The sequence below is a fragment of the Paenibacillus sp. FW101-FHT12H11 genome, assembly GCF_058790355.1.
The window spans coordinates 30,486-87,033 of record NZ_JBYTCO010000011.1 but is presented as its reverse complement, the minus strand read 5'-3'; the positions used below and the strand labels follow the sequence as shown (position 1 = coordinate 87,033).

General features: G+C 48.8%; 59 protein-coding genes (1 of these 59 running past the window's edge). 47 read left to right on the top strand and 12 right to left on the bottom strand.

Features of this window, described 5'->3' with window-relative positions:
• The 3 genes from AC3WTJ_RS30260 to AC3WTJ_RS30250 form a co-directional block, all read left to right on the top strand.
• Nucleotides 1-252, top strand: the final stretch of a protein-coding gene (locus AC3WTJ_RS30260) for a response regulator transcription factor (RefSeq protein WP_127458044.1). The gene continues 432 nt to the left of window position 1, outside the view; the window shows 252 of its 684 coding nt (coding positions 433-684); its start codon lies beyond the left edge, outside the window; its stop codon occupies nt 250-252.
• The gene (locus AC3WTJ_RS30255) at nt 249-1,772 is read left to right on the top strand and encodes a sensor histidine kinase (protein ID WP_492524866.1); all 1,524 of its coding nucleotides are present in this window, start codon (nt 249-251) and stop codon (nt 1,770-1,772) included. The genes AC3WTJ_RS30260 and AC3WTJ_RS30255 overlap by 4 nt, the downstream gene beginning before the upstream one ends.
• 804 nt (nt 1,773-2,576) lie before the next feature.
• The gene (locus AC3WTJ_RS30250; protein ID WP_492524865.1) at nt 2,577-3,671 is read left to right on the top strand and encodes a hypothetical protein; all 1,095 of its coding nucleotides are present in this window, start codon (nt 2,577-2,579) and stop codon (nt 3,669-3,671) included.
• Between the two features lie 57 nt (nt 3,672-3,728).
• Here AC3WTJ_RS30250 and AC3WTJ_RS30245 read toward each other — a convergent pair whose 3' ends face one another.
• Entirely contained in the window at nt 3,729-4,673 is a 945-nt protein-coding gene (locus tag AC3WTJ_RS30245) for a metallophosphoesterase family protein (RefSeq protein WP_492524864.1), read from the bottom strand.
• A gap of 268 nt (nt 4,674-4,941) precedes the next feature.
• On the opposite strand from AC3WTJ_RS30245, the gene AC3WTJ_RS30240 reads away from it, so the two are divergent.
• From AC3WTJ_RS30240 to AC3WTJ_RS30230, 3 genes are read left to right on the top strand one after another with little or no spacing between them, the layout of a single operon-like run.
• Nucleotides 4,942-5,310, top strand: coding sequence for a GntR family transcriptional regulator (locus AC3WTJ_RS30240; RefSeq protein ID WP_127458717.1), 369 nt, complete (start codon nt 4,942-4,944; stop codon nt 5,308-5,310).
• On the top strand, nt 5,310-6,206 hold the full coding sequence (locus tag AC3WTJ_RS30235; protein ID WP_492524863.1) for an ABC transporter ATP-binding protein: 897 nt from the start codon (nt 5,310-5,312) through the stop codon (nt 6,204-6,206). The genes AC3WTJ_RS30240 and AC3WTJ_RS30235 overlap by 1 nt, the downstream gene beginning before the upstream one ends.
• Nucleotides 6,203-6,886 (top strand): hypothetical protein, encoded by a 684-nt coding sequence (locus AC3WTJ_RS30230; protein WP_492524862.1) that lies wholly within the window; start codon nt 6,203-6,205, stop codon nt 6,884-6,886. The genes AC3WTJ_RS30235 and AC3WTJ_RS30230 overlap by 4 nt, the downstream gene beginning before the upstream one ends.
• Before the next feature lie 42 nt (nt 6,887-6,928).
• Here AC3WTJ_RS30230 and AC3WTJ_RS30225 read toward each other — a convergent pair whose 3' ends face one another.
• Nucleotides 6,929-7,159, bottom strand: a complete 231-nt coding sequence (locus AC3WTJ_RS30225; protein ID WP_127458720.1) for a spore germination protein — start codon at nt 7,157-7,159, stop codon at nt 6,929-6,931.
• Nucleotides 7,160-7,371: 212 nt separating this feature from the next.
• On the opposite strand from AC3WTJ_RS30225, the gene AC3WTJ_RS30220 reads away from it, so the two are divergent.
• The 9 genes from AC3WTJ_RS30220 to nadE all read left to right on the top strand — a co-directional run bounded on the left by AC3WTJ_RS30220 (nt 7,372) and on the right by nadE (nt 13,484).
• On the top strand, nt 7,372-7,668 hold the full coding sequence (locus AC3WTJ_RS30220; protein ID WP_127458721.1) for a LiaF transmembrane domain-containing protein: 297 nt from the start codon (nt 7,372-7,374) through the stop codon (nt 7,666-7,668).
• Between the two features lie 39 nt (nt 7,669-7,707).
• Nucleotides 7,708-8,403 (top strand): PspA/IM30 family protein, encoded by a 696-nt coding sequence (locus tag AC3WTJ_RS30215; protein ID WP_127458722.1) that lies wholly within the window; start codon nt 7,708-7,710, stop codon nt 8,401-8,403.
• Nucleotides 8,372-8,836, top strand: a complete 465-nt coding sequence (locus AC3WTJ_RS30210; protein ID WP_492524861.1) for a PspC domain-containing protein — start codon at nt 8,372-8,374, stop codon at nt 8,834-8,836. Before AC3WTJ_RS30215 ends, AC3WTJ_RS30210 begins: the two co-directional genes overlap by 32 nt.
• Before the next feature lie 3 nt (nt 8,837-8,839).
• The gene (locus AC3WTJ_RS30205) at nt 8,840-9,526 is read left to right on the top strand and encodes a PspA/IM30 family protein (RefSeq protein ID WP_492524860.1); all 687 of its coding nucleotides are present in this window, start codon (nt 8,840-8,842) and stop codon (nt 9,524-9,526) included.
• 194 nt (nt 9,527-9,720) lie between these two features.
• On the top strand, nt 9,721-10,611 hold the full coding sequence (locus tag AC3WTJ_RS30200) for a polysaccharide deacetylase family protein (protein ID WP_492524859.1): 891 nt from the start codon (nt 9,721-9,723) through the stop codon (nt 10,609-10,611).
• 60 nt (nt 10,612-10,671) lie between these two features.
• Nucleotides 10,672-11,559, top strand: coding sequence for a prolipoprotein diacylglyceryl transferase family protein (locus AC3WTJ_RS30195; protein WP_492524858.1), 888 nt, complete (start codon nt 10,672-10,674; stop codon nt 11,557-11,559).
• Entirely contained in the window at nt 11,556-11,948 is a 393-nt protein-coding gene (locus tag AC3WTJ_RS30190) for a DUF3905 domain-containing protein (RefSeq protein ID WP_492524857.1), read from the top strand. Before AC3WTJ_RS30195 ends, AC3WTJ_RS30190 begins: the two co-directional genes overlap by 4 nt.
• Nucleotides 11,949-12,081: 133 nt before the next feature.
• Nucleotides 12,082-12,519: a BrxA/BrxB family bacilliredoxin gene (locus AC3WTJ_RS30185; protein WP_315954941.1), complete on the top strand. Its 438-nt coding sequence runs from the start codon at nt 12,082-12,084 to the stop codon at nt 12,517-12,519.
• 155 nt (nt 12,520-12,674) lie between these two features.
• On the top strand, nt 12,675-13,484 hold the full coding sequence (gene nadE, locus AC3WTJ_RS30180; protein ID WP_157323460.1) for an NAD(+) synthase: 810 nt from the start codon (nt 12,675-12,677) through the stop codon (nt 13,482-13,484).
• A 74-nt stretch (nt 13,485-13,558) separates the two neighbouring features.
• Here the strand turns inward: nadE and AC3WTJ_RS30175 are convergent, their stop codons facing one another.
• Nucleotides 13,559-14,536, bottom strand: coding sequence for an aldo/keto reductase (locus AC3WTJ_RS30175; RefSeq protein WP_492524856.1), 978 nt, complete (start codon nt 14,534-14,536; stop codon nt 13,559-13,561).
• 239 nt (nt 14,537-14,775) lie between these two features.
• On the opposite strand from AC3WTJ_RS30175, the gene acpS reads away from it, so the two are divergent.
• Nucleotides 14,776-15,162: a holo-ACP synthase gene (gene acpS / locus AC3WTJ_RS30170; protein WP_407870347.1), complete on the top strand. Its 387-nt coding sequence runs from the start codon at nt 14,776-14,778 to the stop codon at nt 15,160-15,162.
• Nucleotides 15,163-15,167: 5 nt separating this feature from the next.
• On the opposite strand, the gene AC3WTJ_RS30165 is transcribed toward acpS, so the two are convergent.
• On the bottom strand, nt 15,168-15,569 hold the full coding sequence (locus AC3WTJ_RS30165; protein WP_492524855.1) for a c-type cytochrome: 402 nt from the start codon (nt 15,567-15,569) through the stop codon (nt 15,168-15,170).
• A 46-nt stretch (nt 15,570-15,615) separates the two neighbouring features.
• Nucleotides 15,616-16,179 (bottom strand): hypothetical protein, encoded by a 564-nt coding sequence (locus AC3WTJ_RS30160; RefSeq protein WP_492524854.1) that lies wholly within the window; start codon nt 16,177-16,179, stop codon nt 15,616-15,618.
• A gap of 99 nt (nt 16,180-16,278) precedes the next feature.
• On the opposite strand from AC3WTJ_RS30160, the gene mutY reads away from it, so the two are divergent.
• Complete coding sequence (mutY, locus tag AC3WTJ_RS30155) at nt 16,279-17,400, top strand: A/G-specific adenine glycosylase (protein WP_492524853.1); 1,122 nt, start codon at nt 16,279-16,281, stop codon at nt 17,398-17,400.
• Between the two features lie 21 nt (nt 17,401-17,421).
• Here mutY and AC3WTJ_RS30150 read toward each other — a convergent pair whose 3' ends face one another.
• The 3 genes from AC3WTJ_RS30150 to yfhS form a co-directional block, all read right to left on the bottom strand.
• Nucleotides 17,422-18,105: a Crp/Fnr family transcriptional regulator gene (locus AC3WTJ_RS30150; RefSeq protein ID WP_492524852.1), complete on the bottom strand. Its 684-nt coding sequence runs from the start codon at nt 18,103-18,105 to the stop codon at nt 17,422-17,424.
• 205 nt (nt 18,106-18,310) lie between these two features.
• Nucleotides 18,311-18,922, bottom strand: coding sequence for a superoxide dismutase (locus AC3WTJ_RS30145; RefSeq protein ID WP_492524851.1), 612 nt, complete (start codon nt 18,920-18,922; stop codon nt 18,311-18,313).
• Between the two features lie 87 nt (nt 18,923-19,009).
• Nucleotides 19,010-19,231, bottom strand: coding sequence for a mother cell protein YfhS (gene yfhS, locus AC3WTJ_RS30140; RefSeq protein WP_492524850.1), 222 nt, complete (start codon nt 19,229-19,231; stop codon nt 19,010-19,012).
• A 151-nt stretch (nt 19,232-19,382) separates the two neighbouring features.
• Here yfhS and AC3WTJ_RS30135 point away from each other — a divergent pair, with 151 nt between their 5' ends.
• Genes AC3WTJ_RS30135 through AC3WTJ_RS30125 form a run of 3 tightly spaced genes read left to right on the top strand, consistent with a single transcriptional unit; the run spans nt 19,383 to nt 23,166 of the window.
• Nucleotides 19,383-20,942, top strand: a complete 1,560-nt coding sequence (locus AC3WTJ_RS30135) for a spore germination protein (RefSeq protein WP_492524849.1) — start codon at nt 19,383-19,385, stop codon at nt 20,940-20,942.
• Nucleotides 20,942-22,051: a GerAB/ArcD/ProY family transporter gene (locus tag AC3WTJ_RS30130; RefSeq protein WP_492524848.1), complete on the top strand. Its 1,110-nt coding sequence runs from the start codon at nt 20,942-20,944 to the stop codon at nt 22,049-22,051. Before AC3WTJ_RS30135 ends, AC3WTJ_RS30130 begins: the two co-directional genes overlap by 1 nt.
• Nucleotides 22,051-23,166, top strand: coding sequence for a Ger(x)C family spore germination protein (locus AC3WTJ_RS30125; protein ID WP_492524847.1), 1,116 nt, complete (start codon nt 22,051-22,053; stop codon nt 23,164-23,166). Before AC3WTJ_RS30130 ends, AC3WTJ_RS30125 begins: the two co-directional genes overlap by 1 nt.
• A 42-nt stretch (nt 23,167-23,208) precedes the next feature.
• Here the strand turns inward: AC3WTJ_RS30125 and AC3WTJ_RS30120 are convergent, their stop codons facing one another.
• Nucleotides 23,209-25,083, bottom strand: coding sequence for a PAS domain S-box protein (locus AC3WTJ_RS30120; protein WP_492524846.1), 1,875 nt, complete (start codon nt 25,081-25,083; stop codon nt 23,209-23,211).
• A gap of 203 nt (nt 25,084-25,286) precedes the next feature.
• On the opposite strand from AC3WTJ_RS30120, the gene AC3WTJ_RS30115 reads away from it, so the two are divergent.
• The 14 genes from AC3WTJ_RS30115 to AC3WTJ_RS30050 all read left to right on the top strand — a co-directional run bounded on the left by AC3WTJ_RS30115 (nt 25,287) and on the right by AC3WTJ_RS30050 (nt 37,115).
• Nucleotides 25,287-26,657: a TrkH family potassium uptake protein gene (locus AC3WTJ_RS30115; RefSeq protein ID WP_492524845.1), complete on the top strand. Its 1,371-nt coding sequence runs from the start codon at nt 25,287-25,289 to the stop codon at nt 26,655-26,657.
• Nucleotides 26,658-26,728: 71 nt separating this feature from the next.
• A complete protein-coding gene (locus tag AC3WTJ_RS30110; RefSeq protein ID WP_492524844.1) occupies nt 26,729-27,223 on the top strand; it encodes a hypothetical protein in 495 nt (164 codons plus the stop codon).
• Complete coding sequence (locus AC3WTJ_RS30105; RefSeq protein WP_492524843.1) at nt 27,204-27,716, top strand: hypothetical protein; 513 nt, start codon at nt 27,204-27,206, stop codon at nt 27,714-27,716. The genes AC3WTJ_RS30110 and AC3WTJ_RS30105 overlap by 20 nt, the downstream gene beginning before the upstream one ends.
• A gap of 175 nt (nt 27,717-27,891) precedes the next feature.
• Entirely contained in the window at nt 27,892-29,094 is a 1,203-nt protein-coding gene (locus tag AC3WTJ_RS30100) for an MFS transporter (RefSeq protein ID WP_127455049.1), read from the top strand.
• 248 nt (nt 29,095-29,342) lie between these two features.
• Complete coding sequence (locus AC3WTJ_RS30095) at nt 29,343-29,774, top strand: GNAT family N-acetyltransferase (RefSeq protein ID WP_127455051.1); 432 nt, start codon at nt 29,343-29,345, stop codon at nt 29,772-29,774.
• Nucleotides 29,775-29,915: 141 nt separating this feature from the next.
• Nucleotides 29,916-30,470, top strand: a complete 555-nt coding sequence (locus tag AC3WTJ_RS30090) for a DUF402 domain-containing protein (protein ID WP_492524842.1) — start codon at nt 29,916-29,918, stop codon at nt 30,468-30,470.
• Nucleotides 30,471-31,076, top strand: coding sequence for a signal peptidase I (gene lepB / locus AC3WTJ_RS30085; protein WP_492524841.1), 606 nt, complete (start codon nt 30,471-30,473; stop codon nt 31,074-31,076).
• 35 nt (nt 31,077-31,111) lie between these two features.
• On the top strand, nt 31,112-32,317 hold the full coding sequence (gene queG / locus AC3WTJ_RS30080; RefSeq protein WP_492524840.1) for a tRNA epoxyqueuosine(34) reductase QueG: 1,206 nt from the start codon (nt 31,112-31,114) through the stop codon (nt 32,315-32,317).
• Nucleotides 32,314-32,877 (top strand): methylated-DNA--[protein]-cysteine S-methyltransferase, encoded by a 564-nt coding sequence (locus tag AC3WTJ_RS30075; protein WP_492524839.1) that lies wholly within the window; start codon nt 32,314-32,316, stop codon nt 32,875-32,877. The genes queG and AC3WTJ_RS30075 overlap by 4 nt, the downstream gene beginning before the upstream one ends.
• A gap of 15 nt (nt 32,878-32,892) precedes the next feature.
• Nucleotides 32,893-33,924 carry an HD-GYP domain-containing protein gene (locus AC3WTJ_RS30070; RefSeq protein WP_492524838.1) on the top strand — a complete coding sequence of 344 codons (1,032 nt, stop codon included), beginning with the start codon at nt 32,893-32,895 and terminating at the stop codon, nt 33,922-33,924.
• 90 nt (nt 33,925-34,014) lie between these two features.
• Nucleotides 34,015-34,224, top strand: a complete 210-nt coding sequence (locus tag AC3WTJ_RS30065; protein WP_127455063.1) for a YneF family protein — start codon at nt 34,015-34,017, stop codon at nt 34,222-34,224.
• A gap of 133 nt (nt 34,225-34,357) precedes the next feature.
• The gene (locus AC3WTJ_RS30060) at nt 34,358-34,936 is read left to right on the top strand and encodes a TetR/AcrR family transcriptional regulator (protein WP_492524837.1); all 579 of its coding nucleotides are present in this window, start codon (nt 34,358-34,360) and stop codon (nt 34,934-34,936) included.
• 27 nt (nt 34,937-34,963) lie between these two features.
• The gene (gene folE, locus AC3WTJ_RS30055; RefSeq protein WP_127455066.1) at nt 34,964-35,554 is read left to right on the top strand and encodes a GTP cyclohydrolase I FolE; all 591 of its coding nucleotides are present in this window, start codon (nt 34,964-34,966) and stop codon (nt 35,552-35,554) included.
• A 241-nt stretch (nt 35,555-35,795) separates the two neighbouring features.
• Entirely contained in the window at nt 35,796-37,115 is a 1,320-nt protein-coding gene (locus tag AC3WTJ_RS30050) for a deoxyguanosinetriphosphate triphosphohydrolase family protein (RefSeq protein WP_492524836.1), read from the top strand.
• A gap of 60 nt (nt 37,116-37,175) precedes the next feature.
• On the opposite strand, the gene AC3WTJ_RS30045 is transcribed toward AC3WTJ_RS30050, so the two are convergent.
• Nucleotides 37,176-38,174, bottom strand: a complete 999-nt coding sequence (locus AC3WTJ_RS30045) for an alpha/beta hydrolase (RefSeq protein ID WP_492524835.1) — start codon at nt 38,172-38,174, stop codon at nt 37,176-37,178.
• Nucleotides 38,175-38,484: 310 nt separating this feature from the next.
• Here AC3WTJ_RS30045 and AC3WTJ_RS30040 point away from each other — a divergent pair, with 310 nt between their 5' ends.
• Nucleotides 38,485-39,228, top strand: a complete 744-nt coding sequence (locus AC3WTJ_RS30040; RefSeq protein ID WP_127455072.1) for an IclR family transcriptional regulator — start codon at nt 38,485-38,487, stop codon at nt 39,226-39,228.
• A 93-nt stretch (nt 39,229-39,321) separates the two neighbouring features.
• The gene (locus AC3WTJ_RS30035; RefSeq protein ID WP_157323421.1) at nt 39,322-40,212 is read left to right on the top strand and encodes a cation diffusion facilitator family transporter; all 891 of its coding nucleotides are present in this window, start codon (nt 39,322-39,324) and stop codon (nt 40,210-40,212) included.
• Nucleotides 40,213-40,287: 75 nt separating this feature from the next.
• Here the strand turns inward: AC3WTJ_RS30035 and sleB are convergent, their stop codons facing one another.
• Entirely contained in the window at nt 40,288-40,950 is a 663-nt protein-coding gene (gene sleB, locus AC3WTJ_RS30030; protein ID WP_492524834.1) for a spore cortex-lytic enzyme, read from the bottom strand.
• Between the two features lie 195 nt (nt 40,951-41,145).
• Nucleotides 41,146-43,863 carry an aconitate hydratase AcnA gene (gene acnA, locus AC3WTJ_RS30025; RefSeq protein ID WP_492524833.1) on the bottom strand — a complete coding sequence of 906 codons (2,718 nt, stop codon included), beginning with the start codon at nt 43,861-43,863 and terminating at the stop codon, nt 41,146-41,148.
• Between the two features lie 300 nt (nt 43,864-44,163).
• On the opposite strand from acnA, the gene AC3WTJ_RS30020 reads away from it, so the two are divergent.
• From AC3WTJ_RS30020 to helD, 11 genes are all read left to right on the top strand, one after another.
• Nucleotides 44,164-45,183, top strand: coding sequence for an amidase domain-containing protein (locus tag AC3WTJ_RS30020; RefSeq protein WP_492524832.1), 1,020 nt, complete (start codon nt 44,164-44,166; stop codon nt 45,181-45,183).
• A 44-nt stretch (nt 45,184-45,227) separates the two neighbouring features.
• The gene (locus tag AC3WTJ_RS30015) at nt 45,228-46,373 is read left to right on the top strand and encodes a D-alanine--D-alanine ligase (protein WP_407870369.1); all 1,146 of its coding nucleotides are present in this window, start codon (nt 45,228-45,230) and stop codon (nt 46,371-46,373) included.
• Between the two features lie 6 nt (nt 46,374-46,379).
• Nucleotides 46,380-46,697: a hypothetical protein gene (locus AC3WTJ_RS30010; protein WP_127455084.1), complete on the top strand. Its 318-nt coding sequence runs from the start codon at nt 46,380-46,382 to the stop codon at nt 46,695-46,697.
• 582 nt (nt 46,698-47,279) lie between these two features.
• On the top strand, nt 47,280-47,570 hold the full coding sequence (locus tag AC3WTJ_RS30005; protein ID WP_157323413.1) for a hypothetical protein: 291 nt from the start codon (nt 47,280-47,282) through the stop codon (nt 47,568-47,570).
• Nucleotides 47,571-47,653: 83 nt separating this feature from the next.
• On the top strand, nt 47,654-48,610 hold the full coding sequence (gene uvsE, locus AC3WTJ_RS30000) for a UV DNA damage repair endonuclease UvsE (protein WP_492524831.1): 957 nt from the start codon (nt 47,654-47,656) through the stop codon (nt 48,608-48,610).
• Nucleotides 48,611-48,711: 101 nt separating this feature from the next.
• Nucleotides 48,712-49,482 (top strand): enoyl-ACP reductase FabI, encoded by a 771-nt coding sequence (fabI, locus tag AC3WTJ_RS29995; RefSeq protein ID WP_127455090.1) that lies wholly within the window; start codon nt 48,712-48,714, stop codon nt 49,480-49,482.
• A 218-nt stretch (nt 49,483-49,700) separates the two neighbouring features.
• Nucleotides 49,701-50,561 carry an inositol monophosphatase family protein gene (locus AC3WTJ_RS29990; protein ID WP_492524830.1) on the top strand — a complete coding sequence of 287 codons (861 nt, stop codon included), beginning with the start codon at nt 49,701-49,703 and terminating at the stop codon, nt 50,559-50,561.
• A 196-nt stretch (nt 50,562-50,757) separates the two neighbouring features.
• Nucleotides 50,758-51,735, top strand: a complete 978-nt coding sequence (locus AC3WTJ_RS29985) for a sugar kinase (RefSeq protein ID WP_492524829.1) — start codon at nt 50,758-50,760, stop codon at nt 51,733-51,735.
• Between the two features lie 32 nt (nt 51,736-51,767).
• Nucleotides 51,768-52,430: a bifunctional 2-keto-4-hydroxyglutarate aldolase/2-keto-3-deoxy-6-phosphogluconate aldolase gene (locus tag AC3WTJ_RS29980; protein ID WP_157323405.1), complete on the top strand. Its 663-nt coding sequence runs from the start codon at nt 51,768-51,770 to the stop codon at nt 52,428-52,430.
• Nucleotides 52,431-52,434: 4 nt separating this feature from the next.
• The gene (locus AC3WTJ_RS29975) at nt 52,435-53,316 is read left to right on the top strand and encodes a DinB family protein (RefSeq protein WP_492524828.1); all 882 of its coding nucleotides are present in this window, start codon (nt 52,435-52,437) and stop codon (nt 53,314-53,316) included.
• 221 nt (nt 53,317-53,537) lie between these two features.
• Nucleotides 53,538-55,949: an RNA polymerase recycling motor HelD gene (gene helD / locus AC3WTJ_RS29970; RefSeq protein WP_492524827.1), complete on the top strand. Its 2,412-nt coding sequence runs from the start codon at nt 53,538-53,540 to the stop codon at nt 55,947-55,949.
• Nucleotides 55,950-56,548: the final 599 nt, after the last annotated feature.

The window sequence follows — 56,548 nt, the reverse complement described above, 5'->3', positions numbered from 1 at the left end:
GAGATTAGCCTGCATGACAGAGTACTGGAGTTATCCCCAACGGAGTATGAGCTGCTCAAATTTATGGCGATTAATCATGGACTTGTGCTCAGTAAATCAATGATTCTCGATAAAGTTTGGGGATATGATTTCGGCGGCGAAGAGAATATCGTGGAGGTGTACATTCGGTCCTTGCGCGATAAGTTGAACGATAAGGAACATAAGCTGATTCGCACAATTCGTGGAGCCGGCTACCGGATGGATTTGACATGAAAAGGAAGGGCCGGTTTGCCGATCTTTTTGTAACGGGCTCTCTGAAATTTCAACTGCTTTCTAGAACTTTGTTAGTGCTATCCGTACTGCTGCTGCTCATTGGCGTGTTTCAATATGTCGTTATGCAGCGGTTCATGTATCAAAATAAAGCGGAGACCATCCGCAATCAGCTTGCTGCACTGCCTCCGAATATGCTGCGTTTGGGTATGGGAGCTGGAGACGGGCAGACCCCCGTGTTTCCTTCAAACCGCGAGAACCGGCCTGGTTTCGCTGGCGAGCAGGAGCGGATTTTCGTATCGGAGTTATCCATTGCTTTTATTGATGAAAAAGGAAATTACAAGCTGATCTCTTCCCCTTATGAGCAGCCAGCTCCACAGCTAAGCCAAGAAGAGTATCTGAGTCTTCTGGCAAAGAAGCAAACGAAGCTGGAGCACCGCATCGTCAAAGATGAGAAGGGCAATGACCAACTTGTGGTTTTTCATCAGATTGGCGGAGAGCCTGAACGATCCCGGGGCGGTCCCGGGGGGCCAGGCTTCCAGGGCATTATTCAAGCCAGCACCAGTGTTGCACCGATTCGGGATGTGCTCTTTCAGCAGTTGCTTACTTTTATCTTTCTATCCTTGTTAGCTATGGTGTTCGGTCTTCTGGGCTTCCTTCCCGTCTTGCGCCGAACGCTGGTTCCGCTCTCGAAGATGGTGGATACGGTCAAGCAAATTGATGCAGGTAACCTGAACGAACGATTCCCCGCGCATCAAGGACAGGTGGAAATCGATCGTCTGGCCACCTCATTTAATGGGATGCTGGAACGGTTGGAGATATCTTTCGAGGCGGAAAAGGAAGCCAAAGAGCAGATGCGCCGTTTTGCAGCGGATGCTTCGCATGAGCTTCGCACACCGCTCACGTCCATACACGGCTTCCTGGAAGTGCTGCTTCGCGGAGCGTATCAACAGCCGGAGCCGTTGCTGAAAGCACTGAAAAGCATGCATGGCGAATCCGTAAGAATTAACAAACTTGTCGAGGATCTCCTTATGCTGGCGCGGCTTGACCGTTCTCCTTCTTTTCAGAAGACGGAAGGCGTGCTGGATGAGATGCTGCATGAGATGGAACCGCAGCTGCGTCTACTGGCAGGAGACAGGAAGGTGAACTTCCACCTGGCTCCCCGGACCCGGTATCTGTATGATCCGGATAAAATCAAGCAGGTTGTGCTCAACCTGTTCCACAATGCCGTTCAGCATACGCACCCGCTGACGGGGGAGGTCGGGCTCACGCTAGCCCAAACGCCATCTGGCGTGGAGATTGCGATCCATGACAATGGAGAGGGGATTGCCCCCGAGCACCTTCCTCATCTGTTTGACCGGTTTTACCGCATCGACACCTCACGGGCAAGACGGAGCGGCGGCGCCGGTCTGGGCTTATCGATCACGCATTCCATTGTCCAGCTTCACGGCGGACTGATTGAAGTGCATAGTATTGTGGGAGTGGGAACCACCTTTAAGGTGATTCTTCCTGCGGAGAAGTAAAAAGATGCCTATCTCGGCTGATGCCGGGATAGGTTTTTTGTTGTTACGAGGGGCATGACCTGGGTGCACTCTCGTGATTTTACAGCAGATACTTTTAACGGACTCAGCAGCCGTTATTTTGCCTTTTTGAGTGGATTTGAGAAACTAACGGACTGAGGAGCCGTTATTTATTGGTTTGAAGCTGTTTTAAGGCCATTTCTTGGCGATTAGCGGCATGTGAGTCCGTTAGATTCAAATCCTTGCCAAAAAGCAGCAAATAGCGTTAGCTGAGTCCGTTAGCACAGAGAGATACTCCTCACAAATCGGTGATCTGATGGTTGTAGTAACTTGAACACTCCAATAGTAGTTAACTAGTTAAAGTACCTGAATCGCATCAAAAAGCAGCCAACTGGTTAAGTACCGAACCCACCAAAAGTAGCCAAGCAGTTAAAATACCTGAATCTCACCAATCAGCCCGCACTTACGCCCACTCCTCCTGAGACTTCTCCAGTCCCCGATGCCGGCCGCACACCAGCCAGGACCAGAATTTCACCCTCGCCAGCAGCCCCGCGCTTGAAACGAAGGGAACTACAGGGCTCTATTTCCCTTCGACTAGTAAAAACCGCCCTGTAGTTCCCCTACAGAGTCTAACCATGCATTTTTTCACCAAAGGAGTGCGGAGACCAGTTTCCTTTTTCAGCCAATTCTCAGATACTTCTCAACCAACATTCAGTTTGTACTCAGATGTAATTCAGGTAAGGCATCTATACTAGGTTTTGTAAGGAACAAACAAAAAAATAATTGAAAGAAAAGGTGGAACACACGATGAAAAATATCTCCAGAAAAATTCTTACAGGTTCATTAATCGCTTCTTTTGTACTTGGTGTCGGTTTTGTTGGAGCCCTACATAATCAAGCATACGCAGATACGATAAGCCCTTCCACAAGTGACATGACTCAAAAAGCATTCCCAGGCAAAGGTGGAAAAGGCTTCGGAGATCGCGGCGGCTTCCGTGGCGGCAATGTGATGAAAGAAACAGCAACCATCCTGAGTGTTGAGGAAAGCGCAGTGCAAGAGGCATTGAAAGCAGGCAAAACATTGGCTGCATTCGCAGAAGAGAAAGGCCTGACGAAAGAAGACTACTTGCAAAAGCTGGTCGCAGCGGAGACAACATCCATCACGGATCAAGTAACTGCGGGTAAACTGACACAAGAGCAAGCGGACAAAATTATTTCCGGTCTCTCTGACCAATTAACGAAGCAAATCGATGGAACAGGGTTCAAAGGCGGTTTCCAGGGTGGTTTCCCGGGCGGCGACCGCGGTGGAAAAGGACCTGGTGGCGACAAACTCGTTGAGGAAACGGCTACCATCCTTAGCGTTGAGCCAAGCGCTGTGCATGAAGCATTAGAAGCAGGCAAGACTTTATCAGCGTTCGCCGTTGAAAAAGGCCTAACGGAAGCGGACTTCGTGGCGAAGTTAGTCGCTGCTGAAACAACAGCAATCAACGCTGAAGTTACAGCTGGCAAGCTGACACAGGAGCAAGCGGATAAAAGGCTTGCCGACCTTTCCGACCGCATTACGAAAGAAGTGCAAAGCACTCGTCCGGAAGGCGGACCTGAAGGCAGAGGCGATCACCGTGGTCCAGGAGGTCTAGGTGGTCCTGCCGGATTCGGCAACCCTGAAGCACTGACACAGATTCTGGGCATTACGCAAGAAGAACTGAGAACGGAGCTGGAAGCAGGGAAATCCATCGCTGACGTGGCTTCTGCCAAAGGCATCAGCGAAGATGATCTGATCAGCAAAATCAAAGACAGCATGACGGATAGCATCAAAAAACAAGTCGAGCAAAAAGGCAACGTCGGTCCTAAAGGCAAGCCTTCCAAAGACGAAGCAGCTGCTACGCCTGCGACAACTAACTAATTGAATAAAAAGCCGCACTCCTTTCCCGTTGATCGGGAGATAGGAGTGCGGCTTTTTTTATTTGACGTCGTAGCCTTTCGCGATGGAAGGTTCAATCCAGCGCTTCGTCGTATGCTCACGACGCATGATCACCACGCGGTCCTTGTAGACGTCCACGATGAGACTCTGGCTGACGCCAATCGTCTCTGGTTCGTTCTGCGCATTCCATACCTCGCGGATGGAGGCGCTGGAAGCGGCCAGAAACTTCAGCTGCTTGACTTGGTTGGTCGTCTCCAGGTTCCAGTGGGTATGGCCGCTGAACAAAATAACATTCGGGTGCTCATCCAGCAGCGCCCGCAGTTCCTGGTGCTGGACGACGCCCAGCTCCCGGTCTGTCCCATCCAGCGTCTGCGGCAGCGGCTGATGGAGGAACACGAACACGGGCTTGCCGGCATCCGCCGTGCCCGCGACCGCAAGCCGATCGCGCAGCCAGGCGAGCTGCTCGGCCGAGAGGAACGCATCCTCCTTATAGGAGGCGTTCACGTCACGATACGCTTCCCCGCTAAGGAAGAGGAAGCGGTAGCCCTCCACGATAAGCTCGTGATACGGCTTATCGTAGCCCCACACGCGGTCGAATAACGCGACCGCTTGTTTACTGGACCAGGCCGGATTCATCTTCGATGTATCCATGCCACCCTCCGGCGTACGCCATACGCCGTAGTAGTCGTGGTTGCCCATGGTCGCGTGCACAGGGGCATGCGGCTGGTTGCTGAGCAGCCCGATCAAGCTGCGATAGTCGCCCTCGGTGCCGCCCGTCAGGTCGCCGTTGAGCACCAGCAGCTTGCTCTCCGGGCGCAACTTGTGGTGATCGGCAAGCGCGCGGCTGAGCAGCAGCTGGGATACTTGATCCGTGTTCACGATATGGGTATCGCTAAGCACGGAGAAGGAAAATAGTGGGGCTCCCTGCAGGGCAGAGGGAGCCTCATTTATTTGGTTTTCGGCCAGGTAGCTTGCACGCTGCACGTCTTGTGTCTTTGACTCCGCACTATAGGCAGTGATTGGCGTTGATACGAGCAGCAGGGCAGCGAAAGTTAGACGTATTTTAGATAAAAACATAGGCGGAATACCTTTCATGGAGTAGTTGAATGACAATTTGTTTCTAGTGGTATTCCCAGTTCGGAGGGGATTTATGTTTGAAAGGGTGCCCAAAGTACGCAATGCCTGTTGACAATAGGGTAATTTGGTTGTATGGTTAATTACATGAGTAACTAACCGATGTGGTGGTGAGGAAATGGGTTTGACGATGGACGATAGCCGCCCGATTTTTGTGCAGATCGCGGAACGGATTGAAGATGACATTATTGAAGCAAGAATGCCGGAAGAATCGCAGGTGCCTTCTACGAATCAATTCGCAGCTTTTTATCAAATTAATCCGGCGACCGCGGCGAAAGGCGTTAATTTGTTGGTGGACCAAGGCATTTTGTATAAGAAACGCGGGATTGGCATGTTTGTAGCGGAGGGAGCGCGGACGAAGCTGATGGAGAAGAGAAAAGAATTATTTTATGAACAGTATGTCGTGGCGATGGTGAAAGAAGCTGAAAAGCTAGGTATAACGGTGGAACAGCTAACTGAAATGGTGCGAAGAGGAGGGAAAGTGTGATGACCCCCATTGTGGAAGTGAACGGGCTAACGAAGTCTTATGGGAACGTAACGGCAGTTGATCAGGTTAGCTTCAAGGTAGAAGCGAATAAAATCTATGGTTTATTGGGGAGAAACGGTGCAGGGAAAACTACAATCATGCATATTCTTTCTGCCCAGCAGTTTGCTACCAGCGGCGAGTTGAAGGTATTTGGCGAAGATCCTTATGAAAATAACCGTGTTTTGAATCAAATTTGCTTCATTAAGGAAAGCCAGAAATATCCGGAGGCTTACCGTGTCGCAGATGTGATGGAGATTGCCCGAACACTTTATCCGGATTGGGACGAAAAGTATGCCAAGTCATTAATTGAAGATTTTCGATTGCCTTTGAAAAGAAGAGTGAAGAAGTTGTCCAGAGGGATGCTTTCCTCTGTCGGTATTGTGGTTGGTTTGGCCAGCCGCGCACCGTTAACTATATTTGATGAGCCGTATTTAGGCTTGGACGCCGTGGCAAGAGCCTTATTTTATGATCGTTTGCTGGAGGATTATGCGGAGTATCCACGTACGGTGATCTTGTCTACGCATTTGATCGACGAAGTAAGCCGTCTGCTTGAGCACATTTTGGTTATTGATAACGGTCAGTTGATTCTCGATGAAGATGCGGATGCGCTGCGCGGCCGCGCTTGCACAGTATCTGGGTTGGCTACGGCGATCGACGCGTTCTCAAGAGGCAAGGAAGTGCTGGAGCGTCAGTACATTGGTGCTGCTGCAACCGCCACGATTCTGGGGGCTTTAACGGATCATGAACGGAGAGAAGCGGAGTCGCTAGGGCTGGAGTTTGCGCCAGTATCCCTGCAGCAGCTCATTGTGCATCTGACACGTACACCACTTGTGGGGAAGGGGTCTGAGCGGGTATGAATCGAGTAAGTAACGTCATTAAGCTTCATATGCGGAATAAAATGTCATGGTTAGTCGTCCCATGGATCATTCTTGGCTTGAACTTTGTTATCAGTTTTTTCATTGCGCTATCCCTGAATGAGGGGGAAACGATGAACACAGGCGGCCTTGCTTCCATATTCATTTACACGTTAGTTTCAGGCGCCGTAACCCTCAAAGATACATTCCCTTTTGCTTTGGGACTCAGCATTCGTAGGAAGGATTACTTCGTCGGAACAGCTTTAACGACTTTCCTCTACAGCATTTGTACAGCGGCACTGCTTATGATTTTATCATTCATTGAAGAAAGTACCGGTGGATGGGGAGTTCGTTTGCATATTTTCAAAATCGCTTTTTTGGGAGATACTTCGCCCATCGCAGTTTTCGGTATTTATTTGATTCTCTTGCTGCAAATGTACTTTCTGGGGTTTGCCACTTCCAGCATTCATAGGCGTTTCGGAGCATTAGGTATGTTAATCTTTTTCGCAGTAACTTTTTTGATAGGTACTGGTGGATCTATGTTACTATCCCAATTTGGCATGTGGGGAAGTATCTTTTCATGGATCGGTCAACATTATCTGGAGCTATTTTGGTGGATGGTGCCGTTAGTTGCTGTTTATATGCTAGCAGCATATGGTTTGTTGCGCAGGGCAGCGGTTTAATTGAAATGAACCCGGGAATTTGTTCCCGGGTTCATTTTTGCGTTACACCACATTATTCGTATTCGTATCAATAAGATCCGGGTCACTCGTATTGGCACTGCCGTTTAGGACATTCTGGACACTTCCGAAGCTATCCCCCGGAGAAAATGAGTTGGCGCCCGCATAGATCTTGGAATTACTCGATAGCCGTATTAAGGCGGTATCACCAAACTGGACATTCGAACCCGAGTTCACACTTAGAATTTTGACACCGCCATAGACCACTGAAGGCATTGATTCGGCCCCCTTCCCACTCACTTGATATTGTATGTACACGGCAGCCTATCTGCCACCGTAATATTCAGTCTGAACAGAGGTCGTAGAAGCGCCCCGACTAAGGTCTAGTATGAAATACCGTCCACGGTCCGTTTTGGAAAAGCTCGATTTTACCTAGAATAAAGACATGAACAAGAGCACAGCACATAACGAAAGGCGGTGACGAAATCATGAAAAGAAATACAGGCTTAGCCGCTCTGCTAATCGCATTCGGCGCACTGATTCTGCTTAACAAGTTGGGACTTCACATGGGACCCTTTATCGGTTCGGTGATGGGATACCTGATTCCGATCGGTATGGTCGGTCTAGGATATATTGGCATACAGAATGGCAATAAATTCGGTTGGCTGATTGCAGGGATCGGCGGTGTTATCCTGGTTGGCAAATTAGCCGGCTGGATCATTATTCTTCTGGCGATTGGATTGATTGGTTACGGGGTTTCGATGTTGACAAGAAGAACCGTGTAAATAGGATGGCAAAACAGAGTGGAAAAGGTGGTATGAGAGATGAGCCTATTGAGGCGTATGAGAGACATTACCGTAGCATCCCTGAATGAACATTTGGAACGGTCCGAAGATCCGGTTCGCTTGATCGACCAATACTTAGCTGCTCAGCGCGAACAGCTTCAGCAATCCGAGAGGCTGTACCAGCAATGCGTCACTCACGCAGCTTCGCTAAGGCAGCAATATCTGACGGCGTTAGAAACCAAAGAGAAGCGCGAGCAACAAGCGCTCTTGGCTCTGAAAGCCGGCGAAGAACATATGGCGCGGATTGTGCTTCAAGAGAAGCTGCAAGCTGAGGAGAAAAGCGAGCAATATCGCGAATTGTATGAGCAAGCCAAGCAATCCATCCTGGACTTGGATGAAGAGCTGCAGCAGCTCAAAGCAGATTACAAAGAAGTGGCAGATAAACGCAGCTACTACCTGGCCCGAATGGAATCCGCTCGCTTGCAGCAGAGATTGCATGCTCGCAGCAGCGTGTCGCAGGATGCGTCACCGCGGATGTTCGGCCGCTTGGAAGAGCGCGTATCCGATATGGAGCTTCATGCAAGAACGCTCCGAGATGTACGGCGTATGGGCCGCGAAAGCTACTACGGTGCGGGCAATCCGGCTGTAGATGCTGAACTTGAGGCGCTACGGAATAGGCTGAATCAGGAGGGAACAAACAATCATGAGCAAAATATACCGCTCACGAAGAGATAAAAAAGTAACCGGTCTTTGCGGCGGACTCGCCGAAGCTATGAACGTTGATGCTACATTACTAAGACTGCTAGTGGTCATCACAACATTTTTCACAGGCGGAACCGTCATTTTCATCTACTTTATCGCCGCTATTGTGATTCCGAAGGAGCCTGGCTACGACCATCCGCCATTTGATCCTTATGCCGGCTCGTATGCCCGCCCTCCGTACAACGGTGGTTGGAACACGACGGCTCACAAGCCGCACCCTGGTCACGTGCCACCGCATCACACAGGCTACAACGCGCCTTACGAGGCAAGCAAAACCAATAACATTGATGAAATGATGAAAGATATCGAGAAGAAAGCTTTACAAAGAGAAGTAGAAGAACTGAGAGCCAAAGTCGCTCGTTTTGAACAACAACAACCAATTGATATTAAAAAAGGAGACGTGTAAACCATGGGAGTATTTACAAGAATGAAGGATATGACAAAAGCATCAATTCACGAGGTATTGGATAAAATCGAGGATCCAATCGTTATGTTGAATCAGTATCTGCGCGACATGGAGCAAGAAATTGCGCAGGCTGAAGTAACAGTGGCTCGACAAATTGCAAGTGAGCGCAAATTGAAACAACGCCTTGAGGAGTCCGTTCGTCTAGTAGCTGATCGTGAAGCGAAAGCTTCTACGGCAATCAAAAACGGCCAAGAAGCGATCGCTCGCCAAGCGGTTGAAGAAAAATTGTACCATGAAGATAAAATTGTCGAGTACACGGATTTGTATGCTTCTGCCAAAGCGCATGCCGATGAGCTGACACAACAGCTTCATGAAATGAAAGATGAGTTCTACAAAATGCGCAACAAACGCAACGAGCTTGTATCCCGTGCTCAGCTTGCCAAAGCGAAAAAACAAATGGCGCAGGTTTCCTACAACGGCGTAATCGAAAGCGGCAACGCATCCCGTGGCTTCCAACGCATGGAAGAGAAAATCATTCAATTGGAAGTTGAAGCGGAAATCGCCCGCAAGCCATATGTACCCGCTGGTTCGGTAAGCAGCTACACACCTGTAGATGTTGCGAAACAAGCAAAGGTTGATGAGCAAATGAACCTGCTGAGAGAGAAATTAAACGGCAGCGCTGCTGAGTAAGCGGTTTGTAAGGAAAGGACCATCCTTAGGTTGAAATTGACCTCTGGATGGTCTTTTTTTATTTTGCTACTAGTGTGAAAGGAGGAAAAGGGGCTGTTCTTGTCGGATTTCCCGGGAAATATTGGGTTTAATGTCGAAAGCGCGAATAGCCATACTAAAATGGCACAGGAAACGCATGAAGAGGGGGAGCATCCATGGGGGATCAGAAACGGCGAGCAGGCGTTTATTTAATAGGGTTAATAATTAGCGTCAGTGCAGCAGGGTGTGGGACCGAACAAATACATACGGAGCAAGCGGCGCAAGTACCTAAACAGTTATCGGGAAAAATAGCGAGTGAGGTAACAGAGGTGAGCCCATCTGCCCCGCCGAATGATGACAAAGAAATAACGGTTATGGAGACGAGGCATTTTTATACAGGACCTCCACATCACAGTCCACCTCCAGTAGGGAATAAAATCGCCTATTTGACCTTTGATGACGGCCCGTCTAATAGTACAAGGAAGATTTTACATATTTTAAAAACCAATGGGGTAACCGCAACTTTCTTCGTCATAGGTACAGAAACGAGTGAAGGCAAATCGCTTTATAAAGAAATCGCAGCAGAAGGACACGCACTTGGGAATCATACGTATTCGCATGATTATAACCGTATTTATAAATCACCAGAAGCTTTCATCAAAGATGTGCGCAGGTTGGATCGACTTCTGGAGGAAACGGTCGGATTTCGACCTGAGATTCTAAGGTTCCCAGGCGGTTCGAATAATCAAGTGAGCCGTAAATCCGGCGGCATGGGAATTATGAATCAGGTGACGGCCAAGGCAAAAGAACAAGGTTACCAGTATTTCGACTGGAACGTTAGCTCGACGGATGCTGCTGCCCCTGTCCAGGATAGAGACATGATCATCGACTCGGTGCTGAGCGCAAGCAAAGGGAAAAAGCGTATTATCGTACTGATGCACGATAACACGTATAAGACCACGACTTTAGAGGCGCTGCCTGTCGTGATTCGCAAGCTGAAAGCAGCAGGCTTCCGTTTTGACAAGTTGCAGAAATCCTCCTTTACCTTTCAGTTCTTGGAGCCCTGATAGTTGCACATCGCGTCTCCTCTCGTTACGATGGAAGTAATGGAGAGGGAGGCGATAAGAATGCCGGATGTATTTCAGTTAGGGCCATTGCAGCTGCAAGGGAAGCTGGTAGCGGTGCTTTTGGCTTGCGTTATAGGCTTATGGTTGATTCGGAGGGCAGCGCGGCAAGTACGCAGTGGGGAAGAAGCCTCCATGACTAAGTCGATTGATGATATCGTTTTTGCTGGTGCAATCATCGTATTAATTGCATGGAAGCTTGGCATTATCGTCACACAACCCTCGATACTCTGGACAAGTCCATTGAAACTTCTTATGGTAGTAGGCTCTAGCACAGAAATAATGCTTGGACTGCTATTGGCTGTTGTTTATATGTACGTTCAAATAAGAAAACAGCGGATACCGCTGTACGTTTTTCTAGATATATTGGTTACTGGTCTGACTGCGGCCATCTTTGTATATTGTGCGCTGATCCCGGGATACGGATTGCCGACTACATGGCCATGGGGCATTCGTGTGGAAGGTACGATATCGCGTTTTCATCCTTTTCACGCCTATGTATCATTGCTGCTTCTCCCTTTGCTTATTTGGCAGATTGGGTATGAGGGGCGTCGGAATCGCTGCGGGAGGGGGATTTTACTGAAGTACTCACTGATGTACGGAGGCGCGGTAGGGATGTTGGCTAGTTTTTTTGCGGCTGCGAAGCCGGAACTGCTTTATTTAAGCTTGGCGCAGCTGATCTTTCTTTTCATGATCATAGTTGGAATGCTTCTACCTGCTTTGGCACATAATACTGGCAGAAGGGAGCTGAGTGTAATGAGTCAAAACGATTCCAAGACCCAAATCCAACAAGAGCAGCAAAACAAAGAACGCGAGAAGTCGCAATCCGGTGCAGGTAAAGAGGGCTTCGTGGACAAAAAACTGGATGGACCCAACCGGCCATCGACATGAGCAAAGATCCGAAGAAAGCAGCCCAATCCGCTCAGGACCCAAACAATCTCGATCCTTTCGAGATCGATTTTCTCCCGCAATTTGAGCAGGGGCGCGGTCCGCGCGACGCGTTCGTGAACGAACATGGAGTCGTCATCGGCGATCATGAGTATGAATCAGACAACTCCCCGCTGGAGCAGTGGACGGCTGAGACCGATCCTGAAGTCATGGCAGGCGATGAATGGGTTCATCCGTATAAGGACATTGGCTTTCAAAGCGCCGAGAATCGCGACTATTTCGAAAAAGGCATCGTGCCGCAAAGCGGGATTTTCACGCATCCGGATAAAGATGTTTCCTTTGAGCCGGGAGAGGCTTCTAGTACGAGGAAAAAGGATGAGGCGGAAGCTTAATAGCTTTCGCTTTATTTCTATTTGTGTCAGAAGCCGGCTATAGGTACTTTGCATTCACCGCCAACGGATGTATAATATAAGTTGTAACGATTACGTTTTGAGAGTAACTATTAAATCCTAAGGGGTGGAACATATGGCAATGTCTTTTGATTCTTACATGAAAGATATGGTTAAACCGATGAGAGAAGATTTGACTCGTCTGGGAATTACGGAGCTTCTGACTCCGGAGCAAGTGGATGAAGTGATGGAGAAATCCAAAGACGGCACTATGCTGCTGGTAATCAATTCCGTTTGCGGATGTGCAGCAGGCCAATGTCGTCCTGGGGTAGCCAAAGCGCTTCAAAACGATACACTGCCAACGTACACATACACGGTGTTCGCAGGTCAAGAGAAGGATGCAACAGCGAAGGCTCGTGAATATTTGGCACCATACCCGCCATCATCCCCATCCATCGCATTGTTCAAAAATGGTGAGCTTGCTCACTTCATTCAACGTCACCAAATTGAAGACCGTTCCGCTGACATGATCGCAGGCGATTTGATCGGTGCTTTCAACCAATATTGCAAATAAGGAATAATGACTCGCTATTGCAGCTGATGCATGGCGGGTCTTTTCCTTTTTATGGGCAGAAAAATGCGATTATTCTTTGAAATTTTGAGAGTGAAAGTCTATACTAGATTTCAAAGAAGGTTGGTTTTTACACTGTAGAAAAGGTGGAGAGAGGCATGAGTTTGCAAGCAGAAATTATCGCAAAGCTTGGCGTTAAGCCGGAAATTGATATTGACGAAGAAATCCGCAAACGTGTGGACTTTCTGAAAAATTATGTGCTCGGCGCGAAAGCCAACGGCCTGCTGATCGCAATCAGCGGCGGAATCGATAGCGCGGTAGCGACGGGTTTGTGCAAGCAGGCGACGGACGAGCTGACTGCGGAGAAAGGCACCGAGTACAAGACGGTCGGCGTGTTTCAACCCTACGGCCAACAAGTAGACATCGAAGATAGCTACGCGGTGGCCAAAGCATTCGATTTGAAATACCAAATCGAGAACAATATTGAAGAGGCCGTCGACGAAATCGCCATTGAAGTCGAATACGGGCTTAAACATATCGGGGTTCACCAGCATGTGAGCCGTGGCGGCAAAGGCAACGTCAAAGCGCGCACGCGCATGGTGATGCAGTATGCTCTTGCTTTTGAACTCGGCTTAATCGTTGTGGGCACAGACCATGCCTCCGAAGCGATTACCGGATTCTTTACGAAATATGGCGACGGTGCCGTCGACATTACACCGCTTAGCACGCTGAATAAGCGGCAAGTGCGAGCTCTTGCAGCGAAGCTGGGCGTTCCGCAAAGCGTGCTGGACAAAGCTCCGACCGCAGGTCTCTGGGACGGCCAGACGGACGAGAACGAGCTTGGCATTACATACGGCGATAACAGCGACTACTTGGAAGGCAAGCAAATCGATCCGGCTGTCCAAGAAAAGCTGGAGAAGCAATATCTCAAAACGGAGCATAAACGTATTCCGATTCCGGGTATTTAAGCCCGTTAATCAAAACCCCCGGCCTTGTCAGGTCGGGGGTTGTTTGTATGTTCAGGGGCGAGTGGATGCCGCACCTATGGAACGCGCACACCGCGTGAGCTTTCAAGCAGCGTATACCACTCTTCGCGTGTCATATTTTCAGATACGCGAAGCGCATCTTGGCAAGCACGGATACGCTCGACAGATGAAGTGCCGATGACCGGCTGAATGCGAGCCGGGTGCTTCATTAACCAGCCAAGTACGATGGCTTCCAAGCTTGTTTCTTGCTCGGCAGCCAGATTCTTAACGAGGGCTGCCGTTCTTACGATGTTATCGGGCGCATCCTCCAAAACTTTGCCAGAGAAGATGCCTTTGGCCAGCGGGCCCCAAGCCTGGATTTGGATGTCCGCCATCTGGCAGTGCTCCAGGATGCCATCGGCGAAATTGACGCCTACGCCGGCTTTTTGATTGACAAGGATACCTTGTTCAATCCAGTCCAGGCGAGCCAGGCTCAATTCCAGCTGGTTCACCACCAGCGGCTCCGGCAAAGAATTTTGAATGAACCGCATTTGCGCAGCGGTCATATTGGAAACGCCGAAGTGGCGCACTTTGCCGGCAGAACGCAATAGATTAAAAGCTTCTGCGATTTCTTCAGGTTCCATAAGCGGATCTGGGCGGTGAAGCAGGAGAACATCCAGATGTTCCACGCCTAGTCGGCTCAGGATGCCATCGACTGCGGGAATCATGTGATTTTTGCTAAAATCAAAACGCTGTGGATTCACATCATCCTGGAAACGGATGCCCACTTTGGATTGAAGGATGATTTGATCGCGAAGATCAGGTCTTTTCTTCAGGACTTCGCCGAAAACAATTTCCGACTTTCCTCTTTTATAAATATCGGCATGATCGAACATGGTGATGCCAATGGAAAGCGCAGCTTCTACAGCTTTCTCAGCAACGATATAATCTTCCTTGGTCAAAGGAGCTGCCGTCCAGTCCCCGCCAATGCCCATACATCCAAAAGCAATTCGGCTGTTCGATATTCCACGTTTTTCAAGTGGCATGATTCTCATTTATGTAGGCCTCCCAGCTTTTCATCTATGTCCAGTATACGCCTAGTTCCTGCGTGGCATAAGAACTGAAAATAGGGTAACTTACTTACCTGGAAGTAACTAGAAGTCTTTTGAAAGTTTCCCGGAAGCTTGCTAATAGCCCACTGATAGCCCCTGAAAGCAAACAGTCCCCTTGACCATGAAGAGTGAATCGTGTACAGTGGACGCAAAACGCAGCAGAAAAGTGGTGCTCACGAGCGATGATTATTGGCGTCGGAACGGATTTAGTGGAAATTGCGCGAGTGCGCAAGATGCTGGAAGGTTCAGCGGGTGAAAGGTTTCTGGAGCGGATTATGACGCCTCCGGAGAGAGAGCTTGCGCAAAAACGCCGAGGGCGATTAGCGGAGTTTGCTTCCGGCCGTTTTGCGGCCAAGGAAGCCATTGTCAAAGCAATCGGCTGCGGTATCGGCAAGCAGATTGGCTTTCAGGATGTGGAGGTGCTGCCCGATGGACTGGGCAAGCCGGTATGCCACGTGCGCGAGGAAGCGCTGCAGCGGGCAGGCTTAATAGGCAGCCTACGCATCCATATCAGCATCACGCATACGGAATCGATGGCTGCCGCCTATGCGATTGTAGAGCAGCTCTAAGGCTGCTATTTTTTGGAGCTGAGCCAATCGCTCAGCTGTCCGATTTCATCCTCGGACAACTTCGTGCTGTAAGCGGGCATGCCGCCGCCGCCGTTTTTGATCTGGTTCGCGATCTGTTCTTTGGTCATTTGGCTGCCGACCTTTTGCAAATTGGTTTTGGCGCCGGCCCTGCCAGCCAGATCAACACCGTGGCAGCTGATGCACTTGTTCGCTGTGAAGAGCTCCTGCGCCTTCACGAACGCAGGGTTGCTCTCGCTTGCTGCGGTGGCAGCCGGAGGCTTCGGTGTGGCTTCGCCACTGGAAGCCCCGCCGCATGCAGCTAATGCGAGCACCATCGGCGCAAGGACGAGTGCGCCGATTCTCCATCGCCATGCTGTGCGCAGCATGGTTTCTTTGTTTTGCCTCATAGTGAGTGTCCTCCTATTTGCCGCTGAATGTATGTCTTGCACGTTCCTAGCTCTGCCGCCCCCAAACGCGCAGCATATATCCGCATACGACGAGGCTGATACCGCCCATGCCTTCAAGGATGACGGCGGAATAGCCCAGATACCATACACCCATTACAGCGGACAAGGCGAACAGCCACAGTCCCAAATAAATCAAAGGTCTGCCCAGCAGCAGCCCGAACTGCACAAATCCAATTGCGAGAATGAAAGCCCGCAGCACAGGGGCGAATAAAGGCCCGATAGCGCCAATGGCCTCAAGCAAAGCGATAGCTGCAATCAACATCACGCCAGGCAGCAACAGCAGAGCCGGATGCCCCCAGCCGCTTTGGTCCTGTAAGCCCTCTCCGTCAGCGCGGAAATCCTTCCGAAGACTCCACAACTGCACCAAGCTCGCTATCACAGCGGTAAGGAGGGCGGCTTGTTTTAACCAATCCAGGTCGCGCCAATAGATCGCAATATCCATAAGCGCACTGAACATCCACTCCGCGCCCCAGATGAAGAGCAGAGGGAGGAGAGCACGCGCTTCGCCGATCCATAATTTCCTTTTATGTACTTGCTTCTCGTTTTGCATACATTCACCTCTAGTTTTATGTTCCGCAATTCTCGTATAATGGACTCATGTCCATTCATTCATTATAACTGGAACGCGCCCTATAGAGAAGGAGAGCTCATGTACAGTCAAGAACAAATGCTTTATTTTTCCGAAAATTTACTGGATTGGTACCATACGCACAAACGTGATTTACCATGGCGAAGAAGTAAAAACCCTTATTATATATGGATTTCCGAAGTCATGCTGCAGCAAACCCGAGTGGATACGGTAATTCCATATTTTCATCGGTTTATTGATCAATTCCCAACGGTAGAAGCCCTGGCGACTGCACCTGAGGAGAATGTGCTGAAGGCCTGGGAGGGATTAGGCTATTATTCGCGTGCAAGGAATCTTCAAACTGCGGTGCGTGAAGTGCACGAGCGTTATGGCGGCATCGTTCCGCAGACGAAAGAAGAGATTTCATCGTTAAAAGGTGTCGGGCCCTATACGTCTGGAGCGGTACTAAGCATTGCCTACAATAAGCCGGAGCCGGCCGTAGACGGTAATGTCATGCGCGTGTTGTCGCGTTATTTTCTCATTGAAGAAGATATTATGAAGCCGGCGACTCGGACCCGTATGGAAAAGCTGGCGCGCGAGCTCATTCTGGAAGGAACGGCGAGTGACTTTAATCAAGCGTTGATGGAGCTTGGGGCTATGGTATGTACGCCTCGGTCGCCGCACTGCTTGACGTGTCCCGTCATGACCCATTGTTCTGCGCGTGAAGCCGGGATGGAAGAAGGCTTGCCCATCAAAAAGAAAGCCAAACCGCCTCGTCCTGAGCTGCGGGCAGTGGCTTTGATCGAAGGTACGGGTGAGAATGAAGGCAAATGGCTGATCAGACAGCGTCCGCAGGAAGGATTGTTAGCGCGTATGTGGGAGCTGCCGCATGTAACGTGGGAGCCGGAGGGATGGCTCTCTGACGATGAGAACAAGGACGTGCTGCGCAAAGCGCTTGCAGACCAAGAGCAAATCATGATCCAACCTGGCGAGTGGTTCATGGATACGGAGCATATTTTCAGCCATATTGTCTGGAAAATGAAAGTATTTCGCGCCAAGCTCACCAGCTTAAGCCACCCAACCAACGGGGGAGAATGGGTCCCGTTCCATTACCGCTGGGTAGGCCCGGAAGAGCTGCAGCAGTATGCTTTCCCGAATGTGTTCATTCGGATTATGAAAGAGTGGCAGGAGAGCAACGAGTAGGTGCTCCCTGATCCTCGGATATTAGCGGATTTCGGCCTTAATCGCTTCCACATTTCTTAATGTGATTAACTTTTTATCAATTTGTATGAGATCGTCGTCCTGGAGCTCTTGCAGCACCTTGGTAACGGACTCCCGTACAGTGCCCACCATATTGGCGAGCTGCTGATGCGTCAATTTGACATTAATCAGAAGGCCGTCCTGTGCAGGGATGCCATGTTGCTCGGATAGGCGAATAATGGTTTTAATAATGCGTGAGCGCACGCCAAGAAACGTCAGATCATAGATCTGGTCATTGGCTTGACGCAATCGGCCCATCGTTGTTTCCAAGAGCTTTAGGCATAGCCTAGGGCTCTTTTCCATGTATTGCACAAAGGAAGTGCGCTTCAGCGCATAAAGTGTGCAGGCTTCCAGCGTCTCAGCGGTTGCCGATCGGGTAAGACCGGCGCTAATCAGAGACATCTCACCAAAAAAATCCCCGTCCCGAAACAAAGCCAGAATGATCTCCTTGGCTTCATCCAACCGATATATTTTGACGACACCCGATTTGATAAGGAATAACTCCTCGCCTGCATCGCCTTCCAAGAATAGAATGCTGCCCTTCTTCACTTTTTTTTCAATAAACAAAGGCGCGATGCCTACTAAATCAGCTTGTGAGAGTTCTTGGAAAAGAGGAACATTTTGAAGTAGGGGGACGATTGATTTCACAGGGCTCTCAACTCATTTCAGGATAATATTGGTTACCGTTATCGTACTACTTTCCCGAAAAACCGTAAACAATTTCCACCATTAATAGTCCCAAAGGAGGATGTCCGAGGATGTCCCTAGGTCGCCGCACAGGGGTCAAATGAAAAAAAAGAGCTGCCTTCAAGTAGAAACATCTACTCGATGGACAGCTCCTTGTATGGCTAGCTTATTTCGCAGCGTCGTAACGCTTGCCAACTGCAGCCCAGTTCACAACGTTCCAGAACGCTGCGATGTAGTCAGGGCGTTTGTTTTGGTAGTTCAGGTAGTAAGCATGCTCCCAAACATCAAGACCAAGGATTGGCGTTTCGCCTTCCATGATCGGGCTGTCTTGGTTAGGCAAGCTGTATACTTTCAATTTGCCAGCTTTGTCAACAGCCAGGAAAGCCCAGCCGGAACCAAAGCGTGTTGTTGCTGCTGCAGCGAAGTCAGCTTTGAATTTATCAAAACCGCCAAGCTCGCTCTCGATAGCTGCTGCAAGCGCGCCAGTAGGTGCTCCGCCAGCGTTTGGTGCGATAACTTCCCAGAACAGGGAGTGGTTCGCGTGTCCGCCACCGTTGTTGCGAACAGCCGTACGAATATCTTCAGGAAGGCTGTTCAGGTCAGCGATCAGGTCATTAAGGGATTTATCGTGCAGAGCAGGATGCTTGTCCAAAGCTGCATTCAAGTTCGTCACGTAAGCGTTATGGTGACGATCGTGGTGAATTTCCATCGTTTTTGCATCGATGTGTGGCTCAAGTGCATCGTTCGCATAAGGAAGAGCTGGTAGTTGATGTGCCATTGTATAAATACCTCCTAAAATTATGTAGATTCAACTTCTTCATTATGAAGGAATTTCGATAATAAAGCAACATCTATGTTTACTAAGTCAGACGCCGCGACGTTGAATTTCCTGAATGATTTGATTGTGGATATGGGTGCCCTGCTCATTAAGCCAAGGGGATAAGTCGCTCATTTGCCTGTGGCTGCTCTGGAGTTCAATCTCCGTCCATTCACTGGGCTTCATTGTGCTTAGTACTTGAAAGTCGCGGATTTTCCGCGGATATTCTGAATTGGATTCCTCGTGGGTAGACATGGTTTCACCTCGCATTCCTCCTATAACATCCGAAATATTTCCACCTTTTATACATCTCTAACCGCAAAAAGCTGATTTTCACGGGGCTCGAAAAAAAGTCATGAATAATCCGTGGAAATTCAAGGGAAAATGAGACGACAAGATTGGATGAGGTAAGAGGGTGTTCATGATGAGTTTTGTTCGCCGATTATTTCGCTGGACGAACCGAGTATTCATTCAAGCAGCCGAACCGGAGCAGAACAATCATTTTGCACCAGGGGGCACTTCGCTGCACACCACTCTTACAGAGAATGTAAAGGTGCTGCAGACGCTATTTAACAAAACACCGGACTTGGTCGTCCGCACCTTCACTTATAAACAAACGGATAGCCAAGCGGCACTTGTGTATCTATCCGGGCTTGTCGATAAAAATGCGATCAACAACAACGTCTTGCACCAGCTCATGTTTCGTCATGAAGATACAACAGAAGGCGAGCTGCCTGTAACGCTTGGACTTATGAGCACAATAGCGACATGGGAGCAAATTGAGACCTCTGTCTTGCACGGGTATAGCGTTCTATTCATTGATGGACTGCTGCATGCCTATGCCATGGATACGCAGGGCTGGCCGCAAAGGGCGATTACAGATTCGCAGATCGAGGCTTCGTTAAAAGGAGCGCACCAAGGGTTTGTCGAGACTGACTCTCAGAATATCGCCTTAATTCGCCGGTATATCAGCAGCACGGAGCTGAAGATCAAGGAGTATTATATAGGCCGAAGAGCGAGAAGCAAAGTTTCCCTTTTGTATTTGGAAGATGTTGCGTTGCCCGAGCTTTTGCAGGAATTGGAGAACAGGATTACGAGGTTAAATGTAGACTGCATATTAAATACAGGAGAACTTGCCGAATATATCGAGGATAACTCCTTCTCCTTGTTTCCACAATTTATTACGACGGAACGACCTGATACAGCGGCTTCTCAAATTCTGCAAGGAAGAATCTGCGTTGTGTTGGATCGTTCGTCAAGCGTGTTGGTTGCACCAATGAACCTGGTCTCATTTTTTCAGGGCATTGATGACTACAGCATGCGTTGGCCTGTGGCGACCTTCCTTCGGCTGCTGCGCATATTGGCTTGTTTTGTGGCCGCTTTCCTGCCGGGGATCTATATTGCTTGCATTTCCTTCAATCATGAAGTGATTCCTCTAGATCTTATTTTATCTATCGGTGAGTTTAGAGCTGTTGTTCCTTATCCGCCGCTCATCGAAGCTTTAATTATGGAGATTATGCTCGAAATGCTTCGTGAGGCTGGCATTCGATTGCCAGCCCCCGTAGGGCAGACGGTAGGTATCGTGGGCGGAATCGTCATCGGGCAAGCGGCTGTTCAAGCGGGGATCGTCAGCAACCTGATGGTCGTGATTGTGGCTTCTACGGCGGTGGCCTCTTTCATCCTTCCCAACTATGACATGGCTTCGTCCATTCGATTAATTCGCTTTCCTATGATGGTTCTTGCTTCCATTTTCGGCATTGTCGGGATTGTAGTTGGCTACATGGTTTTGGTTGCGCACCTCATTAATTTAAAATCACTAGGCCAGTCCTATACTTCACCGCTTGCCCCCATACGTCTAGGGGATTGGAAAGATGGTTTCGTACGTGTGCCGCTATGGAAGATGATTAAGCGTCCACAAAGCGTTCGAACTCTTCAGAAAAAGAAGATGGCCTCAAAACGGGCAAAAGGTGATGACAGCTAATGCCACAGACAGGGAATACCTATGAAAATAACAAAATTACACGTTTGCAGTTTATCTTTTTGATTCATGGGATGCAGGTAGGCGTAGGCGTGATGTCGATGCCAACCGTACTGGCGGAAATCAGCGGTACAGATGGATGGATGGCCATTTTGGGGGGCTGGGTATGTTCCGTAATCGCAAGTCTTGCCATGGTCCAAGTCATGAAAAAATATCCGAATGGAACCGTCATTCAATTGGTGAGGCATCACTTTGGCAAATGGTCCGGCATCCTGTTAACTGTAATCTTAGCGGCGTATATGATGATGTTTGCATATTTAATTTTTAACAGAATGGCACTTCTCCTCAAAACCTGGATTATGCAGCAATCCTATACTTACATTCTTATGCTATTGTTTGTTGTTCCAGCTTTTATGGTCGTAAAGGGAGGTGTTCGAAGCTTAGGACGTTTCGCGGAAGTCGTGATCTTAAGCACCATATGGATGCCCTTTATTCTGCTCTATGTATTAAAAGAGGCTCATTGGATTTATCTTCTTCCGGTTCTAAAAGAAGGCTGGATGCCGGTGTGGCACAGTGTAAGCTCAACGATACTTTCCTTTTTGGGCTTTGAAGGCGTGTTGTTTTTTTACCCTTATTTAGAAGATAAAAAGTCAGCTTCCTCCAGCGTAGTCATCGCCAACACCCTGACTCTGACCATTTACCTGTTTATAACGATCATCTGTTTTGTTGTCTATAGCCCGGATGAAATCACCCAATATCAACAAGCGCCGCTTTCCGTTGCGAAAATCATTGAATTTCGGTTTCTCGAAAGGTTCGATATTATTTTTTTATCCGTATATGTGTTCCTCATTTGCAAATCATGGTTTCCGGCCCTTCATATTGCCGTACAATGTACGGAACAGTTGGTTGCAAAAGGGAAAACGAATGCACATTTGATCGTGCTACTGGCAGGCATGATAGTGATCACCTTCTTTTGGGATATGAGCTGGTACCAGAGTAAATTTTGGGTTACACGTTTTAACCAGTTTGGAGTAGGCGTAGCTTACTTGCTTCCTTTTTGTTTATGGGGACTCTTGATTGTGAGGAATTGGATGGCGAGGTGGCGGAATTGATGCGTTTTCGAAAGGCCGTGCTGCTCCTGTTATTCATGCTGCTAGTTCTTCCAGGATGCGATGATCGGGTTGACTTGGAGGATATCTCACTCCTTCTTATGATGGGTGTTGATTTGGATAAAGACAATAATCTTGTATTTTATTCATCAAGTCCTGTTTTCAATAAGGAAGCGAAGGAGAAAAATGAACAAACGAAGGTGTACTCCACGACGGTAAGGGATTCGAGAAATAAATTGGATGCTCGTGTTTCAGCGCTTATCAGCTCTGGCAAGCTTCAGAGTATTCTTATCGGAGAGCGTGTTTTGGAACACGAGGGATGGCTGAAAGTGTTGGACCTCTGTTTCAGGGACTCCAAATCGAATATTCTGGCAAAGGTTATTGCTGTTGATGGTCCCGTTGAGGACATCATGTTCTTTAAGCCAACGAATAAGCGGAGGCTTCCTTTGCACGTCGCTACCCTTATTGATACGGCTAAGGAGCGAAATCTAATATCGGCGACAACGCTTCATAATTTGCATAGCCAGATATATGAAAAGGGAATAACGCCATACTTGCCGCAATTACGAAAAAATAAAGAAATTGTCGCAACCGGGACGGCACTCCTCAATAAAAAAGGAAAATATGTAGCAAGCCTGGATCTGAAGGAAAATCAACTTTTGCTATTGCTGCAGGGGCGGATAGAAGGCAGTTTGTCTTATACCCTTCAATTGTTGGATGAGGGTAAAAATGATTTGTTTTCCCAAGGGGCTATAACTTTCTATGTGATGCATTTCACGAAGAAAGTGAAGGTGACCTATTCGCAGGATCAGTTCCATATTCATGTCGATTTAAACCTGCCTATTTTTGTTACGGAGAAATTATTCACTTGGGATGTTGATAAGGAAGGCAAGAAGCTGGAAGAGATGATTACGACTCAGTTGGACAAGCAATTCAAAGAGCTCATTGATAAGTTTCAGAAGCACGAGATCGACCCGATCGGTTTAGGTTTGTTCGCACGCGCTTATCAGTATGAAGCGTGGAAGAAAGTGGACGATCATTGGGGCGAGGCGTTTGCCAAAGCGGATGTAAATGTGCATGTAAATACGCAGCTTAAGGACGCAGGGGAAGTGAGGTAGAGCAGAAATAGAGCCATCCTGTATGGGCAGAATGGCTCTATTTTAATTAAAGGTCGGAAGGTAAACCTCAACGGTTGTTCCTTCTTTATCTTTGCTGAACACGTTTACTGTTCCATTATGGCTTTCAATAATCTTTTTGCTGACCATGAATCCAAGGCCTGTTCCTTTTTCCTTTGTTGTATAGAAAGGCTGCCCCAGCTTAGTTATAATGTGCTCGGGGATTCCGCAGCCTTGATCGATAAAGCGGAGAATCAGGCTGTTTTCGTTCGGTGTTTTCACTTGAATGAGAAGGGTTCCGCCAAGTGACATCGCCTCTATCCCGTTTTTAATGAAATTGATGCAAACTTGTTTCAACTGATTCTGATCGCACAAAATCGGGGGAAGATCAGGTTCGCATTCCGTGATAATTTCCACATTACTAAGAATCGCTTGTGATTCCAGCAACGTAGTTACTTGAGATAAAATGTTGCGAATATCTTTACGATCTGAGTGGATCATCTGGGGTTTAGCCAAAATCAGCAGCTCGCTGAGAATCATTTCGATGCGCTCAATTTCTGATGACATAATTTCATAATACAATTTTTTCTCGGAAACGCCTGATTTCATAAGCTGAATGAAACCTTTAATTGCTGTGATCGGATTCCGGATCTCATGGGCGATCCCGGCAGCTAATTGACCGGCGATAGAAAGTTTTTCTGAATTAATGAGCAGTTGCTCGGCTTGCTTCTTTTCCGTAATATCGTGACACGTGCCAGCGATGCCAATAATCTGACCCGTCGTGTCATGAATAGGAGATAACGTCGTGCTCACATCAACGAGCGAGCCGTCTTTGCGCAATCTAACCGTTTCGAAACCGATCACCGATTGCCCGGATAGGACCTGATCGTGAAGTTCCGTTGTTTGCTGAGCGAGATTTGGTGGTGTGATGGGCAGCAATTGATGGATGATTTCCTCGGACTTCCACTGAAAAAGCTTGTCGAATGCAGCATTGGTTTCAACGACCTTCTCGTCACGGTCAATGACCCAAATCGCGTCCCCATTGTTTTTGATGAAGGATTCCAGTCTTTCCTTGGTCGCGCAGAGCTCATCTTCGGCCTGTTTGCGTTTTGTAATATCCCGGCCGACGGCGACGATTTTTTCGACATCGCCTTCTTCATTGCGAATCATTTTGACCGTCGTTTCAAACCAAACGTAATGGCCCTCTTTATGGCGAATACGGCATATAAACATATCGACATCCGGATTATCGAGCAGACAGCGTTTACCCCAAGCAAGCAAATCATCCGGATGCCAGAGATCTATCATTTTGGTTCCTATGATTTCATCCATTTCATAGCCTAGCAAGCTACGAACAGCCGGAGAAATATGGCGTGTTACGCCCTCTGGCGAGGAAATTGAGATAATATCCAAAATATGATCGGAAATCATACGATACAGCTCATGAATTTGTTCCAAATGTTTCGTCATGCTGATCTGATAGTGGACGTCTTTTTCATAGAGAAGGCGCTCTTTCTCGCGCAGCTCGTTTTCCGCCTGTTTTTGATCGCTGATATCGATAATTTGAGAGACGAAAAACGGATTGTGACTCTCCTCATCTTGAGCAAGAGATACAGCCAAGAGGCACCATACAATATGGCCGTCCTTATGAATATACCTTTTTTTCATTTGATAGGAATCCCGTTTGCCAGTAAGCAATTCAGTCATTAATTGCAAATCAAGGATCAAGTCCTCCGGATGGGTGATCTCCTGAAAAGTAAGGGAGGACAACTCCAACTCCGAATACCCTAGTATGGTGCAAATAGCCGGATTAGCTTTGAGACAGCGTCCATTCAATGAAACAAGAACCATGCCGATCGGAGCATATTTAAAAGCTTGTATAAATAAAGATTCATTAATTAATCTTTGGTCTATGGACATGGACAAAACTACCTCCGCTAAGGGCTTAACTCAAGATTCCAACTGAAGTGTTCTACCAGAAAGGGGGTTATTCCTGCCTATACGGCATTTAAATTAGGCGAAAAGCCGCAGTGCTAGGCGATAATCTCTCTTAATCTGACAGTTCTTTACATTGCTTCTATCAAATTATACAATTGTCGCAAACTCATTATAGGTATGGAGGTATGGGGTTGCTCGCAATGATACATAATTCGAAAAAGAGATTCCGCTTAAGTCCTCCCCAAGTGCTGGCTATCGGGTTTATTTTGATCATTATCGCGGGATCGATTCTGCTGTCTTTGCCCGTTTCCACAGCAGGGGAAGGTCAAATGACATGGACCGATGCTCTATTTATGGCAACCTCCGCCACTTGCGTAACGGGGTTGTCCGTGATTAATACAGGCGCACATTTATCAACCTTCGGGGAAATTGTACTTATTTTTCTTGTCCAAATTGGCGGCCTTGGTTTCATGACCATGTCTACACTTATTGCCCTCGTTCTACGGCGGCGCATCTCCTTCCAGGAGCGTCTTATCCTGCAGGAGGCGATGAATTATGAGTCTACGGAGGGAATCGTTCGGCTTGTTCGAAAAGTCTTGATTTACGCGCTCTACATTGAGCTGGCCGGCGCCGTGTTATATGCAATCCGTTGGTCGTTTGAGATGCCTGTCGGCAAGGCCGTATACTTTGGTATATTTCATAGCATCTCGATATTCAACAATGCCGGGTTCGATCTATTCGGCAGCATGCCTGACCGGCCGGGAAGTTTGATGCATTATGTCGAAGATCCCTTCGTGAACATCGTCTCTATGCTTTTAGTCATTTTAGGCGGCATCGGGTTTATCGTGATTTCCGATTTGCTAACGTATCCTAAGAATAAAAAGCTTACCCTGCACAGCAAGGTGGTGCTCAGCGCTTCTGCGGCGCTCATCCTCATCGGGGCTATCGTCATTCTTATCTTCGAGTTCACGAATACGCATACGCTGCAGCCGCTCTCCGCGATGGGCAAGCTGCTCAGCTCGCTGCTGCAGTCCGTTTCATCGCGTTCAGCAGGCATTAACACCATCGATATTCCATCGATGCGGCAGGCGACGCAGTTCTTCATCATTATCATGATGTTTATCGGGGCTTCGCCCGGTTCCTCCGGAGGGGGCATCAAGGTAACGACCTTCGTCATCCTTGTCGGTGCGGTGATCGCCATGATGCGGGGCCAAGAGGAAATCGTGCTGTTCCGCCGCCGCATCTCGAAAGATCGGATTTATAAGGCGATTACGTTCACGCTGCTTTCTTTTTCATTGATTGTCATTGCCACCATTGTTCTGACCATAACAGAGAGTTATCCGTTTCTTGGCGTATTGTTTGAGGTCACATCGGCGTATGCCACGGCAGGAATGTCGATGGGATTATCTTCACAGCTGACGGAATTCGGCAAAGTATTTCTTGTTATACTGATGTTCATTGGGCGGCTTGGACCCGTTACACTCGCTTATATTTTGATTCCGCTGCCAGAGAAAGAACATTTCCGCTACCCGGAAGGAAAGATCACGATAGGATAGCTGATTGCATACTGAGCCTTCAACGGGGAATAGTAAGGTAAAACTTTTCCTGATTGGAGGTTTTTTCTAACGTGTTTTTATTAAATGTTTGCACGACCTTGATTGCTGTTGGCGCAGTGGCTTCCTTAGGCAAAATGCCAAAGCTTTTTGACCGTTTCGAAAAATGGGTGTACTACATGGTCATCTTAATTGCGATTGAACAGCTGCATTCAGCGATTGTAGATAATTTCAAATTGATACAATTTGCAGAGTCTTTCTGGGCCTTTTACTTTTATAAGCTCAATCAAATCCTTATTTTCCCGATTGGCACCTTGTGGCTGCTCGTTCCTATTTTTCAAGCGAATACACGGTTTCTGATCAAAATCCTCTATATAGGCATCTGGTTTTCAGCCTTAACCGGTTCTTATCACTTATTTCAGTTCTTTGGTATTCTGACCTTAACGGGGTGGAATATTGGTTATTCCATGGTCGTCTGGTATACCGCCTTGCTCGAGTTAACCTGTTTCTGCTTAGTTTTCAGAAAAATGCTTGGAAAGTGTGATGGCCATGATCCTGTACCCACCTGAACACTTTGATATCAATGAGTGGTTTACCTTGATTTCGCTCGCTGTCACCGTAGCCTTCGCTTTTCTGCTGCCCAAACGTTTCTCTCCTGTTGCGATTACCGTGTATACCGTGTTCACCGTTTTTATCTCACAGTCGGTTGATTCATTGATTGCCGTCAAACCCTTTGATATGTACGATGTCAGTGATAGTTCCAAGTATGAGGTGATGGACATTGTCATTTATTATCTTAACTATCCTCCGTATACCTACATCTTTTTGTATTTTTATGATAAATGGAAATTAAAGGGCATAGTTCGAATCCTTTATGTGGGCTTATTCTCGGGGATATCTGTGTTTTTTGAATGGTTAGCCTGCCTTTGTCACGTTTTTACGTTTAATGGTTGGAAGCTGTGGTATTCACCATTTGTTTATCTTGTCGTGTTTACGTTGTACATCATTGTTCATCATGCGACAGAGAAAGTATTGAGAGGATATGCAGCAAGGAGCCACTGAAAATATATTGCCTGACGGTGTCTAAACCGTTAGGCTTTTTATGTTCTTGATTTAAAATTTCTAATATCGGGAGAAAGATGATAAAATAAGGTTATCGTTTCGCGGTTATCGGGAGAGAGAAGGAGAAATGAACGAGCACTTACGTGCAGAAAGAAGCATTAGGAGGGGAAATGACATGGAATTTTCTTGGAAGCGAAATCTGGTTACATTATGGATCGGCGTTTTTTTCTGCGGGATGGCCTACACCATATCGGTTCCATTCTTGCCGATATTCCTGCACACGGAGCTCGGAATTGATAAAGGGCTCGAAGCATGGTCGGGTATCACCTTTGGCATTACTTTTCTAGCGAGCGCTTTAATTGCACCCTACTGGGGATCACTTGCTGACAAATATGGTCGCAAACCGATGCTCATTCGTTCAGGGTTCAGTTTAAGCGTTCTTTATTTTGCAACGTTTTTCGTACATGATCCTTATCTGTTCTTAGTTGTACGCATCCTGCAAGGGCTGCTTGCCGGCTTCGTTCCGGCGTCCATTGCGCTGGTTGCCACGAACACTCCGGAGAAAGAAGTCGGTTATGCCCTTGGCGTCATGTCTACCGCAGGTGCTGCAGGAAGCGTGATCGGCCCGCTGGTTGGCGGTTTTGTCAGCCATTGGGTAGGGAACAGGGAGTCCTTTCTGGTCTCCGGCTGTGTCGTCTTGGTGGCGGCTTTCATCGGTCTATTCGGAGCCAAGGAAAAAAACTTCAACCGCTCCGCCGAGCGTTCCAGCGTCTGGGACGACTTGAAATCGGCTGCGCACAACCGATCCTTCATGATGATCCTTGGCGTCACCATGCTGGTGGCTACCTCGGTCATGATCGTTGAGCCGCTGCTTACCATCTATGTGCTCCAAATGGGGGGCACCCAAAGCTCAGCGTCGCTAAGCTCAGGCATCATCTTCTCAGCGGTTGGCGTAGCCACGGTCATAGCCGCGCCTCGATGGGGCAAGCTTGGGCAAAAGATCAGCTACTCCAAAACGCTGTTCATCGGGCTGTTAGGCGGAGGCATAGGTAATTTACTGCAGCTGGGTACGCATCATTTGCTGGCATTCGGCATATTGAGGTTTAGTTACGGGCTGTTCTTCGCCGCCGTCTATCCGGCGTTAAATGCTTTGATTGTGAAATTTACGGATCCCGGCTTTCGGGGCAGGGCCTTCAGCCTGAACCAATCCGCTACGCAGCTTGGGACGATGAGCGGTCCGATCATCGGCGGCTTCTTGGGCGGCTGGATCGGAATTCCTCTCGTTTTTGCCATCAATGGGCTTGCTCTGATTGGTGTGGCATTTTTCTACAAATATCGCGGTCCGCAAGCGGTTGTGAAAGAGTCGCAAGCTACTTAGCAACTAGCATCGATGCCTGACGGAATTTCATCCGTCAGGCTTTTATTTGTTTCAGTTGGTAGAATGCTTAACGCGCAATTTGTTGAAAACGCTTGCATTTAAGCGCTTTCAAGAGGTTTTTAGAAAAAAACAAAGATTTTTGTGAATTTTAACACATTTTCAGCAGGATTCCGTCCTTTTTTGTCGTATTTACTAAATTACCATAAAATTAATCCTAGAAAATGAATAGGGGATTGGGAGAGAACCGTATGCATGTTCGTTCATTTCAGCTTGGTGATACGTCTTCGGTGACATCACTTTTACAGGATGTTTTGTCGGAAATCTGCTATGAGGAAACGATGGAAGCATTTGCTCGTCAACTTTCTTGGGATACGGAGCTTGTGCTGGTTGCACAAGAAGAATCAGAAATCGTGGGCGTGATTATTGGCACCATCGATAACAACAATGGCTATTACTATCGAATTGCAGTTGCCACAGAGTATCAGCGTAAAGGTATCGGTAAAGCTTTGATCGAAGCGATGAAAATGAGGTTCCTCCAACGGAACGTGAACAAAATTATGGTAACGGTGGACGTCCATAATGAAGTCGTACTCCCAGTGTATGAGTCGGCGGGTTATAGTACATCTGATTTTTCCCGTGCTGCGCATCGTTTGAGCATTGTGAAGAAAGTCAGCGTATAGTCACGGCAGTGACGAGTGTGAAATTGAACAGATTGAAGCTAGAGAAGCATATCTGTGCCGCCATTGCATTTGGGGGTCAGATATGCTTTTCTATATAATAGGGGAACTTATCGGCAGCTATCAATAGAGGAGCTTTGAGACATGGATAATTTCGCGCCGTATGTGATAAAAAGCTTCAAACATGACGGACATTTACACCGGATGTGGCTCACGAATTGGCGAGTGCCGCCGCACGTCATGCATGCCGACCATCTCCAGCTAGACATGATGGTGTTTATTAACAGCCAGACGAAGATTCAGGAAGCTGACGGGAAGGAATGGGTCAGCCGTATTCCGGGCGTTTCTTTTTTTATTCCCAAGCAATGGTTTAATATTGTTGCCCTTATTGAAGATACAGGAGTCAGATATTACTGTAACGTAGCGTCTCCTATGTATGTGACGGGGCAAGTGCTTACTTATATCGACTACGACCTTGATGTCATTCGAATGCCGGATCGTTCCGTGCATATCGTAGATGAAGATGAATATGAACGTCATAAACTGAATTATCACTATTCGGCTCTTGTTGAATCAAAAGTGAAGGATGGACTTGCCGCCATTTTGGAACTGGCCAGTACGGACAAGCCGCCATTTCAAGATGACTTGGTCATGCATTATTACGAGCAGTGGGAAAAGCAAAAGAACGGAGGAGCATGAATGAGCTTCTTTGTAGGCCGTAATGAATCCAATCAAGCAGCTTCACAGTCCAGGAATGTCAAACAGACAGAGGTAAAGAGCCTTACCCATGAGCTGTGGGATTGGACGAAATCCATCCTCGTAGCTCTTCTTGTCGTTATTCTTGTGCATCAATTCGGATTTAACTTGTCCACAGTTCGGGGACATTCGATGGATCCAACGCTGCAAGAGGGAGAATGGCTGTTTGTGAATAAGGCGATTACGTACTTCAAATCGCCTAAACGCGGTGAAATCGTCATCCTGAAGGAGACGGAGGAGTATGCCTTTACCCACCATCCTTTTTTGGTGAAAAGGGTGGTGGCCGTTGGAGGCGACGAGGTGAAAGGCCGAGGCGGCGCTTTGTATGTGAACGGCGAGAAAGTCGACGAACCGTACACCGACTCGCCTATCGAGGACGGCGATTTCGGCCCGATGCAGATCGGGGAGGGCCGCGTCTTCGTGATGGGCGATAACCGCCATGCGGCGGCGAGTGCGGACAGCCGCAGGTTCGGGGAAGTTCCGGCCGGCCTGATTCAAGGCCGGGCTGAGTATGTGCTGTGGCCATTCTCAATGGCCGCAGACCTGTAAGGTAAATACGAACAGATGAAAGAGGTGAGGGTGTTTTGGCGGTTTCCATCGTCGCAGCGTCAGAGACAGAGATTAGAAAATTACAGCAAGAGATCGTGGAAGCCGCGCCGTCCCTCGGTATAGATAAGATCGGCTTCACGTCAGCTGAGCCGTTCACAGAACTGAAAGACATCCTTCTACGTCACCGGGAGAAGGGGTTCGAATCCGGCTTCGAGGAGCCGGATATCGAGAAGCGGGTGCATCCCGAGCTGAGCTTCGATGCGCCGCGGTCGATCATCTCCATCGCGGTCGCATACCCATCGAAGCTGGCTAACCCGCCCCGATCCGAGCCAGGGGCGTATCGGGGGATCATTTCGCGCTCCTCCTGGGGCAGCGATTACCATGATGTGCTTCGCGACCGGCTCGCGAAGCTGGAGGCTTTCATCGCGGAGCGCATGCCGGATGCGCGATTGCAAAGCATGGTCGACACCGGCGTGCTGGTTGACCGCGCTGTCGCGGAGCGCTCCGGCATCGGCTGGTCCGGTAAGAACTGCGCCGTCATTACACCGGAATGGGGCTCATGGGTCTATTTGGGCGAAATCATCACCAATATTCCGTTCAGCCCCGGTACGCCGATGATGGATCAGTGCGGCGACTGCACGATCTGTATCGACGCTTGTCCCACAGGGGCGCTCGTTGGCCCGGGACAGCTCAACTCATCCCGCTGCATCTCCTTCATTACCCAAACGAAGGGATACATCGCGGATGAGTACAAGCTTAAAATCGGCAACCGGCTCTATGGCTGTGATACGTGCCAGATCGTCTGCCCGAAGAACAAGGGGATGAACTGGACGCATCATCCGGAGTTCGAGCCTGACCCTGAGAAGGTCAAGCCGCTTCTGATTCCCTTGCTCACCATGACGAACAAGGACTTCAAAGAGCAATACGGACGCATCGCGGCGTCCTGGAGGGGCAAAAAGCCCATTCAGCGCAACGCGATCATCGCGCTGGGCAACTTCAGGGACAGCTCCGCTGTGCCTGATCTTACGGAGCTGCTGCACAAGGATCCGCGGCCTGAGATTAGGGCAACGGCTGCATGGGCGCTGGGGCGCATAGGGGGCGACGATGCCGCAGCAGCTCTGGACAAGGCCCAAGGGGCCGAGCAGGAACCGGCGGTGCAGCAAGATATTGAGAAGGCGATGACGGCCATCCGGCAAGCGAATCATGCAAGCCCGCAGACAGGGGAGAAGAATCCGACATGACATATCATCAGCAATCCACTGCGAACAAATTGATCTATACGGAAGTGGCTACGCCTATAGGCGCGCTTGTTCTCATTACAAGTCCGAAAGGACTTTGCCGTGTTGCTTTCGGCACCATGAGCCAGAATCAAGCGGACCTGCAAGAGTGGACGACACGTTGGTTTGGCAAGGATACGGAGCTCCAGGAGGATGCAGGAACACTTGCGCCAACCGTACAACAGCTGGAGGAGTATTTTAGAGGAGAACGGCTAAAGTTTGATGGGGAATTGGATTTGCAGGGTACGGAATTTCAGAAAAAAGTTTGGACTGCCCTGCTGGACGTACCATACGGAGAGACAGCTTCCTATAAGCACATTGCCGAGGCGATTCAATCACCGAAAGCCGTTAGAGCAGTAGGCGGCGCAAATAATAAAAATCCGATTCCCGTAATCATTCCCTGTCATCGCATCATTGGTGTAAGCGGCGAGTTGGTGGGGTATGCCGGGGGTCTCGACATGAAAATACATTTACTTGATTTGGAACGCGAAGAACGCCCCCATATGAATCCAAAGAATAACTAACTGTGGAGTGATCCTATGAAATATGTACATTTGGATTCCGTTGAGTCGGGTCAATATTTAGGCCGCACGATATTTGCCAGCAACGGTTCGATTTTGCTTTCGGAAGGCGTGCAGTTAACGGTTTTTATGATCAATACGCTCAATCGAATCGGTGTTACGATGGTTTATATCAAGGATCCAAACCTGGAAGATGTGGAGATTCCGGAAATCGTTTCAGAAGAAACGAAACGTATTGTGATGCAGCAAATGGGACAAACCTTCGCTGCGCTCCGATCCGGCAAGGAATTCAACTCCCGCGCTATGAGTATTTCGATCAATACTTTGCTTGACGAGGTGATGAAGAATCGGGATGTGCTCGTCCAACTGACCGACATTCGAACCAAGGATAACGAGATGTATGTCCATGCGACCAACGTCTGCATGATGGCGGTGCTTGTAGGCATTAATATGGGGTTCAATGAGAGCCAATTGAAAGAGCTTGCTATCGGCGCCCTTCTTCATGACGTGGGGAAAATTGAGCTCACCTGTGACGATGAGTCGTCTGACAGCAGGAGGCATCATACATGGCGCGGGTTTGAGCTTTTGAAAACCAAGCGCGAATTCAGCTTGCTGATTGCCCATGTCGCCTTCCAACATCATGAAGCATTGGACGGACAGGGCATTCCGAGAGGCTTGACCAGCGACGACATCCATATTTATGCCAAAATTACAGCTGTCGCGAATATGTACGATAACCTGCTCTTCGATACTTCCATGGGACGCCGGATGTTGCCCTACGAGGCATGTGAGCATATGATGGCGCTGGCTGGAACAAAGCTGGATCGAGAGGTTTTGATTCATTTTCTGAAAACTGTTTCCATCTATCCGACCGGGGCCTCCGTCCGTCTATCGAATCGCGAGACCGGCGTTGTTGTCGGCCAGCATCGCGGATTGCCGACCCGCCCGATTGTCAGAATCGTCAAGCAGGATCAGATGGACAGAGAACTGGATATTAAGGAAATCGATTTGGCCAAACATACCACCGTTTTTATTGAACAAGTTCTATGATTTATGGCCAAGTCATTTGTAAAGCGATGAGTAGAAATGGTATGATAAGGCAAGCAATCTAACCAATCAGCACTTGCAGGGGGCAACGTTATGTGGAGTTATCTTATTCCTATTCTCACTTTGATTGTGGGCTTAGTCGGCGGATTTTTTATCGGCGTGTTTTACTTGAAAAAGCAGTTGGAATCCATGCAAAATAATCCCGAAATGCTGGCCAAAATGGCGAAGCAAATGGGCTACAACATGAATAAACAGCAGTTAAACAAAGCGCAGCAAATGATGAAAAACCAAAAGTGGAAATAATAGTGGGGCTCGTGACCCCTTCAAAGGGCTTTGCTGTCTAACCGTACAATCGGAGGACAGCAGGAGCCCTTCGTGTTATAGTCAGGTTTTGTAAAATTAGGACATACCAGTACGATTCAGAGGTGGCTAGTCGATGGCAAGCAACAAAGACCGCATTCTGGAAGCTGCGATGGATCTATTTCATGATCATGGCTACCAAGGAACGGGACTAGAGGACATTTTGTCGAGCAGCGGGGTATGTAAAAGCAATTTTTATTATCATTTTAAAAGCAAAGAAGAACTGGGCTTAAAGGTCATTGAACGCAAGGTAGATGAAATGCGGCAATCCGTGTTGGAGCCAAGTCTGGGGAATACTAAATTATCGCCAAAGCAGCGCGTGTTGGAGTTGTTTGAACGCATGTTAAGCTTCTGTGATGAGAACGAGTGCCGCAAGGGATGTTTTTTCGGGAATTTGGCGCTAGAGCTTAGCGATTGCTCAGAGGAGCTGCGTAAGCCGCTCAGCCGCTTTTTCAGCGAGATGGAGGGCGAGATTGAGGCTTGTCTGAAAGAAGGCCGGAAACAAGGCGAGCTATCCCTGCAGGGGCTAGCCCCAGTCGAGCTTGCTGCACCTATCGTCTCTCTTTGGCAAGGCGGCATGCTGCTTACCAAAACGCATAAGGACAGCAGGGCTATGAGAGATGGGATCAAGGTTTTGACAGTCTGCATGGGTTAAAGGATATGAATGAGGAGAGTGGAGCCATTGGCATCAGTTGAATACAGAAATACGAGAGTAGCTGAGAATCGCGAGCTGATTGAGAAGCATGTGCGCGAAATTTTGAGATTGATCGGCGAAGATGTGGACCGGGAAGGTTTGTTGGACACACCTGCACGCGTAACGCGCATGTATGAAGAAATTTTTTCGGGCTACGACGCAGACCCGCGGGACGTGCTTGGTGTAACCTTTGATGAGCAGCATGAGGAATTGGTGATCATCAAAGATATTATCTATTACAGCCAATGCGAACATCATATGGCGCCGTTTTTCGGCAAAGTGCATGTTGGCTACCTGCCGAGCGGTAAAGTTGCGGGATTAAGCAAATTTGCCCGTTTAGTCGATGTTATCACCCGCAAATTGCAGGTGCAGGAGAGAATAACGTCCGAAATCGCCGACATTCTCGATGAAGTGCTGAAGCCGCACGGCGTGATGGTCGTTGTGGAAGGCGAGCATATGTGCATGTGCTCCAGAGGGGTCAAAAAGTACGGCAGCGAGACGATCACATCAGCGGTGCGCGGTTCTTTCCGTACGGATTCAACGCTGCGTTCCGAGTTTTTATCATTGATCAATAGGTAATTCGTGAGTAAAGGGGTGTGCATGAAGACAAATGTCTTGTGCAGCATCCCTTTTTTATGGAGAATGTGGCTGCATGACTTGTTGCCGAATAGATGAATATAGTATTCTTTTATAAATAAATGGCCCCATGGTGACTAGCGTACATGCTATAGCATAAACTGATCATAGCAAGTATACAAATCGCTAGGTGTACAATTCCGGGGGTTGGCAAGAGCACGAGAGCACCAGAGGGGGCAAGCAGATGAAAAACATACGAAAATTTCGGCCCGGAGAGGCCGCTTCCTCTAAAGTGAGTGAAGAACGGGATGAATTTGAGCGGGATTACGCAAGATTGATCCAATCACCGACCTTTCGGCGGCTGCAGGGCAAGTCGCAGGTGTTCGGAGCCGGTTCAGGCGACTATTACCGGACGCGGTTGACCCATTCGCTGGAGGTTGCCCAAATCGCAAGAGAAGTGGCGAAACGTCTGGAGCGGACGAACCCTTTTCTGCAAAAAAGAGAGCATCCGGGTCTCATCATTGACCCTACCGTTGTGGAGTGTGCGTCGATTGCGCACGATTTCGGCCACCCGCCTTTTGGCCACAAAGGGGAAGAGGTGCTGAACCACATTCTGCTGAAGGATCATGGTTTGAAATACGAGGGCAATGCCCAGAACTTCCGAATCCTGATGTTTCTTGAAAAAAGGGCGGGCAGTGAAAGCGGTCTGGATCTTACCGCGGCTGTGCTGCTTGGCATTAATAAGTATCCTTTCCTGCTGGAGGAAGAAGGCCGGCTCAAAGGGGTATACGCCTCTGAATGGGAGATTATCCGGGAACTGCGGAGAGAATGGAATATGCCGGAAGGCTGCTCCACGTTAGAAGCGCAATTGATGGATTTATGCGACGATATCGCGTACTCTACGCATGATATTGAAGACGGCATTCGCGCTGGCAAAATCCAGATGAACGCTACGTTTTTTGAGAATCAACGCCTGATCCGCCATTTGGTAATGGAAATTTTGAATGATCCCAATAAACACAAATTCGGCTGGGAGCAAGTCGACATCGAGCAAATGGTCAAGAAGGTGCTGACCGACTATCTCGAGCAGTGGCAGCAGATTTTCGTCGAATGCAACCGAGAAGAATCGCGTACGCGCAGAGAGATGAAAGCACGCTGGGTGAGCTCTTTTGCTAGCCGTTTGGACATTCTGGACGATCCTGAACGAGGCTGGAAAAAGGTTGCGCTCGTCAAAGACGGAGCGGAGGATATGAACCTCCTGCGGACCATGGAGATCTTGAAGAAGCTGGCGTGGGTCACGCTGATCAAGGACTTCCGGGTACTGCGCCTCCAGAAGCGGAGCGAGATCATCGTCGAGCGGCTGTGGGAAAGCTTTATCGATCAAGACAGGGGAATGTGGATCATTCCACCCGATTGGATCGATAGCTATGAGCGCCGGAAAGGTAACTGGAGCTGGCCGCGGTTCGTGGCGGACTATATATCCGGCATGACCGACGCATACGCGGAGAAGGTGTATGCAGAGCTGTTCGCGAGCAAGTCCGGCTCGATCTATGAGATGGACTAGGCACAAAAAAATATCGACCCCGCAAGGGGTCGATTTTATAGGGAGGAGGGAATACCAACGTCAGTTAACAGCTGCTACAGTTTCTTTCGGCGTCAGGCCATTAAGAAAGCTGAGAGAAGTGCGCACATACTTTTTGGGCTCTGCGCGGTATAACAATTCATGCTGGGCTTTGGGGATAATCCAAAGTTTGGATTGCGCGTTGTCTTGCACCTTGAAAATATCCTCTACCATTTCATATGGAGCTTTGGAGTCATCCGTTCCATGAATGAAATAAATAGGCATTGAATAAGCGGTTGAAGTGACCTTTTTATAAGGAACCTCGTGCAAGCTCACTCCGTTCAATAAAGGGAAAAATAAGCGGACAAGCGGTAGAGACGGGAATTTCGGAACATTCACAACTTGCTTCATATTGTGATAGAGTGTATCCGGATTCAGCATAAACGTGCTGTCCAGAATCATCCCTGAGATATCCGTACCATTTTGGAGAGCGGCTTGCAGCGCTGTTCCAGCACCCATGGAGAAGCCCCAGATATAAATAGGACCATTGGATAAATGCTTAACATAGTTAATCGCTCCCAGCAGCTCCTGTGACTCCTGAATACCACCGGTCATGATGCGTTCATTGCCTGGTTGAACATAGCCATAATCGAACATCAGCACATTGTAGTTCTGCAAATGCAGCTCACGGGCCAAATTATAGAGCGGAACCCACAGTTCTTCGCGATTACCGCCATAGCCGTGCGAGAAGATCACGGTTTTGTTGGAAGGAGCGGGAATGAACCAACCGTCTAAATTCGAGGCTCCGTTCAGACTTGGGAACGTAATGCTGCTGTAGGGAAGACCTACGGCTCTCATGGGATCCGAATGAAGCGGATCAATATGCGGCCGTGCCAGCGTCCATGCAATATAGGCGTGAAAAGCCAGCAACAGCGAGGTACATAACGTCAGGAATGAGATCAGGATGGTGAGAACCAGCCTTTTTTTGCGTAATAGCGGACGGGTAACGACCTGTTCGAGCGTAGGTTGAATTGAGCCTGGGGATAGTGATGTTGATGACATCGCAGTACCCTCCCTCCAGAAAAGTAGTGTGTTCAAATGGGCTGCTCTGAGAAGTTATAAGGAGAAAGGAATAATTATCTAAATTTTCAGATAAGTAATCTATTATCTTAATCTTATTCTGTATGCGCTTACAAGTCAATGAGGGTGCGGGAAATGTAAAGTCACTGTAACCTTTCTGTAACAATTCAAGAAACAGATGTTTGACCTTTACGCAACGTTGGAGTTTGGTTATACTAGATATAACTGGGTTTCATATAGTGAAACTATTTGATGCTTCCGCAGACAGTTGACTATGAAAGTGGTGTTCGTCATGGAAGATAATAAGCTGACGGTGCGAGCTGTAGAGCGTGCTTTGGATATTATGCTCTGTTTTACTGAATCGACCGAATTGACGTTGACAGAAATTGCAAGTCGTGTTGATTTACATAAAAGTACGGTGCATCGGCTGCTTGCTTCTTTGGAAGGCAAGGGCTTTATTATGCGCGATGCCGCGACAGATAAATACAGACTGGGCTATCGGCTGTGGGAGCTGTCCGCCAACCTTTCGCAAGAGGGAGACCCTGGCATCATTCTGCTGCCGGAGATGGAAAGGCTGCGCGATCTCCTCGGCGAGACGATCTCGCTTTACGTGCAGGATGGCCTGGAGCGTATCCGCATCCAAGCCGTGCAGAGCAACCATGCCATTCGCCGTGTAGCCCCTGTAGGGGCCCGAATGCCGCTTTACGTCGGCGCCTCGAGCAAGGTGCTCGTCGCCTTCGCAGAGCCCGCTGTGCAGCAGCAGCTGCTAGCCTCGGCCGACTGGCCGACCGGGCTGGATCAGCAGGCGTTCCTGCAGCAGCTGGGCGACACCAAACGCGCTGGCTTCGCCACGAGCGTGGAAGAGCGCGAGCCCGGTGCGGCGGCCGTGTCCGCGCCGATTATTGATCGCGGGGGCCGGCTTGTGGCCGCCCTCGCCGTCTCAGGCCCAGCGAACCGGCTTACGCTGGAGCTGATGCAAGAGCAGGCGCCGCTCATTATGGAAGCGGCGCGGCGTATGGGCACGATGCTGCGCTAGCGCATCGTCCCCGCAATCCTCTATCCAAGTACTTGGATAGAGGATTTTTTGCTTCTAGGAGGCCATACTAGAAGAGGGAAGGGAGTGGCAAGTATGAAGAACACCGCCTCGATGCTGGCGATCTGGATTAGTCTTGCCAGCAATATCGTACTGACCGCCATCAAAATTATCGTTGGCCTTCTTTTCAACAGCCAGGTGCTTATTGCCGATGGCATCCATAATGCCGGAGACGTCATTGCTACGGCGACGGCTTACAGCTCCATGCGTGTTTCGTCTAAGCCTGCTGATGTGGACCATCCTTACGGGCATGGCAAAGCAGAGGTGCTCGGCGCTTTTATTGTTGCGATTATTTTAGCTGGAGCCGCCGTATACATTGGTTATCATTCTATTCATGCCTTATTTGAGCCAGCCGGTGAGGCGCATGTGATTGCTTTTATCGCAGCGGTCATCTCGCTCATCTGGAAGCAAGTTCTTTATGTGTACACGATGCGGGTCGGCCGTAAAATGAACAGCAAGGGATTAATCGCCACGGCCTATGACCATCTGGCGGATGTCTACGCGTCGATTGCCGCTTCTGTCGGGATCGGGTTGGCGCTGCTCGGGGATCATTTCGGCTACGGATTTCTCGCATATGGGGACCCTGTAGCGGGGATTATCGTCTCCATTCTGGTCTTGAAACTGGCTTACGAAATGGGCCAAGATTCATTCGGTATTCTCATGGAGCGGAGCGTAAGCTCGACACAGATTGAAGAGTACGCGTCGCTGATCCGCTCTGTACCTGAGATCAAGCGGATTGACCGCTTGAGAGCACGCGAGCACGGTCACTACATATTAATTGACGCGCGGCTTGGCGTATCGGGTACATTGACCATCCAAGAAGGCCACGACATTATTCGCGGCATTAAACACAAAATCCAATCTGCGCATAGCGATGTGGACGAAGTACTGGTGCATTTGAATCCTTGGTACAAGGAGTCTACGTAACTTATAAAAAATGAAAAAACACCTTTCATCAGCGGCTCCGATTCGAAGCGGCCAGATGAGAGGTGTTTTTCATCTTTACTTGGCAAAAATATGATTGCCGATCCGAACCGTCTGCGGACGTGACCAGATCCATTTGCTTGTCGCTGTTTTTGGATTGAAGTAGTAGAGAGCGCCACCGGTTGGATCCCAGCCGCGTACAGCATCCTGTGCAGCCTTGTATGCCGTGCTGTCCGGCGTCAACCAGTATTGCCCGTCATCTACGGCCGTGAAAGCGCCAGACTCAAAAACAATCCCTTCGATTGTATTCGGAAACTCACTTGAATTCAGACGATTCATAACCACCGCGCCGACTGCAACTTGTCCTTCGTAGGACTCGCCGCGAGCCTCGCTGTAGATCACTTTCGCCAGCATATCAAGATCCGTTTGATTAACCGAATACTTACGTAAGCTCTGCCATGTATTAGCACCAACAATACCATCAATCGTTAAGCCATAATTATATTGAAAATTACGTACAGCTGCGGCGGTAACAGGACCGTACACGCCATCTAGCGGCTGTTGGTAATAGCCTAACATTTTAAGACGGAATTGTGCATCCCAGACATCACCGTTCTCACTGCCTGGTTGCAACGTTTCAGCCGTTGCGGCTGCTGTTGGATGGCTCCATTCGCTTACCGAAAAACCTAAACCAATCGAAGCGATCAGCATGACTAGGACGAGCCTTTTTAATGAGTTCATCTTCATCTCCCCTTTCGCTGTTACCCATTATAGGTGGGTAGGATAGGGGGCTCAACCCGCAGTTATTACCAATGTAAGTCAATCACTTGCGGCTCTAAGGGTGCAGCCATCTCCAAAATCACAAAAAATCCGAGAATGCCATACGGCAATCCCGGATTTCTTAGCTGTGTGTGTATTGCTTTCTTGATGGTTATCTTAGTTTTTCTCAGCCAAAATTTGGCGAAGAACGGTTTGCAGAATACCGCCATTACGGTAGTAATCCACATCAACCAAGCTGTCCAGACGAACAAGTGCGCTGAACTCGAAAGTTGTACCATCTTCACGAGTTGCTGTCACTTTTACTGTTGAACCCGGTTGAACATCGTTGCTCAAACCTGTGATATCGAATGTTTCACGACCTGTGATACCGAGAGTTTTCCAGCTTGCTCCTTCAAGGAATTGAAGCGGAAGAACGCCCATACCTACAAGGTTACTGCGGTGAATACGCTCGAAGCTTTCCGCGATAACGGCTTTAACGCCAAGTAGGAATGTACCTTTTGCCGCCCAGTCACGGGAGCTTCCAGTTCCGTACTCTTTACCTGCGATAACGACAAGGTTTTGTCCTGCAGCTTGATATTTCATGGATGCATCGTAGATGGACTCTACTTCGCCAGTTGGCAGGTAAGTGGTTACGCCACCTTCTGTTCCTGGTGCCACTTGGTTACGAATACGGATGTTCGCGAACGTACCGCGCATCATCACTTCGTGGTTACCACGACGGGAACCGTAGGAGTTGAAGTCTTCTCTTTTTACACCATGGTTGATCAGGTATTGTCCTCCAGGGCTGTCAACTTTGATGTTACCTGCAGGGGAGATGTGATCCGTTGTAACGGAATCGCCCATGAGTGCCAAAGTTTTCGCGCTGCGGATATCCGCGATATCGTCAAGAACTGTACCCAGATCAGTGAAGAACGGAGGCTCTTGAATGTATGTGGAATTCGTGTCGAATTCGTACAGGTCGCCTTCTGGAATCGCGATTTCGTTGAAACGCTCATTCGCGCGGAATACATTGTTGTATTTGTCGCGGAACATGTCAGGGCTCATTGCTACGCCAAGAGCTTCTTGAATCTCTTGGTTTGTAGGCCAGATGTCTTTGAGGTAGACAGGTTGATTGCTTTGGTCGTAACCGATTGGATCGTTAGCCAAATCAATGTTTACTGTACCTGCAAGTGCATAAGCAACAACAAGTGGAGGTGATCCAAGGTAGTTAGCTTTTACTTGAGCATGAACGCGGCCTTCAAAGTTACGGTTACCGGAGATAACGGCAGCTACTGTCATATCGTTGTCAGCTACTGCTTTGCTCACTTCTTCAGGAAGCGGACCGGAGTTACCGATACAAGTTGCACAGCCGTAACCTGCAACGTGGAAACCAAGTGCTTCTAGGGACTCAAGCAAGCCTGCTTTTTTGAGGTACTCAGTAACAACCAGGGAACCTGGCGTCAAGGAGCTCTTCACGAATGCCGGTTTTCTCAAACCGCGAGCTACGGCTTTCTTAGCCACAAGACCCGCACCTAGCATAACGCTTGGGTTGGATGTATTTGTACAGGAAGTGATCGCTGCGATTACAACGGAACCCGTTCCCATTTTAACTGTCTCGCCATTCGGGTAGACAACATCAACTTCTTCGTTGATTTTCTCTTCCGTCAGGCCGTATCCGCCTTTGTCGATTGGCGTACGAATGATGGAGTTGAAGGACTCTTTCATGTTCGTAAGCTCAACGCGGTCTTGCGGACGTTTAGGACCAGCCAAGCTTGGTACTACAGATCCAAGATCAAGTTCGATGACATCTGTGAATACTGGATCTGGTGTGGAATCCGTACGGAACATGCCTTGTGCTTTGTAGTAAGCTTCTACAAGCGCGATTTGATCTTCTTCACGGCCAGTTGCTCTCAAGTAGTTCAATGTTTCGCTATCTACTGGGAAGAAACCGATTGTTGCGCCGTACTCAGGAGCCATGTTCGCAACCGTTGCGCGGTCAGCCAAGGAGATGTTGCTTAGACCAGGACCGAAGAACTCAACGAATTTACCAACAACGCCTTTTTTACGCAACATTTGTGTAACTGTTAGAGCCAAGTCAGTAGCTGTAGCGCCTTCTGCCAAGTGGCCTGTCAATTTGAAACCAACAACGTCAGGAGCTACGAAGTAAAGAGGTTGTCCAAGCATACCAGCTTCCGCTTCGATACCGCCGACGCCCCAACCTACAACGCCAAGACCGTTGATCATTGTTGTATGGGAGTCAGTACCTACAAGGGAATCCGGATAAACAACCGTTTCGCCATCGACTGTTTTTGTAGCTGCAACAGAAGCAAGGTACTCCAAGTTAACTTGGTGAACGATACCTGTTGAAGGTGGAACGGCACGGAAGTTATCAAATGCTGTTTGTGCCCAACGAAGGAAACGGTAACGCTCTTCGTTTCTTTCAAATTCTAAGTTAATGTTCATGTCAAGCGCATCCGGGGAACCGAAAGCGTCAACCATGACAGAGTGGTCGATTACAAGGTCTACAGGAACAAGCGGGTTGATCCGTTTAGGATCTCCACCTTCACGAGCCATTGTCGCACGCATTGCCGCAAGGTCAACGACGACAGGTACGCCTGTGAAGTCCTGAAGAACGATACGAGCAGGAATGAAAGGAATTTCTTTGTTGTCGTCACGGCCTTCAGCCCAGCCGGCGATTTGTTTAACGTGTTCGCTTGTGATGGCACGGCCGTCAAATTGACGGATAGCTGCTTCAAGCAAAACGCGAATGGAAACTGGAAGGTTGCTAACTGTACCGTGACCTTGGTTTTCGAAGTCAGGCAAGCTGTAGTATTGGAACGAATTCGTTCCGACAGTTAACTGCTTACGCACAGAAAAAGTGTCCTTGTTGGACATGGATAATTCCTCCTTTAATATCTTCATCCATTGGTTTCATCTAATGAAACTCAATTTCATTAATCCCCTAACTCAAGTATAGCGTTTCGCTGTGTTTGAGTAAAGATTTATTTCAATCATTTTTACCATCCAAATGTCATATATTGAATCAATTCAAAGCAAATCGGGCTCGTCCTATGATGACTGTTATTTTGCCGCAAACATGTGCTTTCCATAAATAAAAGTTTCAATAAAGATTGAATCCGGTAAGCCGCGGCGCACACAACTTTCCTGCCAAAACTTTTTAGGAGGGTAACCCCGATGTCCTGGAAAACAGCGCTCTACAATTACGTCCATGCTAAAAATCAGTCAGAGCTCGAAGGCTCCGCAGCACCGCTCCAAGCCTACTTGTCAGACAGCGCTTATGTACGTAAGCAGGAGGTCAGGGTTCGCAGGCTCCTGGAAAGTTTTCGCGATCGCGATGCCAAGCTGCTGCGAGGGGAAACGAAGCTGCGCCTTACCGGCGTTAGAGAATCGGCGCATGGCGTTATTGCGGATATCGTGTTGCACCGGTTTATCCACTATCGCATCGGTTCCATCGACCACATGGAGGAGCGCATTGAGCCGGAGCGAGTTGTGATTGACAGCGCAGCGGATCGTTGGCAGGTTAGAAGTACAGAGTCCCTGCAGGGAGAACAATCGCTTCCGAACAAGCCGCGGAGCGTCTTTTTCTCTGAGCAGGCGGATTTTGTGGAAGGCCTTCGCAGAGCACCGTCACTGCCGTATATCAACCATAGTATACTCAACAGCGGAGCCCAGGAATTCGTTCCGCGCAAAATCATTTATAACCGCGACAAAGCCGTCCAATATGCGGAAACGTGGTGGCAGACGCCGAACCCGAAATATGAGCAATTCGAAGTGGATTGCACCAATTATGTGTCTCAATGCCTCTTTGCAGGCGGGGCTCCAATGGACTATACTGGGAAAAGGGATTTGGGTTGGTGGTACGCTGGCAAAAGGGGCAACCAAGAGTTATGGAGCTTCAGTTGGGCGGTTGCCAATAGCCTGCAATCTTTTTTGGCGCATAGCCGCAAAGGGCTGCACGGTCATGAGGTTCATGACCCGCGCGAACTGCAGCCTGGCGACACGATTTGCTATGACTGGGACGGCGATGGCCGGTTTCAGCATAATGTTATTGTGACGGGCAAAGATGCGAATGGCATGCCACTTGTCAATGCACACACGTATAATAGCCGCAATCGTTATTGGGCTTATAAAGATTCGCCAGCATGGACGGAGCGGACCAAATACTTCTTCGTTCGGGTTGCAGATGAAATGTGAACGTAATATTTTGAAGGAATAGAACGACTAGACGGAGGTACGCAATGAGCGGCAAAATAAGAGTTGGACTAATTTATGGGGGGAAATCGGGGGAACATGACGTTTCTTTGCAAACTGCAATGGCCGTTATGAAAGCCGTAGACTTCACCAAATATGAAGTGGTACCGTTTTACATTTCCAAAAAAGGGGAGTGGAAAAGCGGCGCACCTCTCTTGGCACCCGTTGCATCGAAAGAGGAATTGACCTTCAGCAGCGGAGACTCCGCGAATGCACCTGTTTCTAATGCTCTGGCACCTATTTTCGGGGCTGTCCACGCGAAAGGCGATGTAGCGATCTCTTCCGCCGCGGCAGCTGGAACGAAGGAAGCGAGCCTAGATGTTGTTTTCCCGCTTTTACACGGTACATTTGGTGAAGACGGGACGATTCAAGGTTTATTGGAAATGGCGAATATTCCTTACGTAGGTGCAGGCGTGCTTGCTTCCGCCGTCGGCATGGATAAAGTCATGATGAAGAAAGTTTTTGCGCAAGAAGGACTTCCGCAATGTATTTTCCGTCATTTCACACGGACGGAGTGGGAGAAGAATCGCGCGTATCACCTCATTGAGCTGGAAACTGCGATTGGGTATCCGTGCTTCGTGAAACCGGCTAATTTGGGTTCCAGCGTCGGTATTTCCAAAGCGAGAAATCAAGAGGAGTTAATTCAGGCGGTTAGTTTCGCCTTCCAATACGATCGCAAAGTCATTATTGAAGAAAATATTGATGCCCGCGAGATTGAAGTTGCTGTTCTTGGGAATGATGAACCTCAAGCGTCAGTTGTCGGTGAAATTGTATCTTCGAACGAATTTTACGACTACAAAGCTAAATATGTCGACGGTAAATCCGCGATGGTCATCCCGGCAGATATTCCGGCCGAAACAGCTGAGCAAGTTAGACAGCTGGCCGTTCAAGCTTTCTTGGCTGTTGATGGCAGCGGCTTATCCCGCGTTGACTTTTTCTTAGGCAAAGCTGATCAAAAGATCTATATCAACGAAATCAATACGATGCCAGGCTTCACGCCTTACAGCATGTATCCGCTGTTGTGGCAGGAATCCGGCAAACCCTACACGGAATTGCTGGATGATCTCATTCGTCTGGCGGTTGAGCGGCATACAGCGAAGCAAAGTATCCAATATTCTTTTGATGTGGAGTAGATGCTAATGGGATTCCAAACGGAGTTTAACTCGGTCTGTAAGTTCAAGTCCGCGCAGGAGCTCTTCGAGCTGCTGGAGTACGGCCGCGGCAAAATGGTGAAAAGCGGCTTCCGCGTGTTCCCGACAGGGCAGAAGGTCATCGCCTACACGCCTGATAATCAAGCGATCGCCATTGTCAAAATCCTTGCTTCGATCGCGGAAATCAATTTCCAAGGTGAAGAAGTAACGCAAGTGGAGATGGAGCTCGTTCGTCGGTTGACGGAAGAAGAGGCGCAGGTACAGACGAAGCTTGCTCATGAGATGTTTTTTGGTGAGCATGCTTAGTTGGCGGTAGAGGAAAAGGGAGACATCGTCCGTTAGGGACGGTGTCTTTTTTTGATTGGCGTCTCCTCGAAGCCCGTGGGGTTTTAGGGGCGTGCTTGGCTGCACAAAGTGCAAACATTTTGGCCCCCTCGACCTTCCCTTGGCCTCCCTGGCACCATGGCGAGCTTCATTGCACTTTGTGCAATTTGAAAGCGGATTATTGCTCGCTATCGCTCCCTTCGTTGCACAAAGTACACTCATTTTGGCGCTTGCAGCCCGAAAATAGCAGTTTGCAGGCTGTAATGTTGCACAGAGTACAATATAGGGGAGGGTTGAGGGGGAATTGTGGTCATTATGTTGCATATAGTACAACGAGGCCAACTGAAACGCCGAAAAACAACGCTAACATGACGGGAACGCCTGCCTTGGACGATACAACGATAGATAAACGTGTTTTACATCGATTCAGCGAGCAATTTTCCGGTTGAAACCCACCACAAGGTTTTCCTCACAGATAGGTACTATAAGAAATTAGTACTTATTCTCCAATCCAGCCAGAGCTACAATTAAAGCAGTAGACTTCACAGCAAGGGGATGAACAGGATGAAATTTACCGCCTACTGGCTTTTTAATATCGTGCTCGGCATACCGACGCCGTATGTGCTTATTTATATGATTTTCGGCTTCTATGGATTCATGGCTCCTTCTTCAACCGAACAAAAATACATGGCGGCAGGGGCGCTGCTCCTGTATCTTCTTGTATGGCTGTTTGGCAATTTGCTAACTTTGCGAAAAGAGGACCGCGCCACTAAGCTCGGCATGCTTGCGCTAAGTCCGTTACCTATAGCCATTACGGCTTTTTGCGGTTTTAAAATCATTGCTGCACTTTCCTAGCAGCGCTTAATGAATGTGGCTACTGGAAAAAGGGTAACCTAACACAGGATTTTTACCTGAACTTTCTTGGGGGTTACATGTGCATGATTATTCGCCTTGGGTATGTGGCGATGTCGACGGTTGTCAAAAACGCTTCACCGTCTAAAACAATGACAGTCACGAACTTCAGCAAGCTGCTGGATCGGGAGGCTGCCATCCGGAAGTTGGAACGCTTAGGTGCGGAAAACTTGCATAATACATTAAGATTGCTGCGTCATAACCGGGCTCACGATATCATGGTGTTCCGTTTCTCGTCTAGATTCATCCCCCTGATTGGGCATGAATTGTTAGAGGACTGGGACCCGATTCCAACGCTATCGGCGGAATTCGAGGAACTAGGCGCCTATGCGAAGCAAGCGGGTATGCGCGTGAGCTTCCATCCGGACCACTTCACGGTCCTGAGCACTCCAAGAGAGGATGTGCTGCAGAAGTCCATCCTGGATCTGGAACGGCATAACGCGATGCTGAATGCGATGGGGCTTGGCTCAGAGGCTATGTGCAACATTCATGTGGGCGGTTCGTATGGAGATAAAAAGAAAGCCGCGAAGCGATTTATCCAAAACTTTTCCACGCTGCGTCCCGAGATTCAAAAGCGGATTACTCTGGAGAACGACGATAAAACATTCAATGCGCTAGAGACTTTAGAAATTGCTGAAACAGTAGGAGCGCCAATGGTTCTGGATGTTCACCATCATGCCGTGAATAACGAGGGCGAAGATGCCGCCGAATTGTGGCCGCGTATTCAACAAACCTGGACAAACGGACTCCCGCCGAAGATTCACGTCTCAAGCCCCAAAAGCGAAACCGATCCAAGAAGCCATGCCGATTACGTGGAAGCAGGGCCTCTTCTTGTTTTTCTGCGTGCGATTGCCCCTGTTACCCCAAGGCTCGATATCATGATTGAAGCCAAGATGAAGGATGAAGCGCTATTTCGTCTTATGGAAGATTGTAAGCTCGAGGAAGGAATCGTTGTGCTCGATCAAGCCTCGATCCAGCTGTAGCGCTTCAGATTTATTTCTTGAATTGTTTGGCAAAATGGGGTACTTTTGAGATTGGGTATGAATGACGTTTAATCCAATGTTGAGAGGGGTTTTTCACGGCCATGAGTCAACTGTTAACAGGAAAAAATATACTTGTCATGGGTGTTGCCAATGATCGCAGCATCGCATGGGCGATTGCTCAATCCTTAGCGGCACAAGGAGCAAATTTGGTCTTTACGTTTGAAAATGAGCGTGTTGAGGAACGCGTGCGCAAGCTCGCTGATACGATTCCAGGTTCTACGCTTATGCCTTGTAACGTAACGGTAGACGCTGAAATTGATACGCTGGCTGATACGCTTAAAGCGAAGTTTGGTGTCGTTCATGGCCTTGTACATAGTATTGCTTTTGCAAGAACGGAAGAATTGGATGGACTGTTCGTTGACACATCGCGTGACGGCTTTGCCTTAGCGCATGACATCAGCGCATATTCCCTTGTTGCCGTTTCCAAACGCATTTATCCGCTTATGACAGAAGGCGGCAGCATCATGACAATGACCTACCTTGGCGCTGAGCGCGCAATGAAAAACTACAACGTTATGGGCGTTGCCAAAGCGGCATTGGAAGCTTCCGTGCGTTATCTGGCGGCAGACCTCGGTCAATTCGGCATTCGCGTGAATGGTATTTCCGCAGGTCCGATTCGTACCTTGGCTGCCAAAGGCATCAAAGATTTCAACTCGATTCTGCGTCAAGTAGAAGAGAAAGCTCCGCTGCGCAAAACGACGGAAACAGCAGAAGTTGGCGATACAGCGATGTTCTTGATGAGCAACCTGTCCCGAGGCATCACGGGTGAAGTTATTTATGTTGACGGTGGTTACCACATCGTTGGGATTTAAGCTATTATAATGTCTAATGATAATCAAGAAACCGTATTGCCTACGTGGCAGTATGGTTTTTTTATTTGTAAAATGTCTGAAAATCTCCTTTTTTTATTAATAAATGTATAAATGTACGAATATTTTGGGATGAAACGCACTAGTATTTAAAACGTATAATTTACTATACTTAACTTACTTCTAAATCTAAATAAATAAAAAAGAAAGAGTTGATATAAGTGGTAAATGGTGAGGCGGAGCCGTTCGTCATCGGCAGTAAGAGTTTTACAGCAGTGGCTATCAATACGGCAGCCAAGGCTGGGCAATGGATCAAGAGCAAAATGGGCGATATCAGCCGTATTGATACGAAATTTTCTTCTCAGGACCTGGTGACCGAAGTGGATAAAGGGTCGGAAAAGCTTATTCGCAACTTGATCATGACGCATTTCCCGGATCATTCCATTCTCGGTGAAGAAGGCGTGGAGCCTGGTCCGGAAGCATCGGCCAAAGCACTTCAAGCCATGAGCGAGGAAGAATACTTATGGATCGTAGATCCTATCGATGGAACAACGAACTTTGTTCACGGGTTCCCGTTCTTCTCTGTTTCGATTGCACTCGCGCACAAGGGTGAGATTATTGTCGGTGTCGTTTATGACCCGTCTCGTGACGAACTATTCGTTGCTGAGAAGGGGAAAGGCGCTTATATGCACGGCAAAAAGACAGCCGTATCGCTCGATGGACAGCTGTCCAGCAGTCTGGTTGCAACAGGTCTTCCAGCAGATCGCAATGGCGCATTACCGATTAACCTGAAAGGTATTCAAGCGTTATCTCCCAAAGTGCGCAACCTCCGGATCGCAGGATCCGCAGCGCTTCACTTGGCTTATGTAGCCTCAGGACGCCTAAGCGGCTTCTGGGAAATTGGTCTGAATGCTTGGGATATTGCAGCTGGCGCGTTGCTGATCCAAGAGTCGGGCGGCAAGGTGACCGATACCGAAGGCAGACCTTACAATTTGGCGGTTCGCAACATACTGGCTACCAACGGCCAGATTCATGATGAGCTGCGGCAAGAGTTGGTTAAAGCCGAAGCTACCGGATTTTAGCTATCCTATGAGATAGAAGAAACCTGAGACATACGTCTTGGGTTTTTCTTCAGTTCCCTTATACATAGAAGAAGTGCTCTCTTGTCAGATTCTAATCTTACTATCTGGTACAAACGGTAGTTATAAACTATAATATGAGATATATGCATTATTTAAACGTTTCAATTAACGATCAGGAAATGGATGGAGAACTTATATGACGACGAATACACAATCGCAAGCGGTTACCGGACCTGACATTATTACCTTTGGCGAAACAATGGCGCTGTTGATGCCTTCCAACGGCAAAGGATTGGAGTACTCGTCTGAACTGCATAGCTTGTTTGGCGGTGCGGAAAGCAACGTGGCGATCGGAGTATCCCGCCTTGGAGGCAAAGTAGGCTGGTTTGGACGTCTTGGCAAAGACCCGATGGGCCGTTTGATTTACAAAAAAATTCGCGGCGAAGGTGTCGATGTTTCCCGTGCAGAACTGACGGCAGAGGCGCCGACCGGGCTTATGATGCGCGAAATGATCATGGGCAAAACGTCCGTCTACTACTATCGCAAAAACTCAGCGGCAAGCCAGATGAGCGTTAAGCATCTGGATGAAGGCTACATTGCTGGAGCTAAAATCCTTCATATCACGGGCATCACACCGGCGCTCAGCGAATCTTGCAAAGAGGCTGCGTTTGAAGCGGTTCGATTGGCTCGTAAACATGGCGTCAAAGTTAGTTTCGACCCTAACCTGCGGTTGAAACTTTGGGGGATAGACGAAGCGCGTCCCGTACTTCTAGAGCTTGCCAAGCTGGCGGATATTTTCCTGCCGGGCCTTGATGAGCTGAAGCTGCTCTACCAGACGGAGGATTGGGATGTCATTGTGGGCAAGTTGCGTGAATTGTCCGCTGTTTCCATCATCAAAGGCGGAGAGAACGAAACTTACGTCGTAACCAAAGATTCAATCACAGCGGTTCCATATTTTAAAGCGGAGCAAGTGGTGGATACGGTTGGCGCAGGCGATGGCTTTTGTGCGGGATTTTTGGTAGGCTTGTCCAAAGAGTACGACTATGCGGAAGCGGTGCGTATCGGTAATCTGGTGGGCTCCTTGATTGTGCAAACCGAAGGAGACTGGGAAGGCGCTCCGACTTGGGAGCAAGTAGACGCAATTCTTAACGACGTTAAACATATAGAACGCTAATTCCATGCTTGCATAAGAAGGGGAAGATTCCATTGAAAAAATTGAAACTTGTTCAGCAAATATCAAGTGAAGGCGTCGTAGCCGTCCTGCGTGGAGAGACGCCGGAAGAAGTAGTTGAAATGGCGGATCAAGCCATTGCAGGAGGTATCAAAGTCATCGAAGTCACGATGACGGTGCCGTTCGCGCTGCGCGCAATCGAGGAGCTGGCGAAGCGCTACTCGAGTACAACGCAGGACGCTTCCAAATACGCGATTATCGGGGTGGGCACGGCCCTAGACCCGGAGACAGCGCGTGCAGCGATCCTGAGCGGGGCCGAGTTCGTTGTCGGCCCATCGCTTAACCCGAACACGGTTGCACTCTGCAACCGTTACCGTGTACCCGTCATGCCGGGCTGCATGACCATTCAAGAGATTCAAACGGCGCTGGAGCTTGGCGTCGATATCGTGAAGCTCTTCCCCGGCAATCTCTACTCGCCGGCGATGATTAAGGCCATTAAAGGTCCGCTGCCGCAGGCGAACATTATGCCAACAGGCGGGGTCTCGCTGAGCAACCTCGGCGAATGGATTCAGGCCGGCGCAGTCGCCGTCGGCATCGGTTCCGATTTGACCAGCGAAGCGGTCAAGACAGGCGATTACAGCCTGGTGGCCAAGCGGGCTGCCCAATACATCGAGGCCTATCGAGCGGCCAAGAAGTAGAACGATGGCAGATAACGGGGCGAAGCTGCTATTGCAGGTAGATGATCTTCAGGCATCGATTGCCTTTTATACACAACAACTGGGCTGGGAGCTGCTCGAAAGGGCGGCTTCCGGTCCTGTTGCATTGCTGCGAATCACGACCGACTATGAGGCTGTATTAATTCAGCAAACACCGTCTGCTCAGCATCTAGCGGAAACGCAGACTGAACTGGCAGCAGGATGGCTGCAGAACAAACACTTTACTCCCAAGAAGGGAGATCTCATCTACATCGGCGTAACTTCAGTGAATGCTGTGGAGAGTAATCTCCAAGCCAAAGGCTGTAAGGAGCTGCGAAAAGAAGAAAATCCAGGCCACATTCGTAAACTTTTTGTACCAGACATCGATGGATATACGTTTGTATACTGGGAGGAGCTGCCGGCTACCCATACTGAGATTGTAGACATGTATGCAGCGGGTGCTGACGAATTGGAACGTGCAATAGCGGGATTGACAGAGGAGCAGTTGAACAAATCGCTAGCCCCAGGCAAATGGTCTATCCGCGAGCAAGTCCTACATTTGATCGACCTGGAGCTAGTTACGCTGCATAAAGTGAAATTCGCTTTGGCGGAGCCAGGGCGTGCCTATCAAGGCAACAGCTTTTCACAGGATGATTGGAGCATAGGATTGGATTACCGGAATCGGCCGATTCATGCGGAAGTCCAGTTGTTCCGGGTTATGAGGCAGCATATTCTTGGACTGTTCGAGCATTTGCCCAATGCACTGGAGAGAACCGTCATCACGAAAGATCGTCAAGAGTCTGTGGCACAGTTGCTAAAAATGATGGCAGGCCACGCAGAGCATCATATCCGTGCCGTGAATGAAATTTGTGAGCGGTATGATTGCTGACAAACGAGGAGTCAGAGGCTAGAAACTGAAGTGAAAAAGAACGCCAGAAAACCCCAGGTCATAAACCTAGGGTTTTTTATTGATTTTTGGAACATAACTTGTTAAAATAAAGATTGATTCAAATGATTTTAAACATAAACAGTTTTATCCTAATTTAATTATAGCACCAAAACAACCTCCATGTCAAATCGTAATTAAATGGTAAGAAAAGAGGCGTTGAGATGAGTCTGACAGATCAAGCAAGAGCAGCAGAGAAGCAAAGAGTGCAGGAAGTTACAGAGAAGATAACCGTCAAAATCACGGAACTGGAGGAGCAGGTCGGTCTGGTTCAATCTGATGTTGTTGAGATTCGTAAACATTATTGGGACGAAGTCACGATGGATATGAGTACGGCGGAAGATGCGGTAGAATCTATCGCCAGTATGAGGCAGCAATCAGAGGTACTTTCCGAGCGGGAACGGACGCATCGGCAAGCTTCCAAAACACTAGGCAAGCTGAGAAGGCTTGTCCAGTCTCCTTATTTTGGCCGAATCGATTTCATTGAACGCGGTGAGCGGGAAGAAGAGGCTGTATATCTGGGCATTGCGTCTTTTCTGGATGAGGAAGCAGGTCAGTATCTTATCTACGATTGGAGGGCCCCCATCTCCAGCTTGTATTACGATTTTGCACCTGGAGAAGTCGCATTTCGTACACCGAATGGCACGGTAGAGGGTCAAATGGTTTTGAAACGGCAATTTGTCATTCGTGACCGTCAAATCCATCTGATGTTCGACACTGGCGTGACCATCGGCGATGAACTGCTGAAGCAAGTACTCAGCCGGAGTTCGGATGCGCAAATGAAGACAATCGTTGCAACGATTCAAAAAGAGCAAAATCGTATCATCCGCAACGACAGCGCCCAAATGCTGATCGTACAAGGGGCAGCAGGAAGCGGCAAAACATCAGCCGCGTTGCAAAGAGTCGCTTACCTCCTCTATAAGCATCGGGATAAGCTGAGTTCGGATCAGATGGTTTTGTTTTCGCCAAATCCGCTGTTTAATCATTATGTATCTACGGTGCTGCCGGAGCTAGGCGAAGAAAATATGCAGCAAACAACCTACCAAGCTTATTTGGAGCATCGTTTGGGCGAAATGTTTGAGGTAGAGGACTCTTTTACACAATTGGAATACGTTTTGACGAGAGGCGGCCTTGAACATGTGTCTGAGAGAACGCCAGTGATGGGGGAAGCCTATGAAGCTCGTTTGAGCGGAATTTATTATAAATCTTCAACTGCTTTTCTTGCCGTCATAGAGGCTTATAAGAAGCAGCTTGAGCAAATGGGGATGTTATTTAACCCTATTAAGTTTCGCGACAAAGAGGTGCTTAGCGCGGCTCGTTTGGTGGAGCGGTTCTACAGCTATGATTCCGCTATTCGGCTTCCTAACCGTTTGGAGCTCATGAAGGAATGGATATTGGGGCAACTGGATCTCTTCGCAAAGGTGGAAATCGAGGAAGCTTGGCTTGATGAGGAGATTGAGCTTCTCAGCAGTGATGAGTACCATCGTGCGTATATTAAGCTGCGCAAAATGGAGGGGGAACGTGATTCCTCTTTCGACGATTATGACCAAGAACGGCATCTGCTTGCTCGAAACGTCTTGAAGGAGCATCTAAAGCCTGTTCGAAGCGCGGTGAAGCAGCTTAAATTCGTTGATATGATTGGACTTTACGGGCAGTTGTTTAGGGAGGGAGCGGAAGCGGATAAAAGGGAGCTGATAGCCGACAAGCCGCGCTATTGGTCCGAAATCTGCGGGCGGACACTGGAGGAGCTGGCGCAAGCCAGGCTGCCTTACGAGGACGCTACGCCGTTCTTGTACTTGATGGAAGCTGTCTGCGGCTTCCAGACGAACAGCGCTGTGCGCCATGTCATTATCGACGAGGCGCAGGATTATTCTCCGTTTCAGCTGGCTTACCTGAAACGGCTCTTCCCGCGCTGCCGCATGACAGCGCTCGGCGATTTGAGCCAGGCGATCTATTCGCACGCTTCCGCGTACAGCGAAATCGATCCGATCGCCGCTCTGTACGGGCCGGACCAAACGGAAGTCATCCGTTTGGTCCGCAGCTATCGCTCCACGCGCGAGATCGTGGAGTTCACCCGCGGCATCGTGCCTGGCGGCGATGCCATAGAGCCCTTCACCCGCGCGGGGAGTAAGCCGCGGGTAATCCAGACCAGCGATCGCGGAGCGCTGCATAGCCTGCTGGCAGCCGAAGTGGAGCGGCTGCTGGATGAAGGCTATGCCTCCATCGCGATCATTACCAAGACCGCGAGCGAGGCTGAGCTCGCGCATCAAGCCCTTACGCCCCTTCTGCAGGTGCCGCTGGGGCGTGTCACCAAACACAGCCCGACGTTCGAGTCGGGCGTGCTCGTCATCCCTTCGTATTTGGCGAAGGGGGTCGAATTCGATGCCGTACTCCTTTATGATGGTTCCCATCATCAGTACGGCCATGAGAATGAGCGCAAGCTGTTTTACACGGCTTGCACCCGGGCTATGCACGAGTTGTGTATTTTCGCGCTTGGGGACCCGTGTCATTTTATCACGAGCCAGCCGCAGGATACTTATGTACTTACGGACAGCGCTGAGGATGTTCTTAATTAGGATGGAAGGATCTATCGGCACTATCCCCAAGAGTCAGGAGATTATCGTGGATAACAACAGAGATCGGTTCTGTGAATGGCTTTCAGAAGCTCCTGAGTGAGGGGGATAGCGTCTATAGCTGCGTTTCAGGTTGTGTGAGTTGAGTTGTTGAGTCCCTGAGTGAGAGGGATAGTATCTATAGCTGCGCTTCGGTTTTGTAAGTTGAGTAGGTGCGCACCTGAGTGAAAGGGATAATGCCAATAGTCAGCATGAACCGCGAACCCGCGGATTCAAAGTACCCGGTACCGCACATCATAGGGTGCGCAGTAAACCGGGAAAGGTACTATCGGCACTATCCCCAAGAGTCAGGAGATTATCGTGGATAACAACAGAGATCGGTATCTGTAAATGGCGTTCAGAAGCTCCTGAGTGAGAGGGATAGCGTCTATAGCTGCGTTTCAGGTTGTGTGAGTTGAGTTGTTGAGTCCCTGAGTGAGAGGGATAATGCCAATAGTCAGCATGAACTGCGAACCCGCGGACTCAAAGTACCCGGTACCGCACATCATAGGGTGCGCAGTAAACCGGGAAAGGTACTATCGGCACTATCCCCAAGAGTCAGG

Coding starts and splice junctions, on each gene's coding strand:
- AC3WTJ_RS30045 (WP_492524835.1), bottom strand. CDS start 38,174: ATGTCATCAACATCACTATCCCCAGGCTCAATTCAACCTACGCTCGAA.
- AC3WTJ_RS30200 (WP_492524859.1), top strand. CDS start 9,721: ATGGGGGATCAGAAACGGCGAGCAGGCGTTTATTTAATAGGGTTAATA.
- AC3WTJ_RS30185 (WP_315954941.1), top strand. CDS start 12,082: ATGGCAATGTCTTTTGATTCTTACATGAAAGATATGGTTAAACCGATG.
- AC3WTJ_RS30235 (WP_492524863.1), top strand. CDS start 5,310: ATGACCCCCATTGTGGAAGTGAACGGGCTAACGAAGTCTTATGGGAAC.
- AC3WTJ_RS30050 (WP_492524836.1), top strand. CDS start 35,796: ATGAAAAACATACGAAAATTTCGGCCCGGAGAGGCCGCTTCCTCTAAA.
- AC3WTJ_RS30210 (WP_492524861.1), top strand. CDS start 8,372: ATGAGCAAAATATACCGCTCACGAAGAGATAAAAAAGTAACCGGTCTT.
- AC3WTJ_RS30130 (WP_492524848.1), top strand. CDS start 20,942: ATGCCACAGACAGGGAATACCTATGAAAATAACAAAATTACACGTTTG.
- AC3WTJ_RS30225 (WP_127458720.1), bottom strand. CDS start 7,159: ATGCCTTCAGTGGTCTATGGCGGTGTCAAAATTCTAAGTGTGAACTCG.
- AC3WTJ_RS30060 (WP_492524837.1), top strand. CDS start 34,358: ATGGCAAGCAACAAAGACCGCATTCTGGAAGCTGCGATGGATCTATTT.
- nadE (WP_157323460.1), top strand. CDS start 12,675: ATGAGTTTGCAAGCAGAAATTATCGCAAAGCTTGGCGTTAAGCCGGAA.
- AC3WTJ_RS30075 (WP_492524839.1), top strand. CDS start 32,314: ATGACATATCATCAGCAATCCACTGCGAACAAATTGATCTATACGGAA.
- uvsE (WP_492524831.1), top strand. CDS start 47,654: ATGATTATTCGCCTTGGGTATGTGGCGATGTCGACGGTTGTCAAAAAC.
- AC3WTJ_RS30205 (WP_492524860.1), top strand. CDS start 8,840: ATGGGAGTATTTACAAGAATGAAGGATATGACAAAAGCATCAATTCAC.
- helD (WP_492524827.1), top strand. CDS start 53,538: ATGAGTCTGACAGATCAAGCAAGAGCAGCAGAGAAGCAAAGAGTGCAG.
- sleB (WP_492524834.1), bottom strand. CDS start 40,950: ATGAACTCATTAAAAAGGCTCGTCCTAGTCATGCTGATCGCTTCGATT.
- AC3WTJ_RS30015 (WP_407870369.1), top strand. CDS start 45,228: ATGAGCGGCAAAATAAGAGTTGGACTAATTTATGGGGGGAAATCGGGG.
- AC3WTJ_RS30230 (WP_492524862.1), top strand. CDS start 6,203: ATGAATCGAGTAAGTAACGTCATTAAGCTTCATATGCGGAATAAAATG.
- AC3WTJ_RS30195 (WP_492524858.1), top strand. CDS start 10,672: ATGCCGGATGTATTTCAGTTAGGGCCATTGCAGCTGCAAGGGAAGCTG.
- AC3WTJ_RS30065 (WP_127455063.1), top strand. CDS start 34,015: ATGTGGAGTTATCTTATTCCTATTCTCACTTTGATTGTGGGCTTAGTC.
- acnA (WP_492524833.1), bottom strand. CDS start 43,863: ATGTCCAACAAGGACACTTTTTCTGTGCGTAAGCAGTTAACTGTCGGA.
- mutY (WP_492524853.1), top strand. CDS start 16,279: ATGTACAGTCAAGAACAAATGCTTTATTTTTCCGAAAATTTACTGGAT.
- AC3WTJ_RS30240 (WP_127458717.1), top strand. CDS start 4,942: ATGGGTTTGACGATGGACGATAGCCGCCCGATTTTTGTGCAGATCGCG.
- AC3WTJ_RS30215 (WP_127458722.1), top strand. CDS start 7,708: ATGAGCCTATTGAGGCGTATGAGAGACATTACCGTAGCATCCCTGAAT.
- lepB (WP_492524841.1), top strand. CDS start 30,471: ATGAGCTTCTTTGTAGGCCGTAATGAATCCAATCAAGCAGCTTCACAG.
- fabI (WP_127455090.1), top strand. CDS start 48,712: ATGAGTCAACTGTTAACAGGAAAAAATATACTTGTCATGGGTGTTGCC.
- AC3WTJ_RS30005 (WP_157323413.1), top strand. CDS start 47,280: ATGAAATTTACCGCCTACTGGCTTTTTAATATCGTGCTCGGCATACCG.
- yfhS (WP_492524850.1), bottom strand. CDS start 19,231: ATGCGAGGTGAAACCATGTCTACCCACGAGGAATCCAATTCAGAATAT.
- AC3WTJ_RS30115 (WP_492524845.1), top strand. CDS start 25,287: ATGGGGTTGCTCGCAATGATACATAATTCGAAAAAGAGATTCCGCTTA.
- AC3WTJ_RS30090 (WP_492524842.1), top strand. CDS start 29,916: ATGGATAATTTCGCGCCGTATGTGATAAAAAGCTTCAAACATGACGGA.
- AC3WTJ_RS30095 (WP_127455051.1), top strand. CDS start 29,343: ATGCATGTTCGTTCATTTCAGCTTGGTGATACGTCTTCGGTGACATCA.
- AC3WTJ_RS30120 (WP_492524846.1), bottom strand. CDS start 25,083: ATGTCCATAGACCAAAGATTAATTAATGAATCTTTATTTATACAAGCT.
- AC3WTJ_RS30250 (WP_492524865.1), top strand. CDS start 2,577: ATGAAAAATATCTCCAGAAAAATTCTTACAGGTTCATTAATCGCTTCT.
- AC3WTJ_RS30040 (WP_127455072.1), top strand. CDS start 38,485: ATGGAAGATAATAAGCTGACGGTGCGAGCTGTAGAGCGTGCTTTGGAT.
- acpS (WP_407870347.1), top strand. CDS start 14,776: ATGATTATTGGCGTCGGAACGGATTTAGTGGAAATTGCGCGAGTGCGC.
- AC3WTJ_RS29975 (WP_492524828.1), top strand. CDS start 52,435: ATGGCAGATAACGGGGCGAAGCTGCTATTGCAGGTAGATGATCTTCAG.
- AC3WTJ_RS30125 (WP_492524847.1), top strand. CDS start 22,051: ATGCGTTTTCGAAAGGCCGTGCTGCTCCTGTTATTCATGCTGCTAGTT.
- AC3WTJ_RS30135 (WP_492524849.1), top strand. CDS start 19,383: ATGATGAGTTTTGTTCGCCGATTATTTCGCTGGACGAACCGAGTATTC.
- AC3WTJ_RS30160 (WP_492524854.1), bottom strand. CDS start 16,179: ATGCAAAACGAGAAGCAAGTACATAAAAGGAAATTATGGATCGGCGAA.
- AC3WTJ_RS30100 (WP_127455049.1), top strand. CDS start 27,892: ATGGAATTTTCTTGGAAGCGAAATCTGGTTACATTATGGATCGGCGTT.
- AC3WTJ_RS30190 (WP_492524857.1), top strand. CDS start 11,556: ATGAGCAAAGATCCGAAGAAAGCAGCCCAATCCGCTCAGGACCCAAAC.
- AC3WTJ_RS30070 (WP_492524838.1), top strand. CDS start 32,893: ATGAAATATGTACATTTGGATTCCGTTGAGTCGGGTCAATATTTAGGC.
- AC3WTJ_RS30105 (WP_492524843.1), top strand. CDS start 27,204: ATGATCCTGTACCCACCTGAACACTTTGATATCAATGAGTGGTTTACC.
- AC3WTJ_RS30255 (WP_492524866.1), top strand. CDS start 249: ATGAAAAGGAAGGGCCGGTTTGCCGATCTTTTTGTAACGGGCTCTCTG.
- AC3WTJ_RS29985 (WP_492524829.1), top strand. CDS start 50,758: ATGACGACGAATACACAATCGCAAGCGGTTACCGGACCTGACATTATT.
- AC3WTJ_RS30035 (WP_157323421.1), top strand. CDS start 39,322: ATGAAGAACACCGCCTCGATGCTGGCGATCTGGATTAGTCTTGCCAGC.
- AC3WTJ_RS30175 (WP_492524856.1), bottom strand. CDS start 14,536: ATGAGAATCATGCCACTTGAAAAACGTGGAATATCGAACAGCCGAATT.
- AC3WTJ_RS30165 (WP_492524855.1), bottom strand. CDS start 15,569: ATGAGGCAAAACAAAGAAACCATGCTGCGCACAGCATGGCGATGGAGA.
- AC3WTJ_RS30020 (WP_492524832.1), top strand. CDS start 44,164: ATGTCCTGGAAAACAGCGCTCTACAATTACGTCCATGCTAAAAATCAG.
- AC3WTJ_RS30010 (WP_127455084.1), top strand. CDS start 46,380: ATGGGATTCCAAACGGAGTTTAACTCGGTCTGTAAGTTCAAGTCCGCG.
- AC3WTJ_RS30145 (WP_492524851.1), bottom strand. CDS start 18,922: ATGGCACATCAACTACCAGCTCTTCCTTATGCGAACGATGCACTTGAG.
- AC3WTJ_RS30220 (WP_127458721.1), top strand. CDS start 7,372: ATGAAAAGAAATACAGGCTTAGCCGCTCTGCTAATCGCATTCGGCGCA.